Genomic DNA, 41,568 nt, shown 5'->3' on the forward strand with positions numbered 1-41,568 from the left:
TCTTCTCCATGGTCTGTCTACTGCACTTTTTTCTTTATTTACCTTGAACTTGAGTTTATCCTCCAAGTACTTTGTTATGCTTTTCATAACTCTTTCTCCAGCTTTTCTGCTTCTGACGTATATATTACAGTCATCCGCATATCGACAGAACTTATGTCCCCTTCTCTCAAGCTCCTTGTCTAGTTCATTGAGCATGATATTTCCAAGTAGTGGTCTGATTGGGCTTACTTGTGGACACCCTTATCTTAGGCTTACGGTTGGCGCTATCAACCCCTGTATCGGACTTTCACCGATAAGCTTGCACCCATGCTGGGCGCACCAGAAAAAACTGAAACCTAGGTAAGTTTCAGTTTTTTCTGGTGCAAGTTGATAGGGTATTCCATCCTCTTTTACAATTCCCATTATTTCCGCTTATTTCCACGGGAGCCCATATGGGCTTTATTTTAAACTGTCTCGGTCCTATCGGTTTTAAGGGTTTTTTCAGACTTAGCAACAATAACGGCTGTAGCAACGTCACCTACAATATTAGGTACAACTCTTCCCATGTTTAAAATTCGGTCTATACCTGCTAGTAAGGCTAAACCTTCCATGGGCAGTTTGGCAGCGCTTAGAACAATTGTCAGCATAACCAAACCAGAACCGGGAATTCCAGCTGTACCTATAGCTGCTAGAGTAGCAGTTATCATAACCATCACTTGGTCTGTAAAGGTAAGGTCAATTCCAAAGATTTGTGCCGTAAAGATTACTGCAACTGCTTGATAGATAGCAGTTCCATTCATATTGACAACTGCTCCCAGTGGAATAACGAAATTGGCAGTATCATCGTCAATACCCAATCTCTTGGCAGCCCTTAAATTCACCGGTATATTAGCCACACTAGAGCATGTAGCAAATACGAATGCCATAGGTTCCTTCATCTCTTTTAGGAATTTAATTGGTGATATGCCGCCAAATACACCTGTCACTACCCCTGCTTGAACAAGGACTAGATAGAGGATGCATGCAATATATAGGGCAATTATTGCCTTTGCATAAGGAATTAAAATCTCTAAACCAATATTACCAACAACATTTGCCATCAATCCAAAGACACCAATAGGTGTAAATTCAAGAACTATTGAAGTAAGTTCCGTTATGACCTCTTGGCCTAGTTTGAAAAAGTCAAATAATTTTTGACCCTTGTCACCCATTTTTATAATGGCAAAGCCTAGTAATAAAGCAAAGAATATAATCTGTAATAATTCACTATTAGATAATGCCTTGAAGATATTGTCTGGTACGATATTTACTATCGTATCTGTTATTGAAGCATCTGCACTTGCTGTAGTTGTTTCAGAGGGCAGTTCAATAGTTACCCCTGAACCGATATTCATTAAATTAGCTATAACAAGACCTACTAGAATGGCAAGCAAAGTAGTTACTAGGAAGATTGACACTGTCTTTACACTGATTCTTCCAAGCTTTTTACCATCTCCCATATTAGCTATAGCAACTACGATTACACAAAATACTAAAGGTGCTACCACCATTTTTAGCATATTTGTTAAGATAGTTCCTAAGAATGCAAACATGGAAGCCTTTTCTTTTAATATTAGACCAGCAATAATACCTAAAGAAAAACCAATCATTATCTTAGTAAATAAACCTATTTTCTTTTTGGATTTATTCATCCCCATCAGACCACCTTTCCCTTAAAGTTATTAGAATAAATTGCCTACTCAATCCTATATTTTTTAACTTGCTCTTCTTGGAATACCCTACCCTTGCTGTCTATTCCTACGATTAGTCTCATATTTTCCACATATAATCTTTTGATAGATTCTGTACCTAAATCCTCATAGGCTACAACATCACATTTCTTAATTTGATTTGCTATCATTGCTGATGCTCCGCCGATACTTAGGAAGTATACCATCCCATATTCCTTACAAAGATCTGTCACATAATCAGCACGCTCTCCTTTTCCTATCATGCCCAGAATTCCTAATTTTGCTGTCAATTCAACGTATTTATCCATTCTGGCGCTTGTGGTAGGTGCTGCTGAACCTATGACTTTCCCTGGCTTTGCAGGTGTTGGCCCTACATAAAATATTATTTGATTTTCAAGGTCAATTGGTTGAGGCCTATTGTTCTCATAATTTTCCTTCAACCTTCTATGGGCTGCATCCCTAGCTGTGTAAATGTAACCGGTCAGTTCAACTACGTCGCCAATATTTAGTTTTATAATGTCCTCCCTTGTTAGTGGTGTAGTCAGTTTTATAACTTTGTTCTCCATATTTTTGACCCCCATTATTATAAAGTTCTGAAGTAATTTGATGTTTATAATTCCGCTGATGCTTGACGAACTGAATGGCACTGTAAGTTTACAGCCACTGGCAAGGATGTAATATGGCAAGGATAAGATTCAATATGCACATCAAAGGCAGTCATTCTTCCACCCATACCTAATGGCCCAATGCCGGATTTGTTGATTTCCTCTAATAGCTCTTCTTCTAATTTTGCATAGAGTGGGTTTGGATTACGGCTTCCTATGGGTCTCAGTAAGGCTTTTTTAGCTAGTAAGGTGGTCATATCCATGGTTCCACCTATACCTACACCTACTACTACAGGTGGACACGCCTTCCCCCCTGCCTTTAATACAGAATCAATGATGTATTTTTTTACCCCTTCGATACCATCAGCTGGAACTAAGTTTGTAAAGGTTCCCATGTTTTCACTACCGCCCCCTTTAGGCATAACAGTAATCTTTACCTTATCTCCTGGAACGATTTCCGTATGGAGTACACAGGGTGTGTTGTCGTTAGTATTAACTCTTTCTATAGGATCAGCTAAAACAGATTTTCTCAAGTAGCCTTCAATGTATCCTTTTCTTACTCCTTCATTTACTGCTTCTACCAATGGTCTTCCCTTCCAAGATACCTGCTCACCAATCTCCATCATAACCACAGCCATCCCTGTGTCGTGGCAAACAGGCATTTCTTCCTTTGATGCAAGCTCTGCATTATCTAGCAATAGTTTTAGCGTATCTTTTCCGTATGGAGACTCTTCACTTTCATAGGCATCCTTTAAGGCTTGGATAACGTTTTCATTTAGGTGATAACAAGCATCCATAGAAAGTTTAGCAATTACTTGTATTAATTCTTCTGTATCAATGATTCTAGTCATAGCAACTACTCCTTCGCTCTGAATTTTTTAAAAATTTTTATTTTACAATTTCATTATAAAACGGTATACTATAAATGTATAATATATAAAATTTATTTTTCTATATATTATTTTTATAGATTTAAAGATATGGGTGGTCAGATATGGAGCCTGTTTATGAATATGTCTATGCCGTTAAAACCCTGAGATCCTTTACGGAAGCTTCAAAACATCTAAATATAACTCAACCTGCCTTGAGTATCGCCATTAAAAAACTAGAAGATAAAATCGGTCATCCCATTTTCGATCGGGATGCTAAACCTATCGCTTTAACACCGGCTGGTGAAATCCTATTTTCATTTATTGAAGATCTTATCCTGCTAGAGGCCAATACCAGGGCAGCCTTGGAAGAGTTAGACAATTGGAAGGTGGGCAATATCATCATAGGAGCTACTCAATATTTCACAGCCTTTATTCTACCTAAATATATCTCAAAATTCGCCGAAAGCCATCCAAAGGCTAGGATAACCATTATTGAGCGCAGTGCTGCCCAGTTGCCAGAACTCCTTGAAAACAATGAGATTAACCTTATTTTCAGCCTAGAGCAATTCAATCTTGAAAAATATGCCCTCCATAAGGGAATTACTGACTATGTCTTTATTTCAATACCAAAGGACTTTATTAAAAATGACAGTCTCAGAAAATATGCTTTGACTAGAGAAGAGATAATCTCTACTAAATATGAGGATTTAAAAGCTATTCCATCCCTAAATGATTTAAGTAAAATACCCTTTGTAATATTACGGCCTGGGAATAATCTACATTATCGAACTATGATGCTGTTTCAATTGGAAGGCATAATGCCGCCTATTAAAATGATGTTAGACCAACTGACTACTTCCCATTACATTTCCAGATTCAGCTTTGCTGCCACATTAACTACCGATAGATTGATTAAGCAGATTCATGATGATGGTAACCTATTATATCTTAAATTCGACCATCCTTTGATGATAAGGAACTTCAATATAGTTGTAAAGAATAACTGCTTTAAGTCTAAAGTTCTACTTGATTTTATCGATATGTTTCAATAGAAAGGTTAAAGCTATTGCCCATAGCAGGAGCAATCGAGTAGGTGGTAGATGATTATTTCATCTACCGACCTCTCAGTCGAGTAGCCAAGAGGAGTTTCAACCCAAGGCTTTCACAGAACCGTACGTGAACCTCTCGATTCATACTTCTTATTATTTACGCATCTCATAATTTCATTAGAGAGCCCAGTGTGCAAACATTTTAGTTTCTCTATTTCTTACTTGTTGTAGCTATTCTTCACACCTGCGCCGATGTCCACGAAAGTGTTTGCATCTGCACACTACACATTTTACAAGCCATTGCTGTACAAAATTTAACGTGTTAACGTGCGCTTCATTGCTGAACGATTATATTTTCCAAAGTAATTAATCCATCTTCTCAGGATTGGATTCAATTCTTCTGCTATTATCTCTAACCTACTTTCTGCTTTCTTGTGTATTTCCTCAACTCTAAGCTTGTTTTTCAGCGTCTGTTCAGCTTTTTTGCTCACCGATGCAATGAAATTCAAAATTAAAGCCTGTTCTATGCTCATGCCGTCTTAATGCCGGATGCCAAGCAGACAGTTTCAGGATATACCTCTACTCTCATCCCTATCCAGTGGTGGAAAGTAGGTTTTGACATCGTTTTACGCTATCGACACCTCAACAACGGTTTGCTTTTGCTCATCTTCATAGAACACACATGCTTATTTCGTATTGACTTTTCCTCCATCGCTTACTACCACAGCTTTTGTCTGCAAAAGCAGAAGGTTGTTTGATAGGTACGCCTGACCGTTCTCTATCGTAGGGTCTTTCTCCATCTTCAATGCAGTTTTCGCAGCACACCACCACCGTACGTACCGTTCGGTATACGGCGGTTTAATAAGATTTAATGTACTAGCTTATACCTTTTATAGATACTTGTATATCCTATCTTTTCAAGATATGCATTCATTAGAGCTGTACTTAGAATTGGACTATTGAAAATCCTCCAATAGCTTTTCCTAGTATTAGCGTATTGCCATGCTTTCTCTTTCGAAGCTCCAAATTTTTAAGATTATAATACTTGGTCTTTATCTTCTTCCACTGTTTCCAAAAGCACATCCTTATTCTTCGCCTTATCCACTCGTCCAGTGATTTCACTAATCTAACCATGTTTGCTATTCTAAAATAGTTTGTCCAATCTATTATGAGTTGACGAAGTTTCAATAGCCTATATTCCATACTCCATCCATTATTTCTTTTAGTAATTTCCTTTATTTTAGCTTTGAACTTAGCAACAGATTTTTCATATACTTTTATTCCTGTTTTTTCATTCAGTTGGTAGAATGTGAATCCTAGAAATTTTCATCTCCATGGTCTGTCTACTGCATTTTTCTCTTTGTTTACTTTGAGCTTGAGTTTATCCTCCAAGTACTTTGATATGCTTTTCATAACTCTTTCTCCCGCTTTTCTGCTCTTTACATATATATTACAGTCATCCGCATATCGGCAGAATTTATGTCCCCTTCTCTCCAGTTCCTTGTCTAGTTCTGTAAGCATGATATTTCCAAGTAGTGGTCTGATTGGGCTTACTTGTGGATACCCTTATCTTAGGCTAACGGTTGGTGCTATCAACCCTCGTATCGGACTTTCACCGACTAGCTTACGCCCATGCTTGGCGCACATCGTATGGGTAGCATGGATGGTGCCCAAGCCTTCCAGGGCATGGAGGCCCTTTGGGAGGCGTTAGATTTTTCTTATGATATGAGCTTTAGAGTTATCAAAATCAATACTCATGTGAACTGCACATATGCTTATTATAATTCGCTATACTATCGAAGCAGTTCTATTAAGTACCCTATAGGAATACCCTGATTACTCGTAGCCCGTGGCACGTGACAGGACGGAATAGGAATACCATAGGCTCGCAGCCTACATATTAGTGTCTTTTAGTGTTCTGAAGAAAAAAACCCTCCATGATAATCCGTGGTTTGTGCCGTGTAAATCCGTGTTCTCCAAAAAGACCCCAGAGTAATACCCTAATTCTAGCAACCAGAGACCAGCGACTAGCGACTAGTGACTGATTAATGATATAATAATTCTAAAGCTACTAGAAAAGAATGGAGAATAAACATGAGCCAACAGCCTAAAAGCCCCATAAATCCATATTTTGCACTGATTCTATCGGTGCTTTCCGTTTCTACATCGTCTATATTCGTGAGGTTTTCCGATGCACCAGCTATGATAATATCAGCCTACAGGATGCTGTTTACCCTGCTCCTTATGACTCCTGTGGCACTGGTAAAGCATAAGGAGGAACTGGCTCAAATTACAAAACGAGACGGCCTGTATGCCATTGTAAGTGGACTTTTCCTTGCATTGCATTTTGCCACCTGGATAACGTCCCTTAAGCTGACAACTGTTGCTGCTTCTACAGTTTTGGTGCAGATGTCTCCCATATTTGTTGTAGCCGGCTCCTTTGTATTTTTCAAAGAGACTATCAATAAAGCTGCTTTGATTGGTGTTATTATTGCAATAGCTGGAAGTGTTTTAGTAGGCATACTGGATTTCAGAATAGGAGGTACTGCCTTGGCAGGAGACTTTCTGGCACTAGCGGGAGCTTTTTTTGTGGCAGGTTACTTGCTCATAGGAAGAGAATTAAGAAAGAGGATAAATCTTTTACCTTATACATTTATCGTTTACGGAAGCTGTACTGTGTTTCTGATTGCAGGATGTATGCTTATGGGAATACCCTTATATCCTTACTCTCCAAAAAACTATGCAATATTTTTAGCTTTGGCTTTCTTTTGCACCATATTGGGACATACAGTATTCAATTGGGCATTAAAGTATCTACCGGCTTATGCGGTATCCATATGCAGTTTGTTTGAACCGGTGGGTGCCACATTTTTGGCGTTTTTACTTTTGGGAGAAATACCAGGGCTTCTACAATTATGTGGTCAGCTTGTTGTGTTAATAGGCTTATATATATTCATTGCAAAAGGTAATTAAAATGAATTGACATAATATTATTTTAAGAAAAAATGAAATTTAACCCACCTGTTTGATACAAATAATATTGTAAAAAACTTAACAAATAGTCAATATAGGAAAAGAACTGATGCCATAAATTCGGCGTTAGTTCTTTTTGATTTTTCATTTTCTTAATATATTCCCAATTATTGCAATTCAATGGTAAACACATATTGATAAGATTCATATTTTGTAATACGGAGACTGTAGATTTAAAGCCATGGGAGAGCAATAAAAATCTATATTGCAAAAAAACCTATAGTTTGGCATAAAAATTGCTAAAAATTTAACAATAAATACTCTATTTTTTCTTTATGATACACAATACTCAAATTGTTAGGAGGGTATAAATATGAATTTTAATCTGACTAAAGAGCAGGAAATGGTCAGAAAGCTCATGAGGGAATTTGCAGAAAACGAGGTTAAGCCTATAGCTGCAGATGTTGATGAAGAGGCAAGATTTCCCAGAGAAACAGTGGAGAAAATGGCCAGATATTCAATGATGGGAATACCATTTCCAAAAGAACTTGGAGGAGCTGGTGGCGATACCTTATCCTATATAATCGCCGTAGAAGAATTGTCCAGAGTTTGCGCAACAACAGGAGTTATACTTTCGGCTCACACATCTTTAGGTGCACATCCCATATATCAATATGGAACAGAAGAACAGAAGGAAAAATACCTAAAACCTCTTGCGGAAGGAAAATATCTAGGCGCCTTCGGACTTACCGAGCCCAATGCAGGTACTGATGCAGCTGGTCAACAGACAATGGCTGTATTAAAGGGAGACCATTATGTATTAAACGGAAGCAAGGTTTTCATCACAAATGGTGGAGAGGCTGATATATATATTATTTTTGCAATGACAGATAAGTTAAAGGGAACCAGAGGTATTAGTGCTTTTATAGTAGAAAAGGATTATCCCGGTTTTTCCATTGGAAAAGTTGAAAATAAAATGGGTATAAGAGGCTCCAGCACTTCAGAGCTTATTTTTGAAGACTGCCTGGTACCAAAGGAAAATTTATTGGGCCAGGAAGGCAAGGGCTTTGGAATTGCCATGCAGACATTGGATGGAGGCAGAATAGGTATTGCAGCTCAGGCATTAGGTATAGCTCAAGGTGCATTGGATGAATGTACTAAATATATGAAAGAAAGAAAACAATTCGGTAAGCCTTTGGCAGCTTTCCAGGGTCTCCAGTGGATGTATGCAGATATGGCTACCAAGGTAGAGGCTGCAAGACTCTTAGTATATAGAGCAGCTATGAAGAAGGATGAGAAAAAACCATACTCTGCTGATGCAGCTATGGCAAAACTCTTTGCTGCAGAAACAGCTATGGAGGTAACCACCAATGCAGTCCAGATTCATGGTGGATATGGATACATTAAGGATTATCCAATTGAAAGAATGATGAGAGATGCAAAGATAACTGAAATATATGAAGGTACTTCACAGGTGCAGAAGATGGTAATATCTGCAAATTTGCTTAAGTAGATGGAGGTGCGATGAAATGAAGATAATTGTTTGTATAAAACAAGTTCCGGACACCAATGAGGTTAGAATAGACCCAAAAACCGGCACCCTTATTAGAGAAGGCGTTCCCAGCATTATAAACCATGACGATAAAAACGCTTTGGAAGAAGTATTAAAACTAAAGGATAAATATGAGGATGTCCATGTAACAGTATTGACCATGGGGCCACCTCAAGCTGATGTGGCTTTGAGAGAAGCTCTTGCCATGGGTGCAGACAGAGCCATATTGTTATCTGACAGAGCCTTTGCAGGATCGGATACTTGGGCTACTGCCAAGACACTCACTGCAGCAGTAAAGAAAATTGGAGACTACGATCTTATTTTCTGCGGAAGACAGGCTATAGACGGAGATACAGCTCAGGTTGGACCTCAGTTGGCCGAGGATTTGGGAATTCCTCAAATCACATATGTTACTCATTTAGAGGTAAATGGCAGAGAGGTAAAAGCTCACAGAGCTTTGGAGGATGGTTATGAAGTTCTCACTACCAAGATGCCATGCCTGTTGACAGCCATTAAAGAATTAAATGAACCTAGATATCCAAGTGTTAGAGGCATATTTGAAGCCTATAGGGAAAAACAAGTTGAAGTCTGGAGTGCAAAGGATATTGAGATAAATCTTAATGAAACTGGGCTTAACAGCTCTCCTACCAATGTAAGACAAACCTTTACACCAAGTCCAAAGGGACAGGGGATGATTCTGGAAGGAAATGGACGAGATACGGTTCAAGAACTGCTTTTCAAACTCGGTGAAAAGCATTTAATATAGAGGAGGCGAATAGGATGAGCGTTACAATATTAATAGAAAAATGCAGAGGCTGCAGATTATGCTTAAAAGCTTGCCCCTTTGATGCTATAAAGATGGAAGACGGCAAAGCCGTTATAAATTATGATAAATGTACCAACTGCGGAGCTTGCGAAGCCTCCTGCAGATTCGAAGCTATATTGGTTGAGAGGGAAGAGAAAGAGGAAGTAAAGGATTTATCTGCTTATAAAGGTGTCTGGGTATTTGCAGAGCAAAGACAGGGTAAACTAATGTTTACATCTCTTGAGTTGTTAGGAGAAGGAAGAAAGCTTGCTGACAAACTTGGAGTAGAGTTATCTGCTTTGCTTTTAGGCAGTGAAGTTGATGGCATTTGTGAAGAACTTATCCATTATGGAGCAGATAAAGTAATATATGCTGACCACAAACTATTGCAAAATTATACCACTGACGGTTATACTAAAGTTATAACTGATCTTATCAATGAGAAAAAACCAGAAATAGTAATAGTAGGAGCTACTAATATAGGAAGAGATTTGGCTCCCAGGATTGCGGCAAGGCTTAATACAGGTTTGACTGCTGACTGCACGAAGCTTGATATTGATGAAGAGCAGAAGATTCTCCTTCAGACCCGACCTGCCTTTGGAGGAAATATTATGGCAACCATTGTTACTCCAAAGCATAGGCCACAAATGGCTACCGTAAGACCCGGAGTTATGAAGAAGATGGAAAAGGATGAAAACAGAAAAGGCATCGTGGAAAAAGTCGATGTGAAGCTTCATGACGAGGATATAAAGGTTAAAGTAGAAGAAATAGTGAAATCTGCAAAACAGATTGTAAATCTTGTAGAGGCTCAATATATAGTTTCTGGAGGAAGGGGATTGGGAGGACCAGAAGGCTTCAAGCTCATGAAGGAATTGGCAGACGCATTAGGCGGAGTTGTCGGTTCATCTCGTGCTGCTGTTGATTCAGGATGGATTTCCCATGACCATCAGGTAGGTCAGACTGGTAAGACTGTAAGACCTAAGGTATATATAGCCTGCGGTATTTCGGGAGCAATACAGCACTTGGCAGGAATGCAAAACAGCGATTGCATAATAGCTATCAATAAGAATCCTGATGCACCCATTTTCTCAGTTGCAGACTACGGAATTGTGGGAGATCTGTATAAAGTAGTTCCTATGCTCATTGAAGAGGTGAAAAAGCTCAAAGAACAAAAATAAAGGAGGGTCCTCTATGGAGTATAAGCATCTGACATTGACTCAGGATGGTAATGTAGGCATTTTAACCATTAGCAGACCAAAAGCCTTAAACGCTCTCAACAGATCAGTGTTGCAGGAACTGGATGCTGCACTTGACGAATTGGAAAAGAAAGAAGATGTATATGTGATAGTTCTTACAGGAGAAGGCAAAGCTTTTGTTGCAGGTGCAGATATAGCAGAAATGAAAGATATGACTCCAAAAGAGGCTAGAGAATTTGGAGAAATGGGTTCCAGAGTTTTCAGAAAGCTGGAGATAATGACTAAACCTGTTATTGCAGCTGTCAACGGATATGCTCTGGGAGGGGGCTGTGAGCTTGCTATGGCATGTGATATAATTATTGCTGGAGAGCAGGCTAAATTTGGTCAACCGGAGGTAGGCTTAGGGATAACACCGGGATTTGGTGGTACACAACGATTGCCTAGAATAGTTGGGACAAAGATTGCCAAGGAACTTATATTTACAGGGGCAACTATAGGGGCCCAGGAAGCCCAGAGGATTGGGCTTGTAAATAAAGTAGTACCGCCTAACACTTCTTTACAGGCCGCCATAGAAATGGGTAAGACAATAGCCTCTAAAGGACAAGTGGCTGTTAGAAATGCAAAGGCTGCCATTGATCGAGGCATTGAAACAGATATTGACAATGGTGTGGCTATAGAAAACGAAAGATTTGCCGCATGCTTTGAAAGTGTTGACCAAAAAGAAGGCATGACAGCATTTATAGAAAAAAGAAAGCCTAATTTTAAAAATTAATGGAGGTGTGTCAGATGAAAGTATTTGTATTGGGATCCGGCACCATGGGTACAGGAATAGTTCAGACCTTTGCCCAGGCAGGCATCGAAGTAACTATGAGAGAAAGAACTCCTGGAAAAGGCATGAATAAAATCGTTAAAGCCTTGGATAAATTAGTACAAAAAGGTAAGATGGCAGAAGAAGAGAAAAACCGTATATTAGGAAACATTAAATCTGCACAGGAACTTGAAGCAGCTAAGGATGCAGACCTGGTGATAGAGGCTGCCGTAGAAGAACTCCATCTGAAAAAGGAACTTTTCGCTGAGTTGGATAAGATATGCAAACCTGAAGCTATTTTAGCCACAAATACTTCATCATTATCTATAACTGAGATAGCTAGTGCAACAAGCAGGCCTGACAAGGTAATAGGCATGCACTTTTTCAACCCGGTTCCATTGATGAAGCTTGTAGAAGTTATAAAGGGAATAGCTACATCTCAGGAAACAAGAGATAAGATATTTGAGATATCTGAAAAGGTGGGCAAAAAGCCTGTAGAAGTAGAAGAAGCTCCTGGTTTTGTGGTTAACAGAATACTTATCCCCATGATAAATGAAGCAGTAGGAATACTGGCAGAAGGTGTGGCTAAGGCTGAAGATATAGATGAGGCAATGAAGCTTGGTGCGAACCATCCTATGGGACCGTTGGCTTTGGCAGATTTGATAGGAAATGATGTTTGCCTTGCTATAATGGAAGTATTATATACTGAATTTGGCGATTCTAAATACAGGCCACATCCCCTCCTCAGAAAAATGGTAAGAGGAAATCTTCTTGGAAGAAAGACTGGCAAGGGATTCTACGATTATAATAAGTAGAAGCATATACATAGTGAGCCACCGGGGACCGTCCCCGGTGGTTCATTTTAAAAGGGAGGTGTATAGATGAATATTGCTCTGATTGGCTGTGGAGGAGTAGGCAAAGCTTTCATAAAGCTGTTGCAAGAAAAAGAGGGGCCACTGATGAATCAAGGCCTTAATATATCACTAAAGTATGTTATAGGAAGCAAAGGCGGCATATATAACCCCCAAGGAATAGATAAGGAAGATATACTGAACTTTATGGCATCAGAAAAGGATATAACAAAATACCCCAAAGGTGGAGCTCATAAGCTATCTATTGATGATATTATAGATAATAAAGACGTGGATATGCTTATAGAGCTTACTCCCACTGATAAGGAAACCGGCGAGCCTGGTATGACTCATATTACGAAGGCTTTGGATAATGGTATTAATGTGGTTACAGGCAATAAAGGCCCTATAATGCTAGCCTATAGAAAATTAAAAGCTATTGCAAAGGCTAATGGTGCTCAATTAGCTATTGGCTGCACCACAGGAGGAGCATTGCCTTCCATCAATGCAGGAATTATGGATTTGGCAGGTTCTAGAATACTTTCAATAGAGGGTGTATTGAACGGTACTACCAATTTCATTATTCAGGAAATGGAGACAAAGGGTATAGGCTATGAGGAAGCATTAAGAACAGCTCAAAACATTGGCATAGCAGAGGCAGACCCATCCCTGGATGTGGAAGGATGGGATACAGCTATGAAGATGCTTATACTCGTCAATGTATTAATGGAAGAAGATAAAACTTTGAAAGATATTAAGGTATCAGGAATAACGGCAATGACCCAGGAAGACATAAAGAAGGCAGCAACAGATGGTAAGAAGCTGAAGCTTATTGGAAAGGCAGTTAAAAATGAAGAAGGACTTGAGATGTGTGTTTCACTAGAAGAGATTTCTCCTGATCACCCACTCTATGGAGTTGATGGTAAAAATAAAGGGGTCAGATATGTATCTGATGCTCTTGGAGACTTGACTATAATAGGAGGTGCTTCAGGGACAAGAGCAGCGGCAGCTTCTATACTTCGAGATGTTATAAATATATATAGAGGTTATAGGTTTGTCTAGACTTGTGACCTTTTTCTATTGCCAAACTCATTAAAGGCTGGTACAATGTTTATTATATGGATACAAATGTATACCACAAACGAACAAAGCACTGTATATATACATATACGGCGAATAGATATGGAGGCATATATATGAGTAAAGAAGTAAAAATAGCTATAATGGGTTTTGGTACGGTTGGCACAGGAACTTATAAAATATTAAAGGATAATGGAGAGCTAATCAAAAATCAAGTAGGTGCAGATATTGTTGTTGAAAAAATACTGGTAAGAGATAGGAATAAGAAAAGGAACATTGAGGTTTCTGATGATTTGATTACTATCAATGCTGATGATATTTTGGAAGATCCATCAATAGATATTGTGGTAGAGCTCATGGGCGGGCAGGAGCCAGCCTATTCATATATAATGAAGGCTTTGGATAATGGAAAACATGTGGTAACAGCCAATAAGGAGCTTATAGCCAAAAGAGGTAGAGAAATATTGGCTAAGGCTGACAGTAAAGGTCTCGGTCTATGTTTTGAAGCCAGTGTTTGTGGGGGTATTCCCATAATCAGAGCCTTTAAGACTTCTTTGGCAGGAGACAAGATTAAAAGGATTATGGGCATAGTAAACGGAACAACCAACTATATTCTTACAAAGATGGCCCAGGAAGGCAGTGATTATAAAGAAGCTTTAGGACAAGCCCAGGACAAAGGCTATGCAGAAGCTGATCCTACAGCAGATGTGGAAGGGTTTGATGCGGCTTATAAGATGGCTATTCTTTCTTCCATAGGGTTTCATTCAAAAGTAGATATTGATAAGGTGAAAAGAGAAGGTATATCAAAGATAACCAAGACGGATATTGAATACGGAAAAGAACTGGGATGGACTATAAAGCTTCTTGGAATCGCTCAGGATGTGGATGGTAAGCTGGAGGTTGGTGTAAGTCCGGTTATGCTTCCAAAGGAACATCCACTGGCTTTGGTAAACGGGGTCAACAACGCTGTATTTGTGAATTCTGAGGCCGTAGGAGAGCTGATGTTTTATGGACCCGGAGCCGGTCAAATGGCAACGGGGAATTCGGTAGCTGCAGATATAATGGATATAGCAAAGGAAGTGGTTCTTGGGAATGCTATGAAGACTAACTGCAGCTGCTTTGAGGACAAGATTGTGGCGGAAGAATCAAGGGTAAGCTATTATACAAGGATTAGTGTAGTTAACAAGCCAGGAGTATTAGCTCAAATAGCATCTGTATTCGGAAATTTTGGGGTAAGTATAGAGTCTGTCCTTCAAAAGAAGACAGAAGGAGATAGAGCAGAAATAGTCTGGATCACTTCTAAGGTGGAAGAAAGCAGTTTTAGAAAAGCTATAACATCAGTAAAATCTTTAGATGTGGTAAAGGAGGTTTCCAGCATTATTAGAGTTGAAGCTAATGGTTATTGTTAATTTGAATAATTGTGCTATAATTATTGAGGATTATAATTAGAGTAGGAGATAAAAATATGACGGAAATAGAGTCTAACACTTTAGAGTTAAAAAGGTTTAGAGCTTATGCAGAGCTTTTGTTTGCGTCCTTTACATGGGCTCTTGCTACAATAATCATTAAAAAGTATATAGGGACTATTCCATCCTTTCACCTTTTAATGGGGAGATTTGTAGCAGGAACGCTTTTTATTTTTGCATTGCAGCCTTATAATGTTGTGAGGATAAAAAAGAAGGATTTAAAAATCGGAGTGCCTTTAGGTTTCCTGGTGTTTGGAGCTTATGTCTTCGGTGTTATATGTCTTAAGTATACCAGTGCTTCCAAGTCTGGATTTCTGGTATCGTTGTCTGTGTTATTCATACCCTTGTTTGAAACTATAAGGAGGAAAGTTGCACCTTCCAAGTGGATAGTCATGAGTGTTGCCATGTCGCTGGTGGGAATGGTTTTGATTTCAGGAATCAATGGAGGAGGCTTCAACTATGGAGATATGCTGGCAATAGCCTCATCTATAATCTATACAGCCTATGTTTTGTCTTTGGCTAGGTATGGAAAGGATATAGAAGAAACATTGCTTACTTTGATTCAACTGGCAGTGGTATCTGTATGCTGTATACTGGCTGTAATCATATTTGAGGGCTTCAGTATGCAGTATATTAAGGAAGGGTTGATTCCAATACTTATTATTGGAGTTCTCTGTACTGGTGTCACCACCTTGCTGCAGACCAGAGCACAAAAGGTGGCAAGCCCTGAGAGCGCAGGGATACTATTTCTAGGAGAACCCTTATTTACGCTGATTATGTCCTATTTTATTCTCAATGAAACCATTCTCTTTAGTGGATTGGTTGGAGCAATTCTTATACTCTCATCTTTGGTTATAGCAGTATTGAAAAAGATTTAGGAGGGAAAAGAACCCTCCTATTTTGTTTTAATGTCCTTCCAGACCTTTACCCTGCAGTGTTCTTTGAAGCAATCCTCTATAGCTTTGCTTTGTTCTTCCATATTGTCCGGGTTATAGTTTTCGGGGAAATAATAAGCGTTGTATTCTCTTTCGATAATGGGGTAATCAGCCCCATTGTATGTTTCATCAATTATATTATGTTCTATGGCGTTTGTTTCGTTAGTAAATTTATCTTTGTTCATTATTTCACCTCCTGGGGCTTATTTATAATGTTAGTCTCCAGACATTATGCCAGGTTAGCCCTCTAAAGCCGTGCTAGAATGTTTGAAACTATATTCATATTTTTAGCTAAATGTATTTCATTATGCCATCGATAGCGTTGGCATTTTTTCCATTTAGTACAGGGGTTGGACATTAATAAGTTATAGCAAAAGGACGAGTTGTAATTGCTTGTGCAATTACTTCAGTTGTTATAAAATATAAGAATGAAATATGCAGGAGTACAGTTTTGGAGGTCAAGATGAATAACCTTTTGGATAATTTGAATAAACAGCAAAGAGAAGCGGTGGAGCATACGGAAGGTCCTTTGCTCATATTGGCTGGAGCCGGCTCAGGCAAAACAAGAGTGCTTACCCATAGGATTGCATATCTGATAAATGAGAAAAATGTATATCCTTCTAATATTCTTGCCATAACATTTACAAATAAGGCTGCCAGAGAGATGAAAGAGAGGGTGCAGAATCTGTTGGAAGGCTCTTATGACATGTGGGTTTCTACTTTCCACTCTGCCTGTGCCAGGATTTTACGAATGGAGATAGAGAAGCTTTCCGGATATAAGAAGAATTTCATTATATTTGATACTGATGACCAGGTGAAACTTATCAAGGAATGTCTGAAGGAGCTTAATTATAATGAAAAGAACTTTCCTCCAAAGGAAATGATATCTTCCATATCCAAAGCAAAGGATCAGTTAATGACTCCCAGTAAGTTTATGGATAGATATGGGAGGGATTTCAGATTAAAAAAGGTAGCTGATATTTACTCCCTTTATCAGAAAAAGTTAATGGCAAATAATGCACTGGATTTTGATGATATATTATTCAAAACAGTAGAGATTTTTCAAAATAACCCTGATGTGCTGCAGCGCTATCAGCAAAAGTTTAAATATATAATGGTAGATGAGTATCAGGACACCAACTATTGTCAGTATATGCTGATGAATTTGCTGGCTAAGAGTCATAGAAACCTATGCGTTGTAGGGGACGATGATCAAAGCATTTACAGCTGGAGAGGTGCAGATATTGGAAATATACTAAACTTTGAAAAGGATTTTCCCGATGCAAAGGTGATAAAGCTGGAGCAAAATTATCGTTCCACCCAAACCATACTTGATGCAGCTAACAGTGTAATAAGCAACAATTTTGGCAGAAAGAATAAAAGACTCTGGACTGATAATGGAGAAGGCAGACCTATTGTATCTTATAAAGCTATGGATGAAAGGGATGAGGCTGATTTTATCATCGGTGAAGTTGATAGACTGTCTTTTCAGGAGCAAAGAAGCCTAAATAATTTTGCCATACTCTACAGGACCAACGCTCAGTCCCGTGTTCTTGAAGAAATGTGTATGGCTAGAGGTATACCTTATAAGATAGTAGGAGGTCACCGTTTTTACGATAGGATGGAAGTCAAGGATGTTATAGCCTATCTAAGAGTTATACAGGATCCGGAGGGGGATTTAAGCATAAAGAGAATTATAAATGTTCCAAAAAGAGGTATAGGTAAGGCAACACTAGATAACTTGGAGAACTATGCAAGGCAAAATGGGATCTCTATTTATGAAGCCCTTCTTTTCGTAGATAGCATTGAAGGTATTGGGAAGAAGGCCAAAAACAGCATAAAGGAGTTTGTGAGACTCATAGCTGAACTTATGGATTTAGCAGAGAAGGAAAGCGCTTCCGAGGTGATAAACCAGGTTATTATAAGAAGTGGTTATCTAGAGGAGTTGGAAAAAGGTGATGATGAAGATCAGGAAAGAGGGAAGAATATAAAGGAATTGATTTCTGCAGCCCTGGAGTATGAAGAGAAAAATGAAGATAACTCCCTCACCGGTTTTTTGGAGAATATGGCATTGATGTCGGATATAGATGGATTGGATGAAGAAAGAGAAGGTATCACCATGATGACACTTCACAGTGCTAAAGGTTTGGAGTTTCCAGTGGTATTTATATGCGGCCTGGAAGAAGGGCTTTTTCCAACTCAGAGAGCCTTCTTCGAGGAGCATCAGTTGGAGGAGGAGAGAAGGCTCATGTATGTGGGAGTCACAAGAGCTAAGGAGAAACTTTATCTAACATCCGCATTTGAAAGAACTCTTTATGGTAACACTTCCTATACAATGGAATCAAGATTTTTACGAGAGATACCAAAGGAATTGATGATGAAAGTATAACGGCGAGCTCAGGGGAATTCTAATAGGTCTTGACTCGGGACTCGTGACTCGTGAAAATAGCGGGCGCTTCGAAGTCTTATTCATATTCACTTATCACGAATCACTTATCACGAATCACGGGTCAAAACCCAAAAGGAATACCCTGACAAAAGACTAGCGACTAGTGACTGGAGACCAGTGACTGACCCAAAAGAAATACCTTAGGCTTGCAACTAGAGATCGGCGACCAGCGACTGAAAAGAAAGGAGGAAACATATGAATAATTCCAAAAAAAGAATAGACGAACTCATCGAGATAATAAACCATCATAATTATAGATATTATGTTCTTGACAGCCCGGAGATCAGCGACTATGAATATGATCTTCTCATGAGAGAGCTTATGGAGCTGGAGAAACAGAACCCTGAATATCTAAGGCCTGATTCACCAACTCAAAAAGTTGGGGGAGAGGTTCTTAAGGGCTTTAACGAGGTTATTCACAGCACCCAAAAGCTCAGCCTCGGCAATGTATTTGATGAAGGTGATATAAGAGATTTTGACAATAGAGTAAAAAGAGGCCTTGGATTAGAGGAAGTAGAATATGTTCTGGAAATGAAGATAGACGGTCTCACAGTGGTTTTAAATTATGAGAATGGTGTATTTGTAAGAGGAGCTACAAGAGGTGATGGCATCAGAGGTGAGGATATTACAGCCAACCTCAAGACCATAAAGTCTATACCATTGAAGCTGAAAGAACCTGTAAACCTGGAGGTGAGGGGAGAAGTATTCATTTCCAAAGACAACTTTGAAAAGCTTAATGCTTTACGAGAAGAGATGGAGGAACCTCTCTTTGCCAACCCTAGAAATGCGGCAGCAGGTTCTCTAAGACAGCTTGATACCTCAATAACTGCTAAAAGACCTTTGGATATTTTTATATTTAACCTTGAGTTCATATCAGGCAGGGAATTTAAAACTCATGTGGAAGCGTTGGAATACCTAAAGGAGATTGGCTTTAAAACCAGTCCCTATCTTATCACCTGCAAAGGCTGGCAGGATATATATGAGCAGTGTATTCAATGGGCAGATAAAAGGGGAAGTCTTTCCTATGAAATAGATGGCATTGTAATAAAGGTAAACAATCTGGAGTACAGAGATATACTGGGAAGTACCACCAAGACTCCCAGATGGGCTGCTGCATATAAATTTCCTCCGGAAAAGAAAAAGACCAGACTCAAAGATATAATAGTCCAAGTAGGTAGAACAGGAGCCATTACCCCTACAGCAATATTGGAGCCTGTAAGGATAGCAGGGTCTACTGTAGGAAGGGCTACATTACATAATGAGGATTTTATTAAAGAAAGAGATATTATGATAGGGGATATGGTGATCCTCCAGAAAGCAGGAGATGTGATACCTGCGGTTGTAGAGGTTGTGAAATCCGAGAGAGATGGATCAGAGAGACCCTTTGAAATGCCCAAATTCTGTCCTGCATGTGGTTCAGAAGCTACTAGAATAGAAGGGGAAGCAGTAGTAAGATGTACAAATGCTTCTTGCCCTGCTCAGCTGAGGCGTGCTTTATTCCACTTTGTATCCAGGGATGCCATGAATATTGAAGGCTTGGGTCCTCAGATAATAACCATACTTATGGACAGAGGCTTTATAAAGGATGCCGGCGATTTGTATCTTCTTAAAGATAAAAGGGAAGAATTGATACAGGTCGAAAGAATGGGTGAAAAATCCGTAGATAATATGTTGAATGCCATAGAAAAATCCAAGAAGAACAATCTTGACAGGCTTTTATTTGCTCTAGGTATAAGGATGATAGGACAGCGGGCATCAAGGCTTTTGGCAGAAGCTTTCGGGAATATAGATAGGATAAAGGAAGCTACTTATGAAGAGCTTATATCCGTTGAAGAAATAGGGGATAAGATGGCAGAGAGCATATTGGCATTTTTCAGAGTGGAAGAAAACCTGGCTTTGATAGAAAAATTAAAGAGCCTGGGACTAAATATGGAAGCTGAGAAAAAAGAGATTATTGAGAATGAGAATTTCAAGGGTAAAACCTTTGTTCTGACAGGCACTTTGACTGATTTTACCAGAGATAAGGCAAAGGAGATAATTGAGAGCTTTGGAGGCAAGGTTTCAGGAAGCGTTAGCAAGAAGACAGATTATGTCTTGGCTGGCGAGGAAGCAGGATCAAAGCTTCAAAAAGCCAATGAACTGGGAATAACAGTTATTGATGAAGAAACCTTCAAGAAATGGATTGAAAGGCGGGAATGATATGATAGAAAAAAATGAATTGCAGTATGTGGCATCTCTTGCCAGGCTTAAACTCAGGGAAGAGGATGAGGAAAAGGTGAGAGAAAAATTCAGCATGGTTTTGGATTATGTAGGTATGCTGAATGAATTGGATATAGAAGATGTGGAGCCTTTAATAAGCATTAATGAAGTATCCAATGTGATGAGGGAAGATGAAATCAGAGAATCGATGAGCAGAGAAACCTTGCTGGCTAATGCACCTGATAAGATGTATGGCTGTATTAAGGTAAGCAAGATAATAGAATAGGTGGGAAAGAGGTGAAAGCATTGGATTTATATAGTCTGACTCTTCATGAGATAAGAGATAAAATAAGATCTGGTGAAATATGCTCTAAAGAGGTATTGGATAGTGTTTATAACCGAATTGAGAATTTGGATGATAAAATAGGTGCTTATTTGACTCTCGCTAAGGACAAAGCATATGAAGCTGCAGAATCTGTTGACAAAAGAATTGCAGAGGGTGAAAAATTAGGAGATTTAGCCGGAATTCCTATGGCTATTAAAGATAATATTTCTACTAATGGAATAAGGACTACATGTGCTTCAAAGATGCTGGAGAATTATGTACCTCCCTTTGATGCTCATGTATGTGAAAAGCTTAAAGCAGCAGGAGCAATCCTGATAGGAAAGACCAATCTTGATGAATTTGCCATGGGGAGTTCTACTGAAAACTCAGCCTTAAAAACAACCAGAAACCCCTGGGATTTGGAGAGGGTTCCCGGAGGCTCCAGCGGAGGTTCAGCAGCAGCTGTAGCAGCTGACGAAGCCTTCTTTTCCTTAGGCTCTGATACGGGAGGTTCCATAAGGCAGCCTGCATCATTATGCGGAGTAGTAGGTTTTAAGCCTACCTATGGAGCCGTATCCAGATACGGTTTGGTGGCTTATGGTTCTTCCTTTGACCAGATAGGGCCCTTTACAAAGGATGTGGAGGATTGTGCCATTGTATTGAACCATTTATACGGCCACGATGAAAGGGATTCCACATCTCTTGCAGTAGAGCATGGGGACTTTACAGAAGCTTTAAATAAGGATATTAAGGGTATGAAAATTGGCCTGCCCAAGGAATATTTCGAAGAAGGCATTGATCCAGATGTTAAAAAAATAGTGCTGGACGGTGTAAAAATCCTTGAAGGCCTTGGAGCCCACGTAGAAGAAATCAGCCTTCCCTATTCCAAATATGCTCTTCCTGTATATTACATAGCTGCATCTGCTGAAGCTTCCTCAAATCTGGCTAGATTTGACGGTGTAAGGTATGGATATAGAGCAAAGGAATACGATAGTTTAGAGGAAATGTATATAAACAGCAGAAGCGAAGGTTTCGGTGACGAGGTAAAGCTTAGGATAATGCTGGGTACCTATACTCTAAGCTCAGGATATTATGATGCTTACTACAACAAGGCATTGAAGGTGAGAAGACTTATAAAGCAGGAGTTTGAAAAAGCCTTTGAAAAGTATGACATAATTATTTCTCCCACATCTCCTACAACAGCCTTTAAGATAGGAGAGAGAACCGATGATCAACTGGCAATGTATATGTCAGATATTTGTACCGTACCTGTAAATATTGCAGGCATACCTGCAATATCCCTACCCTGTGGGTTTTCCAAAGGTTTACCTGTGGGCATGCAGATAATGAGTAAAGCCTTAGGTGAGGCTTCCATAATAAAGGCTGCTCATGCTTTTGAAAGAAATACTGATTTTTCTAAGAAAAAACCGACTCTGTAAGGTGGTGAAAGTTATGAATTATGAAACGATTATAGGTCTTGAAATACACGCAGAACTAAGCACGAAAACTAAGGCATTTTGCAGCTGTAAAAATGAGTTTGGTGGAGAAGTTAATACCAATTGCTGCCCTGTGTGTATGGGTTATCCAGGTGCATTGCCCGTGCTTAATAAAAAGGTTGTTGAGTATGCAGTTAAGGCAGGCTTAGCATTGAACTGCCAGATATCATTGTATAGCAAGACAGACAGAAAGAATTACTTCTACCCTGATTTGCCTAAAGCCTACCAGATTTCCCAATATGATAAACCACTGTGCAAGAATGGGAGAATAAAAATAGAATTAGATGGGCAGGAAAAAAATATAGGAATTACTAGAATTCATATAGAAGAAGATGCGGGCAAGCTGATACACGGCACTGAATCAGAGGATTATTCATTGGTGGATTTCAACAGAGGCGGAGTGCCTCTGATAGAGATAGTATCTGAACCAGATATTAGAAGCCCCTTAGAAGCTAGATTATACCTGGAAAAGCTTAAAGGTATCCTGGAATACCTGGAGATCTCCGACTGCAAAATGCAGGAAGGTTCCTTAAGATGTGATGCCAATATTTCCATAAGGTCTGTAGGACAAAAAGAATTCGGTGTAAAAACGGAAATCAAGAACATGAACTCAATGAAAGCCCTGCAAAAGGCGTTGGAATATGAAGAAGAAAGGCATAAAAAAATTCTCTCTGAAGGCGGCGCCATAGTCCAGGAAACCCGTAGATGGGATGAATCAAAGGGAATTACAGTGTCCATGAGAACCAAAGAACAAGCTCATGACTATAGATATTTCCCTGAACCTGATTTGGTACCCATAATATTAGAAGAGGCTTGGATTGAAGATATAAGGAAGGCTTTGCCTGAGCTTCCTGATGATAAGAAAAAAAGATTTGTTGAGGAGTACGGAATCCCTGACTATGACGCTTCAGTCCTCACATTGACAAAAGAATTGTCAAGCTTTTTTGAAGCTTGTGCCAAAGGGCATAAGAATCCCAAAGCCATAAGCAACTGGGTCATGGGTGAGGTGTTAAGAATAATAAAGGAGAAGGAGCTTGACCTTAAAGATCTTAAAATAAAACCTGAAGCTTTAAGAAAATTAGTAGATTTAGTCGATGATGGAATATTAAGCAGCACCGGAGCAAAACAGGTTTTCGAAGAGATGTTCAAAACGGGGAAGGATCCGGAAACTCTTGTGGATCAATTAGGATTGAGGCAGATAAGCGATGAAGGAGCAATAGTTGAACTGGTAAAAAAAGTATTGAGTGAAAATGAAAAATCTGTAGAAGACTACAAAAAAGGAAAAACAAATGCACTGGGATACTTGGTAGGACAGTGCATGAAAGCATCAAAGGGTAAGGGAAATCCGCAAATCATAAACAAAATACTCAGGGATATGCTGGAATAAGCCTGCAAGAGAAATATATGAATATAGTGTAGCATTATGACATATGCATACTGGATAAGCCATTTAGTAAAAGGGGACATTGATATGTCCCCCAAGTCTTATCTTTCCAAGTATGGTAATAGTGTATAAATTATTTCATATTTATCTTATATCAATGTTATAATAGTTTCTTTAAAAAAATTAATATTTTTTGTCATATTGAAGCATTGATTTTACTTGCTTGCATTATTCGCAATTTGAAAATTATTTTGATATATATATTTCATGGAGATAAAATATATTGAAAAAATCCTTGGATTCGTGTAATATAAATATAATAAAATTACTCTTTAAGTTTTATTCAATTTGTTGTAGTACAGCCTAGGCTGTTTCTGCATAATTTTATTAAATTTTAGGCGTCAGCAATATGCGCCTAAGTAAAAATAAGGGGGATGAATTGATGAAAAGATCACTTTCATTGGTGCTCGTAATGTTGCTTGTGCTAAGTTTAGTACTTACAGCATGCGGACCAAAGGCTCCTGCAGAGGAACCAGCAACTCCTGGTGAAGAACCTGCAGCACAGGAACCAAAAGTATTGAGATTTTCAATTGGAGCAGAGCCTCCAGCACTTGACCAACAGATAGCTACAGATACTTATGCAATCATGTTGGGTCACCATCTTTATGAAGGACTCGTTAGAGTTGCAGACAACGGACAGGTAACTCCTGGTATGGCAGAATCCTGGGAAATTTCCGAGGATGGTCTTACTTACACTTTCCATCTTAGAGATGCTGTATGGAGCGATGGCAAACCAGTTACAGCTCATGATTTTGAGTATGGTTTAAAGAGATTATTGGATCCTGCTACAGCTTCCGAGTATGCATTCCAGGGCTATTACATTAAAAACGGTGAAGCTTACAACACTGGCAAGATCTCAGATCCTTCCCAGATTGGAGTTAAAGCATTAGATGATAAGACTCTTGAAATCACATTGGAAGTACCAACAGGCTATTTCCTAGCTTTAACTAACTTCATATCCTTATTCCCAGTAAGACAGGACTTCGTAGAAGCTCAAGGAACTGCATATGCTTCTGAAGCTGATAAGATCCTTTACAATGGACCATATGTTATGACAGAATGGAGACATGAAGATGGTCTTGTTCTTGAAAAGAATCCTAATTACTGGAACAAGGATGCTATAAAGATTGACAGAGTAGAGATTGCTATAGTTACAGACAGCAATACTGCAATGAGCATGTATGAAGCTGGAGATCTCGACTTTGTAAATCTTCCTCCTGCAAGAGTACAGGAATTTGTTGACAATGGTCAGGCTAAATTCTACTATGACGGTGCAGAATTCTACTTCCAGTTCAATGTTAAGGGAAGAAATCCTGAAATTGGTAAGTTTGTAGGAAATGCGAACTTCAGAAAAGCATTTGCTTATGCAATAGACAGACAGAATTTTGTAGATGCAGTTCTTAAGAATGGTTCAGATGCAGCTACAAGATACGTATTACCATTATTGGCTGGCGTAAACGATTTATTTGCTAAAGAATATCCATTGGAATTCTATCCAAAGAATGCTGACCCTGCAAAGGCTAAGGAATATTTGGATAAAGCATTGGCAGAAATAGGCACAACTATTGATAAGGTTCCTGCTATTGAATACTTGACTGACGATTCAGATACTGCAAGAACATCAGCAGAAGCTATTCAGGATATGATAGCTAAGAACCTTGGAATAAAACTAGAAATCAAACAGGTTCCATTCAAGCAGAGACTTGAGCTCATGAACAAAGGCGAATATGACCTTGTATTCGCAGGTTGGGGCCCAGACTACGATGACCCAATGACTTATCTTGATTTGTGGGTAATCGGTGGCGGACACAACAATACAGGTTGGGAAGACCAGACATACACTGATATGATCAACTTCTGCAAGACAACTGCAGATGTAAAAGCAAGAGCAGACAAGATGTTCGAAGCAGAAAAATACTTGCTTGAAAACGGTCCTATAGTTCCTGTATACTTCAGAAGAAGAGCATGGGTACATGTTGATGGCTTGACAGGATTGGTTAAGAACTTCATAGGCGCTGAAAACGATTTCATGAACGCTGATATTACAAGATAATCAAGGATAAAAAAAATAGTTATAAATATGCAAGACAAAGGTATATGTTAACATATACCTTTGTCCCATATTTGAGAGAAATATTTCTAAAAATAATCACAATTATTTCACAGAAAATTCACAAATTTAATTCTAGGTTTGGAGGTGCCTACATTTTGTTTAGATACATCTTAAAAAGATTTTTTGTATCGCTTATTACAATATGGATTCTGGCTACCTTGACATTTTTCTTAGTAAGAATATTGCCAGGTGATCCATTCACAAGCGAAAAGATAACCCCGGAAATAAAGGCCAACATGATGAAGTATTATGGCTTGGACAAACCCTTGCCTGTACAATATGCAACATATATGGGCAATTTGGTGAAGGGTGATATGGGTTATTCCCTAAGATATAAAAATAGAGAGGTCAACAATATAATAGCTGATGCTTTTCCAGCTTCAGCAGAGTTAGGAATTCGTTCTTTAGCCTTTTCGGTTACAGTGGGATTGATACTTGGTATTATTGCTGCTCTTAATCATAATAAAGGCTGGGATTATGCCAGCATGGTTATTGCTGTAATCGGTGTTTCGGTACCCAGTTTCGTAATAGGCGCTTTAGTACAATATTTATTTGGAATACATTGGAAGCTTCTGCCTGTAGCTCAGTGGAAGAGTTTCGCTCACACCATAATGCCTACTTTTTCCCTTGGATTAGGGACATTGGCTTTGATAGCAAGGTTGATGAGAACCAGCATGCTTGAGGTGGTAGGACAAGATTATATCAAGACGGCAAAGGCAAAGGGTTTATCTCCTGCACAGGTAACTATTAAACATCAGATAAGAAATGCTATTCTTCCTGTTGTTACCGTATTAGGTCCTTTGGTTGCTGCTCTGCTTACCGGTACCTTTGTTGTGGAGCAGATATTTGCTATTCCAGGTCTTGGAAGACACTATGTGTTGAGCATACAAAATTTAGACTATACTATGGTTATGGGATTGACTATATTCTTCGGAGCGTTCTTGGTATTTATGAACTTCATTGTTGATATAGCCTACGGTTTAGTAGATCCCAGAATCAGGGTAGGCAAGTAAGGGAGGAGCAATGATATGGAAATAAGCAGAGAAAAGTTTAAGCATGTCGGAATAAACGAAGAAAAAAGCCAATCCATTGTCCGTCCCAGTATGACCTATTGGCAGGATGCTTGGAGAAGATTGAAGAAAAACAAGATTGCTATGCTTGGACTTATTGTAATTATTGTTATGACAATAATGTCAATAATAGGACCCATGATGGTTCCTTATAATCATAGCGATAATGATTTGAGTAACACAGATCAATCTCCAAATTCTGAACATTGGTTTGGTACTGACGATTTAGGCAGAGATCTATGGGCCCGTGTTTGGATGGGAGCCCGTGTATCGCTCTTTATTGGTCTAATGGCTGCTTTGCTGGATACGCTCATTGGAATATTGGTTGGAGGCGTTTCAGGTTTTTACGGCGGCAAGATAGACATGCTAATTATGAGATTTATAGATGTAATGATTGCCATACCAAGTATGATATTCATAATTCTTATCATGGTTATAGTGGGTTCAGGTGTTGTTCCAATTATCATATCCTTTGCTATAACTGGATGGCTCAGTATGGCAAGATTGGTAAGAGGCCAGATATTGCAGCTCAAGGAACAGGAATTTGTTTTAGCTGCCAGAACACTGGGAGCTAATTCTTCAAGATTGATATTAAGACATTTGATACCAAATACTTTAGGGGTTATTATAGTAAGTTTGACTATGAGAATACCAAGTGCTATATTTACAGAAGCATTCCTTAGTTTTATAGGATTAGGCGTTAAACCTCCTATGTCCAGCTGGGGACAGTTGGCATCATCAGGTGCAGCTGTTTTGAGAGTATTCCCATATAGATTGTTTATACCTGCATTTTTCATTAGTATAACTATGTTGTCATTGAATTTGTTTGGTGATGGATTGAGAGACGCTCTGGATCCAAGATTAAGAAAGTAGGAGGTGTAAGATATGGAAAAAGAGAAAATACTCGAAGTAAAAGATCTGCATGTATCTTTTGACACATATGCAGGAGAAGTTAAAGCTGTTAGAGGAGTATCCTTTCATTTGAACAAAGCCGAAGCTATAGCTATAGTTGGAGAATCTGGCTGCGGCAAAAGTGTTACTGCCCAATCCATTATGAAGCTTATACCTATGCCTCCAGGAAGGATTAAGAGCGGAAATATTATTTTTAACGGTGTTGATATTACGAATTTTTCCGACAAAAAGATGGAAGCCATAAGAGGCTCAGAAATAGGTATGATATTCCAGGATCCTATGACATCCTTAAATCCAACTATGATGGTTGGTAAACAGATAGCTGAAGGTTTGATAAAGCATCAGCATTTAAGCAAAAAAGAAGCTATGGAAAAAGCTGTAGAGATGTTAAAATTAGTTGGTATTCCTAATCCCGATAAGAGAGCAGGCCAATATCCTCATGAATTCAGCGGTGGCATGAGGCAGAGAGCTATGATAGCTATAGCTTTGGCTTGTAACCCAAAACTGCTTATTGCAGATGAACCTACCACTGCACTTGATGTTACTATTCAGGCTCAGATACTGGATTTGATGAAGGAATTAAAATCAAAACTTGATACTTCAATAATATTGATTACCCACGATCTTGGCGTTGTAGCAGATATGGCTGAGAGAATAATAGTCATGTATGCTGGAGAAGTTGTTGAGAGTGGTACTGTAGAAGATATATTCTACAACCCACAGCATCCTTATACATGGGGACTTCTTAAATCAGTGCCAAGACTTGACGCAGAAAATAAGGAACATTTAATACCCATAACAGGTACACCGCCTGATCTTTTCGCCCCACCACAGGGATGTGCCTTTGCTGCCAGATGTAAATATTCAATGGAGGTTTGCTATGAGACTCCTCCATGCAATATGGAATACAACAAAGATCATTATGCAGCTTGTTGGTTAGGCCATCCATATGCACCTAAGGTTGAGAGACCTATTAAGGAAAGAGGGGTGAAATGATGGAAAATAAAAAACTGATTGAAGTAAAAGATCTTAAAAAATACTTTTATGTAGGCGGCAATGCAGTTCTAAAAGCAGTAGATGGATTGAACTTCTTTATAAGAGAAGGAGAAACCCTTGGCCTTGTTGGAGAATCCGGCTGCGGAAAATCTACAGCAGGGAGAACTATCATAAGGCTATATGAAGCTACAGGCGGAGAAGTAATCTTTGATGGTATAAATGTTCATAAATTAGATAGAAAACAAGCTAAAGATTTTACAAAAAAAGCACAGATGATATTCCAAGACCCTTATGCATCTTTAGACCCAAGAATGACAGTAGGTGACATTATTGGAGAAGGTATAGATATTCATAACCTATACACAGGAAAAGAGAGAATGGAAAGGATATATGAGCTTTTGCACACCGTAGGACTTAATAGAGAGCATGCTAACAGATTCCCTCATGAATTCTCAGGAGGACAGAGGCAGAGAATAGGCATTGCTCGTGCCTTGGCTGTGGAACCTAAGTTCATAGTTTGCGATGAGCCTATATCAGCTCTAGATGTTTCCATTCAGGCTCAGGTTGTTAATCTTCTTATCAATCTACAGCAAGATAAGAAACTGACCTACCTTTTCATAGCCCATGACTTAAGTATGGTTAAGCATATTTCCGATAGAGTTGGAGTTATGTATTTAGGTACAATGGTTGAGTTGGCTTCAAGTACAGAGCTATATAAGAGACCGATTCATCCATATACTCAGGCTCTAATGTCTGCTATACCCATTGCAGACCCGGATGTTGAGAAATCAAGAAAGAGAATTCTACTGGAAGGCGATGTGCCAAGTCCAATTAACCCGCCACCAGGATGCAGATTTAAGGCAAGATGCAGATATGCTACAGATAGGTGCTCACAGGAAATACCTGAGTTCAGGGAAATAGATAAGGAACACTATGTAGCATGTCATAATGTATAATTCTTTAGCCTCTAGCCACTAGCTGCTAGCCACTGGTTACCAGGATACTAGCTACTGGTCTAGGTAATTACTAAAGAGTCCTATATGGCTTATAATTAAGTAGTAAGTAGGGAATGGTGAAGCCATTCCCTACTTCAATACATAAAATAAATATGATATATTTATCCAAATACTGAGGGGGAGTCAGATGAAAAAAGGAAAATATATGCCTGTAATTTATACAATAGTAATTATCCTCATTATATTTTCTTTTCATACTTATCAAAATCTGGAGCATATAACTTCTTCACCTTCGGACAAGTGGGCAAGAGAACTGTATATAGATAAGAGTCCTTATAAAAAAACAGTAAGTATAGAAATGAATCAAGATAACATATGGATATTAACTGCCAAAAATGACAGGTTTACCAGAACGATATTAGAGAAGGATAAGGCAGACATCAAGGAGACCGAAGATATTATCATAACCGATGCCGCTTTAAACAAGCTGGTAAAATACCAAGGCATGGAGCCATATATATTCTGGACAGAAAACTATGAGCTATATGTATCAAGGAAGATAAATGGCAATGCCTATGAGGAGAAAAGCCTCATATTAGATAAGGTAAAGGATTTTCAAGCTTTGTCTCTAGGAGGTAATATCTTTCTTGCAGTAGCTGATGAAACAGGCCTTAGGTATTATATGGTTGATGATGAAGGAGCACATCAATTGGGAGAGGTGTATGCCTTTGAAGATCCAGTTTATGTTTCAGCAGCCATAGATGATGCAGGCATATTACACACTGTTTCTATTAGAGAAGTCTCCCCTATGGAAAAAGAAATTATATATTTGAGTTTTTTCAGAGGTGAATGGTCATTTAAAGCTCGGAAGGTGGAAAATGCTCAAATTTCAAATGAAAGCATAGGAAATTTGGAAATAGGCCTTGACAATGATTATGCGTACATTTTTTATGAAAATAATGTCTGGAATAGGGCTGGTCAGACTGCAAAAACCCTATATACTGCAGTGCCGTTAAATGCAGGCCATGGTTTTGAAATGAACTTTAAGCTTCTTAAATCTCTGGGAAGAGAAAGCCAAACCGATGTTTATGTCAGTGAAGTCAGATGTCCGGATAAGAAGCAAGATGAGCTGACTGCTGTCTTTATTGAGAATTATTATGATGAAGCAGGTAGTGGCTTCAGGATTGTTAATACTTATTTCAAAAATGGTATCATTAGCAATCAATTGTTTTCTACAAAGTTGATGGATTTTATAAAAGGCATCAATATGGTTAAGTATGGAGAAAATGAGGCTTTGGTATTCTTAAGAGCAGCGGGAGAATTTAAATATGATGTCTGGTTTACTGAAACTGGAGAAGAATATGCCGCTATTGCAGGAAAACCAACGAAACAGGATTATTACACAGCCATAGCAAACAGCATATCACCTTTTATAAATGGGTTGATAATAGCGGTTATTAGAGCTTTTATATTCATACCAGCAATTTTATGGCTTGTTTTTGTAGAGTTTTTCGAAATCAGAAAATTTGCCTGGAATCCTAAGCTTAATTACTCAATAGCAATAGGACTTTTTATGATTATTAAATTAATAACCGCAAACTCCTATTACACTGGTTTATCATACTATATGATTCCAGGCTTTATGCAGCCCCCCTTTGTCAAGTACCTGATCATGATTTCTATCAGTGTTATATCATATTTTATGGCAAAGGCATGGAAAAATAGCATTGAAGACTTGCATATAATTCCAGAATTTCTATTGTTCATGCTCTACGATTTACTTATTACAATATTTTTATATGGACCTTATATAACATGATGTTGAATATTTCCCAGGAAATACGAAAAAGCGACAGCTTATACATAAGCTTGTTGCTTTTTTTTATATTGGGTTGTATATTGGAGCCTACTGGCCCTGGGAGGAGGTTTCTTTTGATATACTAATATTTTTCTTGTTATTTTCTACATAAAATTCACAACCTGTCGATGTAGTGTTAGAAATTTTACCCACATGATCCAAGGTACACATGCCATCCTTTTGATGTATACAATTTTCAGTACAATTTATAAGAATCAGGATAAACACCTCCTATAATAATTTTCTCCAATTGGCTAAAACTAATGTATCAATATTAAGGTAAATTATAGGATAAGGAGGTACTTCGTTGACTTTCGAGGATTTTTCTGTGACAGGAGCTCTTTACCATGTGGTCAGTATCATTGACCTGGAGAAAACCTTGGCTGAAGGAATACATTTTGATGATAAAATAACTTATTTTGATAAGTATTATGATTTCCATAATTATTTTGATAAATACAGAACTGACAATATTCCATACTGGGTCGTGAGAAAAAAGGCCATCTTTGCAAGTATGAATTTTAAGGAAGACCATAATTGGCATTCTCACACAGCGCTATTAAAGGTGAAAGTGGATACTAAGAAGTGCTGGGTTTGCAATGAAAATAAAGCTAATATTCTATTTGAACCTTTTATTCTACAAAACATAAAAGGTTTTGAAGAGGCTAAAAAATTCATTGAAGAAAAAGGAGCTAAAATGGTTGAAGAGTATTGGTTAGATTCCCTTAGTATGGATGAGAATATGAGAGTAAGGAGGGATAAAGAAAAGGGATATGATGCAGAAGTTTTAATTTTTCATGATATCCCTCCAGAAGACATTGAATGCTTGTTTATCATATCGGATCATAGCATAATGTCACCTGATAAATGGCTCTATTATTTCAACACTGAACTAATATGCCCTAAGTCTCCCGCTCCTAAAGGTATCGGGTGCCAAAAGGCGGTTAAGTTCAGTATGGAGTCGACTAAATGAGGTTTTATTCAAAGAAGTTGTCTGCTGGTCCAGAGAGAATGATCAGCATGGAAGTATTCATCGATGACTTTGAATCTAGCTTTAGATCTCTTATATTCAATTCTCTCCAAGAATACAGGAGGAGATTTCTTTGATGTATTGACGGTTTTGGGAAGATTTATAGTTTCATCATCCAATATGGGATAGCTTTGATTAATGAAGATTCCACTTTTTAAAATCATGTTTTTGAAGGAAGTGGATATCATTCTGTCTAAATCATATATATAGGACCCTTCTGCACATCTTCTGAAATTCTTAAGGGAGGAGAAAATTCCTCCTATTTCTTTGATAGAATATTCAATAGAGTTGTCTTCGCTTTTCAGGTAAAGACCTTCCTCTTCGTTCCAATACTGTTTTAGAACGTTATATAATGTTATGGAGTTGGATAGATAATTAGGGAAACCACAAAGCAGGTAAAGACGGCTTAATGTAGATAAAGACATAAGTATTGTAAAAAATGAGCTTATCTTAGTATCATCAGGTACTCTCAGTATTTCTCCTTTGGATGTTATTCTTTCACAAAGTTCCAGACCCAGTATATTTATTGTGTTATATACCAAAGCTCTACTGATATCGGTATATTCATAAATGTTAAGAAGGCTGTCGCATATCTGACATAGAGTGCGAGATGAAGTATAAAGAGCGTCCTTTATCGCTATATGGCATAGATCAGGCAATAGATAATCTACGGCTTTTTTTGAGTTAGGATTAAGTTTTAAGTAGTATCTGGTCTTGTCTAACAGGTTTTGTGTCAAAGCAGCAGCTTCACAAGCATAGTATTGGGGCAATAGATCAAGGCTCATTTCATCTATTTCCATATTATCCTTACCAAATACATCGATTTTGTGCTTGGAAGAATACAACAGATTTTCTCTGGAGAGGTTATCGTACATAAAGTTTAGCTGTGCTACTGATGCATATGCGAGATAATATGCGATTTCTTCGCCATTTTTTATACTAAAGGAACCATCAAGAATCTTTCTGGCTGTAAGATTCATGGATATTATCGAGAGGGCTTGGACTAAAGGACTTATGGTTCTTTTTACTTTTTTGTCTTTCCATAGATATGTATTAAAGCTATAATAGTTAGCCGGTTTATCCTGGTATTGAGGAGTTGCCTTTTTATACAAAGCTAGATTGATTGTAATATCTGAGTATTTAGATTTTTTATCCATTATGGATTTTGTGATACCACAGCCCGATAGTAGACAAAAGGATATAGTATTCAAATAGGCCATATACTCCAGGTATTTCGTAACACTTTCATTATCATAAAAACTATCCATAGAATTCACCACCTTGTTTGGTTATATTGAAATATATGCATCGATTGACTAGGGTATTCCTCTTAAGATTAGTCACTGGTCGCTAGTCGCTAGCCTCTGGTGTTAGGGGATTCCTTTTGGGCTTTTTTAGATACAATAGCTGTCGTCCTGAGCACAGCAATGTAGGGAACGGTTCATAACCGTTCCGCAACCCCAGCGCCCCACACTAGCTTTGTCATCCTGAGCGATAAGCGAAGGATCTCACACCCAATAGGAATACCTTGACTACACGCAACTCGTAGCTCGAAGCATGACGGAATAGGAATACCTTAGGCTATGCAACCAATATAGCACATATGCTTATTCTAGTTCGCTTTAGCATCGAAATTATACCCTTTAGTGTATTTTAGTGAAGTCTTAGTGTCTTTTAGTGGTTAAATAAAGTAACTCTCCGTGTTAATCCGTGGTTATTCTCCGTGAAAATCCGTGTTCCTCAAAATGACCCAGAAGGAATACCCTAACACCAGAGACCAGCGACAAGTGACTAGTGACTAGCGACTAGACCTAAAAGAAATACCCTAGGCAGCGCAAAGCAACGCAACAAAACTGGCAAATACTGCGTCAATATGAAGTATGCGACATAGTGTAACAAATTTGTTAATAAACTGAAATATAAAATATGGAGGAAAAGAGGTGATAAAGTCGAATTAATATCTTGAAAGCAAAGGAAAAGGAGGAGTTTGATGAAAAAAGCAACAATTTTTGTAATAGCAGTGTGTCTTATTATGACATTTATATCAGGCACTGCTGACGCAGCAAAACTTCAAAGCCAAAAGGAACCTTCCTTGTCCATGCAGGTCATGGGTAAGACTCTTACTGGCATTGACCCGCCTCTTTTACAAAGTGGAAAAGTCTATGTTCCCATGAGGGCTGCTGCAGAGGCTTTAGGCTATAAAGTTACATATAATCCAAGTACCAGAATCATGGACATAAAAAAAGGCAACCAAAGCATAAGACTTACCATTGGGAGTGTTAACACAGTTATAAACGGTAAAACTGTGAAAATAGATAAAGCAGTATTTTTGAGCAATGGTAGAGCTTATGTCCCAATAAATTACATAAAAACAGCTTTTGGAATTGAAGCAAAGTATGATAGCAGTAAGAGAATGGTAAGCATAGGTGAAGCGGAGTCAACCAAAAAGGCTGAAAACCCGACTAAAGAAGAAGGAATATATACATTAGGTAAAAAGGCAGATAAAGAGTTTGCACCATTAATAAGAGACAATCATGTTATGATACCTCTACGGCCTGTAGGTGAAGGCCTTGGCTACAATGTAGTCTGGAATATAAAGACTCAGACCATGTCTTTAAGGAAAGATGGACAGGCTATGGCTTTTGTAATAAACAGGGATAAGGCGGTAGTAAACAGTAAAGAAGTACCTATGGACTATAAGACCATAATGGTAAAAGGGAGAGCTTATGTGCCTCTCACATTCCTTGAAAAACATATGGATTATGCCTTTGATTATGATAAAGCCGCAAATGCTTTAAGTATAAATGAGAAAGTAATTGTTAAAGTGCAAGATATTAGATTCGACGACAGCGGCGGCTTCCCACAGCTTGATATAGTTGCGGATAATCCAGTAAAATATAGCTACTTTACGCTGACCAATCCTGACAGGATGGTTATAGACATCGCTGATGCGGTAGCAGCTACTGAGTTTGAAGCTAAGGAAATAAATAAAGATGAGATTATAAGAGTAAGAATCGGGCAATTCAGTGTAAAACCCTATGTTACCAGAATAGTGGTAGATTTAAAGGATCAGCAGAAGGCAAAGATCGCTCAATCCGCCGATAAGAAAAGCGTATCAATAGTATACGCAAATATTATTCAGCCTGTTACTGTAGCTAAGGAAGGCTTCAGCCATGTGGTAACCATAAAGGGTTCAAAGGGAATAGATACACTTGTTACTAAGTTGGAAGATCCTAAGAGATTGGTTATAGATGTACAGGGAGCTGTATTGGAAGGCGCAGAACAAAATATCGAAACCGACTCACCATTGGTGAGTGCCGTTCGTACAGGTCAGTTCGAAGTAGGAACTGCAAGAGTCGTAGTGGATGTTAATGCAGATGTATACTATGATATTAGAAATGAAGGAAGTGTAACGAAGGTTTATATTTCGGACATGCCCTATTCATTCATTGGATATGATAAAAGTTATAATTCCTCCACCGTATATTTGAATAACAACGATGGAGCAGAATACAATGTAGCACTTGATGAAGAAACCAGGACTTTGAAGGTAGAGACAAAACAAGATATTGAGTTTGATAATGATAGATTTGGAATAAATGATAATCTATTGGAATACATTCAATTGTCCAAGGAAAAGAGAAATGGTCAGATTTATACCAAGGCTGAGTTTAAATTAAAAAATAATGTTGAGTATGAAAAACTATCCGAGGATGTTTCCAAGCTTGTAAAGATAAAGCTTAAATATACGCCTAAGACACCCCAGGATATTCTTGTGGCAATAGATGCGGGCCATGGAGGTAAAGATCCTGGAGCAAAAGGCGCTGATGGTGTTACCTTTGAAAAAAGTTTGAATCTGGATGTTGCAAAGAGGCTAAAAGAAAAGCTTGACAAATTGGGTTTCAAAACCATTATGACAAGAGAAGATGATACATATACTACTTTGCAACAAAGGACAGATTTGGCTAATCAGAGCTATGCAGACTTTTTCATGAGCATTCACTTTAATGCTTTTGTAAGCAGTACCCAAGGCATTGAAACACTGTATTATCCAAATACACCCAATGAGGCTTATGCTATAAACAATAAAAACATGGCGGCCATATTCCAGGATGAGCTAATAAAAACATTGAAGAGACCCAACAGAGGTACAGTGGCAAGACCTAATCTTTATGTGCTTAATAAGACTAAGATGCCTGCTATCCTTGCAGAGCTTGGATTTATAACAAACAAAGAAGAATTGGCACAGATTAAGAAGGAATCATATAGAGATAAAGCAGCCAACGCTCTGGCAGTTTCTATAGTGAGATATTTTCAGGAACTGCAAAACATAGACCTGGGAATAGATATAGCTGCGATATATTCAGGAAACATACCAGCACCACAAAACACCGGAGGCGCCGTTGAGAAAGCTGAGACAGCTGAAAAAGTTGAAAATACTGAGGTTAATAAAGAAAGTATAGAAAATAATTAATTCTTCGGGCAACAGCCCGAAGTTTTTTTTATCCCCAAATTTACACGTTATTTAATAAAAAACAAGACTTTTACAATTAATTACCGTAAAATAGTAACGGAGTATATTTTTACAGGATGTGAGAGTTTGAGAATTATATTAAAGTTTGTATTGAAAAACATTAAATCCAATAAATTCAGGACTTTTTTAATCATATTTTCAATTTGTGTTTCTACAGCTTTATTTTTCGCATCTATGGCTATATCCAGCACCATGGAAAACTTGTATCTGGAAAGATTGAAAATGTATTACGGTAGTTCTGAAATAATAATACATCCCGGGGCTGATTCACCCTCGAGATTTGTTGATTCCCATAAAGCAGAGAATACTCCGGGTATAGAGTATGCAGCCGGCATTCTACAAACAGGAGGCTATTATAATATTGATGATAAAGAGATTGTGCCATTGATTATAAAAGCTGTAAAATTTGAGGATTTACAAAAGATGGGGGTACTTGCCATAACAGGTGAATCAAATATTGAACCTTTTCTGGGAAATAAAATAATAATCGGCAAGACCACAGCGGATAAATATGGACTATCTGTTGGAGATATTATGGATGTTGAAATAGCTAACAGCAGGATGAAGTTTCGTATAAGCGGCATTTCAGAACCTATAGGCTTTTTTTATGATAATGCAAGCAATATAACGGTGGTTGCTCCCATCAACACCATAAGCACTATATACGATGCCAAAGGAAGGTTTACTGAGCTATACGTAAAACTGAAGGATTCCAGCCGACTGAATGAAATGATGGACGTATTGGCTGAAGAGTACAACAGATATATCGTTAGAGAGACCATAACAGAAGCGGAGCTTAAAAATGCTTCATCAGGTATATCTACCCCCTTCATATTGATGACAGGAATAGTGCTTTTTATGAGCATATTCATAATGTATACATCTTATAAAGTAATAATTGCAGAGAGGCTGCCCATAATCGGAACCTTCAGGAGTATAGGAGCTACAAGAAGGTCTACAAATTTTGTGCTATTGTTTGAAAGTACAGGCTACGGAGTAATTGGAGGCTTTTTGGGTTGTATATTGGGTATAGGCATACTAATGGCAATGACCAAGACAATTATGCCCACATGGGCTGCAGGAGTAGGCCTTAAGATAAGTTATACACCCTTACAATTTGTAGCCGCCTTTGTCCTAGCCTTGATTCTTTCGATAGTAAGCTCCATATTTCCTATTAGGAAAGCTGTAAAAACCTCAGTAAAAGATATCATATTTTTGTCATCTGTAAAGAGCGGGATCAATAAAAGGTGGAAAACCATAGTAGCGATTCCTCTGATTATCATATCAATTTTGGTACCGCCACAGCTTCCCAGGAGATTGATTTTGCCTGTAGGTTTCCCATTAATGGTGCTCTCAACACTAGCCATAGTGCTTTTGATACCTTTTATTACAGCTATTCTCCTTAGACTGTTGGAGGGATTATATAGCAAGATATTTGGTAATGAAGGGATATTGGCTGCAAAGAATCTGAGGCACAACAAAAGCATAGCCAACAATATTGCATTGCTGACTATAGGGATATCAAGCATATTGATGATAAATACAGTAAGCAGCAGTGTCCTGAAGGAAGTAACCAGCTTTTATAAGAATCTTGATTTTGATATATTCATGGAGCTGGACAGAGCAGACAAAAATTTATTAAACATGATAAAAGCTACTGACGGAGTAGAAGGAGCCTACGGTATTTTTCAAAAATACGGTACCAAAACCAATAGGGGAAATGCAAGAATCAATCTAATCCATGGAATAGATGTAAACAAGTTCTCAGATTTTATACATATTGACTTGGAAAATGATAAGGAAAATACTTTGATGCAATTGGAAGAGGGTAGAAATATTTTATTATCTGAATCTCTGATGGAACAATTGATGGTGAAAAAAGGAGACACAATAGGTATTGAAATGGCTGACGGTATGAAAAATTATAGAATTATAGGTTCTTTCTATTCTCTTATGTATAATGGAAGCTATGCTATTATATCAGACAAATACTATAAGTTGGATACGGGACAGAGCTATTACTCTGAAATATATATAAAGACTTCTAAGGATCCGGAAAAAGTAGCAATAGAACTAAAAGAGAGATTTGCGAGAAGGTTTCCTTGGATTATGACGGTAAAAGAATCAGAAAGGCGTGATAGTCAAAGCAATAAGATGTTGCTTGACATAATGACTGGCTTTTCTGTAGCGGCTATGGTTATAGGTGTATTTGGAGTCCTAAATAACTATACCATCAGCTTTATAGAGAGAAAAAGATTCCTGGCAATGTATCGTTCAATGGGTATGAGCAAGGCACAAATGATAAAGATGATATTTATAGAAGCATTTACAGGAGGAATCATTGGAGGAACCATGGGAGCATTGGGAGGCATTATTCTCATTTATTTAGTACCTTCAATTTTAAAATACTTAGTTACTGACATACCCATGCACTATTCAATCAGCATGATAGGGGCTTCTATAGTGACAGGAATAGTCATCTCAGTCATTGCATCCATAAGCCCTGCATTAAAATCATCTAAGCTTAGTATCATTGAAAACATCAAGTATGAGTAGAGAAAGGAGATGGAGGGTTTGACAGAGGCCATTAAAGCAGTGGATTTATGCAAGTCCTATAGGATGGGTAAGATAAATATAGATGTTCTAAAGAATATAAATTTAACTATTAAGGAAGGGGAATTTGTATCAATAATGGGTCCTTCCGGCTCTGGCAAAAGCACATTATTATATCTAATTGGTGCTCTGGAAAGAGCGACCTCAGGCAGCATTAGCATTAAGGGAAAAGAAATATGCAAGATGAATGACAATGAGCAGAGCATTATGAGGAGAAGAGATATAGGATTTGTGTTTCAGTTTTATAATCTTATTCCAAATTTAAATGTTGAGGAAAACATAATGCTGCCAGTTTTATTGGATGGAAAATCTACAAAGCTCTATAGGAATAGGCTGGAGGAAATACTTGATATAACAGGCTTAGGAGACAGGAGAAGACATACGCCTGCAGAACTTTCAGGAGGTCAGCAGCAGAGGGTTGCTATAGCCAGAGCTCTAATAAATGAACCGGATATTATTTTGGCAGATGAGCCCATTGGAAATCTGGATTCCAAAACAGGTATGGATATTATGGAACTTTTGAAAAGTATAAACGAAAAGAAAGGTAAAACCATAGTCCAGGTAACTCATTCAAAGGAAGCTGCTGATTATGGCAGTCGTATTATAAATGTGAGAGATGGGATGGTGTGTGAACAATGAAGAGATTAATTATGATTTTACTTATAGCAGCATTTATTGGTGCTTCATGCAGCCCACAGGTTGAAGAAGCCAATGCTGAAATAATTGAGAAGGTAGAGGGACCTGCGACTATAGAAGCCTTTGGAATAATAAAAGCAAAAAACATAATGAACCTGACTCTTAATTTTGCAGCTCCAGTTACAGAAGTTAATGTGACTGAGGGACAAAAAGTCGGCAAGGGTGAGTCTATAATTACTTTGGATTTAAAGCCCTTTATGCAACAAATAAAAGAAAAGGAAATGGAATTGAATACACTAAGAGTTGATGAGAAGGCTTTGCTGGTAGAATTAGAAAAAGAATGGGATACCATACCAGAATCAGCAATGTTTGAAAGTGATTTACTATATGCTCAAAACCTATATGAAGAAGCATTAAAGGAAAAGAATGTCCAAAAAAGGTTACTGGATGCTGGAAGCATATCCCAATATGAGTATAACTTGTTTGAGAAAACTCTTGAATCAAAAAAGAAGGCGCTGGAGGAAATAGAGATGGAAAAAGAAAAAGCCATGTACTCTTTCCAAAAAGCCAAAAAAGAGATAGAACTTAAGTTGGAAAGCCTCAGGAGCAAGATGGAAGGTATAGAAGCATCGATAAAGGCATTAAGAGATAAAAGCAATATGAGCTATATAAAAAATAACAGTATAATATCTACTATGGACGATGCTCTTGTTTATGATGTTGTATGTGTTGCTGGGGATATTATCCCGGAAGGACAAAAAGCAGCAACTCTGATGGATATGAGCAGCCTTTATGTAGAAGCTAATGTAAATGAAGGATTCATTAAGGATGTAACAGTGGGCTCTCAGGTGTTCATAGTACCTGAAGCAGACAGAAGCAGGGAATACAAGGGACATGTAACCTATATCAGCCAAGGAGCCTATAATATTAACGGCCAAACTGTGATACCAGTACATATAGCTGTGGATGAGATGGATGAATTTTTGCGGCCTAATTTCAATGTGGATGTAAGGATATTGGTGGAGTAGCGCTATAT

Annotated in this window: 33 protein-coding genes and 2 pseudogenes; 27 read left to right on the forward strand and 8 right to left on the reverse strand. The window is 38.2% G+C overall.

What is annotated here, in order from left to right:
* The 4 genes and pseudogenes from ACESM9_RS03785 to ACESM9_RS03800 all read right to left on the reverse strand — a co-directional run.
* A pseudogene (locus tag ACESM9_RS03785) lies at positions 1-240 on the reverse strand (reverse transcriptase domain-containing protein); the annotation flags it as partial.
* A 203-nt stretch (positions 241-443) separates the two neighbouring features.
* Positions 444-1,670, reverse strand: coding sequence for a dicarboxylate/amino acid:cation symporter (locus ACESM9_RS03790; RefSeq protein ID WP_372995438.1), 1,227 nt, complete (start codon positions 1,668-1,670; stop codon positions 444-446).
* Positions 1,671-1,714: 44 nt separating this feature from the next.
* On the reverse strand, positions 1,715-2,275 hold the full coding sequence (locus tag ACESM9_RS03795) for a FumA C-terminus/TtdB family hydratase beta subunit (RefSeq protein WP_372995440.1): 561 nt from the start codon (positions 2,273-2,275) through the stop codon (positions 1,715-1,717).
* 44 nt (positions 2,276-2,319) lie between these two features.
* Positions 2,320-3,165: a fumarate hydratase gene (locus ACESM9_RS03800; RefSeq protein WP_372995442.1), complete on the reverse strand. Its 846-nt coding sequence runs from the start codon at positions 3,163-3,165 to the stop codon at positions 2,320-2,322.
* Positions 3,166-3,308: 143 nt separating this feature from the next.
* Here ACESM9_RS03800 and ACESM9_RS03805 point away from each other — a divergent pair, with 143 nt between their 5' ends.
* A complete protein-coding gene (locus ACESM9_RS03805) occupies positions 3,309-4,238 on the forward strand; it encodes a LysR family transcriptional regulator (protein ID WP_372995443.1) in 930 nt (309 codons plus the stop codon).
* A gap of 311 nt (positions 4,239-4,549) precedes the next feature.
* On the opposite strand, the gene ACESM9_RS03810 is transcribed toward ACESM9_RS03805, so the two are convergent.
* Together ACESM9_RS03810 and ACESM9_RS03815 are read right to left on the reverse strand one after the other, a co-directional pair.
* Positions 4,550-4,768, reverse strand: a complete 219-nt coding sequence (locus ACESM9_RS03810; protein WP_372995444.1) for a group II intron maturase-specific domain-containing protein — start codon at positions 4,766-4,768, stop codon at positions 4,550-4,552.
* Between the two features lie 335 nt (positions 4,769-5,103).
* Positions 5,104-5,801, reverse strand: a pseudogene (locus tag ACESM9_RS03815) (group II intron maturase-specific domain-containing protein); the annotation flags it as partial.
* 84 nt (positions 5,802-5,885) lie between these two features.
* On the opposite strand from ACESM9_RS03815, the gene ACESM9_RS03820 reads away from it, so the two are divergent.
* From ACESM9_RS03820 to ACESM9_RS03865, 10 genes are all read left to right on the forward strand, one after another.
* Positions 5,886-6,071, forward strand: a complete 186-nt coding sequence (locus ACESM9_RS03820; protein WP_372995446.1) for a hypothetical protein — start codon at positions 5,886-5,888, stop codon at positions 6,069-6,071.
* 258 nt (positions 6,072-6,329) lie between these two features.
* Positions 6,330-7,208 (forward strand): DMT family transporter, encoded by an 879-nt coding sequence (locus ACESM9_RS03825; protein ID WP_372995448.1) that lies wholly within the window; start codon positions 6,330-6,332, stop codon positions 7,206-7,208.
* A gap of 373 nt (positions 7,209-7,581) precedes the next feature.
* Entirely contained in the window at positions 7,582-8,721 is a 1,140-nt protein-coding gene (locus ACESM9_RS03830; RefSeq protein WP_372995450.1) for an acyl-CoA dehydrogenase, read from the forward strand.
* Positions 8,722-8,737: 16 nt separating this feature from the next.
* Positions 8,738-9,526, forward strand: coding sequence for an electron transfer flavoprotein subunit beta (locus tag ACESM9_RS03835; protein WP_372995452.1), 789 nt, complete (start codon positions 8,738-8,740; stop codon positions 9,524-9,526).
* A 14-nt stretch (positions 9,527-9,540) separates the two neighbouring features.
* Positions 9,541-10,743, forward strand: a complete 1,203-nt coding sequence (locus ACESM9_RS03840) for an FAD-binding protein (protein WP_372995454.1) — start codon at positions 9,541-9,543, stop codon at positions 10,741-10,743.
* A gap of 13 nt (positions 10,744-10,756) precedes the next feature.
* The gene (locus tag ACESM9_RS03845; RefSeq protein ID WP_372995456.1) at positions 10,757-11,533 is read left to right on the forward strand and encodes a short-chain-enoyl-CoA hydratase; all 777 of its coding nucleotides are present in this window, start codon (positions 10,757-10,759) and stop codon (positions 11,531-11,533) included.
* Between the two features lie 14 nt (positions 11,534-11,547).
* A complete protein-coding gene (locus ACESM9_RS03850; protein ID WP_372995458.1) occupies positions 11,548-12,384 on the forward strand; it encodes a 3-hydroxybutyryl-CoA dehydrogenase in 837 nt (278 codons plus the stop codon).
* A gap of 66 nt (positions 12,385-12,450) precedes the next feature.
* Entirely contained in the window at positions 12,451-13,482 is a 1,032-nt protein-coding gene (locus tag ACESM9_RS03855; RefSeq protein WP_372995460.1) for a homoserine dehydrogenase, read from the forward strand.
* Between the two features lie 134 nt (positions 13,483-13,616).
* Positions 13,617-14,909, forward strand: a complete 1,293-nt coding sequence (locus ACESM9_RS03860; protein WP_372995462.1) for a homoserine dehydrogenase — start codon at positions 13,617-13,619, stop codon at positions 14,907-14,909.
* A gap of 56 nt (positions 14,910-14,965) precedes the next feature.
* Positions 14,966-15,844, forward strand: coding sequence for a DMT family transporter (locus tag ACESM9_RS03865; protein ID WP_372995464.1), 879 nt, complete (start codon positions 14,966-14,968; stop codon positions 15,842-15,844).
* 17 nt (positions 15,845-15,861) lie between these two features.
* Here the strand turns inward: ACESM9_RS03865 and ACESM9_RS03870 are convergent, their stop codons facing one another.
* Complete coding sequence (locus tag ACESM9_RS03870) at positions 15,862-16,086, reverse strand: hypothetical protein (protein WP_372995466.1); 225 nt, start codon at positions 16,084-16,086, stop codon at positions 15,862-15,864.
* A gap of 278 nt (positions 16,087-16,364) precedes the next feature.
* Between ACESM9_RS03870 and pcrA the strand changes: the two genes are divergently transcribed.
* From pcrA to ACESM9_RS03930, 12 genes are all read left to right on the forward strand, one after another.
* Positions 16,365-18,290 (forward strand): DNA helicase PcrA, encoded by a 1,926-nt coding sequence (pcrA, locus tag ACESM9_RS03875; protein WP_372995468.1) that lies wholly within the window; start codon positions 16,365-16,367, stop codon positions 18,288-18,290.
* Positions 18,291-18,545: 255 nt separating this feature from the next.
* Complete coding sequence (gene ligA, locus ACESM9_RS03880) at positions 18,546-20,549, forward strand: NAD-dependent DNA ligase LigA (RefSeq protein ID WP_372995470.1); 2,004 nt, start codon at positions 18,546-18,548, stop codon at positions 20,547-20,549.
* Position 20,550: 1 nt separating this feature from the next.
* Complete coding sequence (gatC, locus tag ACESM9_RS03885; RefSeq protein ID WP_372995472.1) at positions 20,551-20,835, forward strand: Asp-tRNA(Asn)/Glu-tRNA(Gln) amidotransferase subunit GatC; 285 nt, start codon at positions 20,551-20,553, stop codon at positions 20,833-20,835.
* Between the two features lie 20 nt (positions 20,836-20,855).
* Positions 20,856-22,313, forward strand: a complete 1,458-nt coding sequence (gatA, locus tag ACESM9_RS03890) for an Asp-tRNA(Asn)/Glu-tRNA(Gln) amidotransferase subunit GatA (protein ID WP_372995496.1) — start codon at positions 20,856-20,858, stop codon at positions 22,311-22,313.
* 13 nt (positions 22,314-22,326) lie between these two features.
* Positions 22,327-23,757, forward strand: a complete 1,431-nt coding sequence (gatB, locus tag ACESM9_RS03895) for an Asp-tRNA(Asn)/Glu-tRNA(Gln) amidotransferase subunit GatB (protein ID WP_372995474.1) — start codon at positions 22,327-22,329, stop codon at positions 23,755-23,757.
* A gap of 439 nt (positions 23,758-24,196) precedes the next feature.
* Positions 24,197-25,867 carry a peptide ABC transporter substrate-binding protein gene (locus tag ACESM9_RS03900; RefSeq protein ID WP_372995476.1) on the forward strand — a complete coding sequence of 557 codons (1,671 nt, stop codon included), beginning with the start codon at positions 24,197-24,199 and terminating at the stop codon, positions 25,865-25,867.
* Positions 25,868-26,022: 155 nt separating this feature from the next.
* Positions 26,023-26,940 (forward strand): ABC transporter permease, encoded by a 918-nt coding sequence (locus ACESM9_RS03905; RefSeq protein ID WP_372995478.1) that lies wholly within the window; start codon positions 26,023-26,025, stop codon positions 26,938-26,940.
* A gap of 15 nt (positions 26,941-26,955) precedes the next feature.
* A complete protein-coding gene (locus ACESM9_RS03910) occupies positions 26,956-27,870 on the forward strand; it encodes an ABC transporter permease (RefSeq protein WP_372995480.1) in 915 nt (304 codons plus the stop codon).
* Between the two features lie 12 nt (positions 27,871-27,882).
* Positions 27,883-28,905: an ABC transporter ATP-binding protein gene (locus ACESM9_RS03915; RefSeq protein WP_372995482.1), complete on the forward strand. Its 1,023-nt coding sequence runs from the start codon at positions 27,883-27,885 to the stop codon at positions 28,903-28,905.
* The gene (locus tag ACESM9_RS03920) at positions 28,905-29,861 is read left to right on the forward strand and encodes an ABC transporter ATP-binding protein (RefSeq protein WP_372995498.1); all 957 of its coding nucleotides are present in this window, start codon (positions 28,905-28,907) and stop codon (positions 29,859-29,861) included. The genes ACESM9_RS03915 and ACESM9_RS03920 overlap by 1 nt, the downstream gene beginning before the upstream one ends.
* Positions 29,862-30,048: 187 nt before the next feature.
* Entirely contained in the window at positions 30,049-31,680 is a 1,632-nt protein-coding gene (locus ACESM9_RS03925; protein WP_372995484.1) for a hypothetical protein, read from the forward strand.
* Between the two features lie 346 nt (positions 31,681-32,026).
* Positions 32,027-32,692, forward strand: coding sequence for a hypothetical protein (locus ACESM9_RS03930; RefSeq protein WP_372995486.1), 666 nt, complete (start codon positions 32,027-32,029; stop codon positions 32,690-32,692).
* 8 nt (positions 32,693-32,700) lie between these two features.
* Here the strand turns inward: ACESM9_RS03930 and ACESM9_RS03935 are convergent, their stop codons facing one another.
* Positions 32,701-34,017, reverse strand: a complete 1,317-nt coding sequence (locus tag ACESM9_RS03935; RefSeq protein WP_372995488.1) for a hypothetical protein — start codon at positions 34,015-34,017, stop codon at positions 32,701-32,703.
* Positions 34,018-34,739: 722 nt separating this feature from the next.
* On the opposite strand from ACESM9_RS03935, the gene ACESM9_RS03940 reads away from it, so the two are divergent.
* The 4 genes from ACESM9_RS03940 (at position 34,740) to ACESM9_RS03955 (ending at position 41,560) form a co-directional block, all read left to right on the forward strand.
* On the forward strand, positions 34,740-37,223 hold the full coding sequence (locus tag ACESM9_RS03940) for a stalk domain-containing protein (RefSeq protein ID WP_372995490.1): 2,484 nt from the start codon (positions 34,740-34,742) through the stop codon (positions 37,221-37,223).
* A gap of 126 nt (positions 37,224-37,349) precedes the next feature.
* Positions 37,350-39,839 (forward strand): ABC transporter permease, encoded by a 2,490-nt coding sequence (locus tag ACESM9_RS03945; protein ID WP_372995492.1) that lies wholly within the window; start codon positions 37,350-37,352, stop codon positions 39,837-39,839.
* A gap of 63 nt (positions 39,840-39,902) precedes the next feature.
* The gene (locus ACESM9_RS03950; protein WP_372995500.1) at positions 39,903-40,535 is read left to right on the forward strand and encodes an ABC transporter ATP-binding protein; all 633 of its coding nucleotides are present in this window, start codon (positions 39,903-39,905) and stop codon (positions 40,533-40,535) included.
* Positions 40,532-41,560 (forward strand): HlyD family secretion protein, encoded by a 1,029-nt coding sequence (locus ACESM9_RS03955; RefSeq protein ID WP_372995494.1) that lies wholly within the window; start codon positions 40,532-40,534, stop codon positions 41,558-41,560. Before ACESM9_RS03950 ends, ACESM9_RS03955 begins: the two co-directional genes overlap by 4 nt.
* Positions 41,561-41,568 lie beyond the last annotated feature (8 nt).

This window comes from Lutispora sp., from assembly GCF_041687175.1.
Classification (GTDB): Bacteria; Bacillota; Clostridia; order Lutisporales; family Lutisporaceae; genus Lutispora.

Coding starts and splice junctions, on each gene's coding strand:
- ACESM9_RS03805 (WP_372995443.1), top strand. CDS start 3,309: ATGGAGCCTGTTTATGAATATGTCTATGCCGTTAAAACCCTGAGATCC.
- ACESM9_RS03900 (WP_372995476.1), top strand. CDS start 24,197: ATGAAAAGATCACTTTCATTGGTGCTCGTAATGTTGCTTGTGCTAAGT.
- ACESM9_RS03910 (WP_372995480.1), top strand. CDS start 26,956: ATGGAAATAAGCAGAGAAAAGTTTAAGCATGTCGGAATAAACGAAGAA.
- ACESM9_RS03835 (WP_372995452.1), top strand. CDS start 8,738: ATGAAGATAATTGTTTGTATAAAACAAGTTCCGGACACCAATGAGGTT.
- ACESM9_RS03955 (WP_372995494.1), top strand. CDS start 40,532: ATGAAGAGATTAATTATGATTTTACTTATAGCAGCATTTATTGGTGCT.
- gatC (WP_372995472.1), top strand. CDS start 20,551: ATGATAGAAAAAAATGAATTGCAGTATGTGGCATCTCTTGCCAGGCTT.
- ACESM9_RS03925 (WP_372995484.1), top strand. CDS start 30,049: ATGAAAAAAGGAAAATATATGCCTGTAATTTATACAATAGTAATTATC.
- ACESM9_RS03870 (WP_372995466.1), bottom strand. CDS start 16,086: ATGAACAAAGATAAATTTACTAACGAAACAAACGCCATAGAACATAAT.
- ACESM9_RS03915 (WP_372995482.1), top strand. CDS start 27,883: ATGGAAAAAGAGAAAATACTCGAAGTAAAAGATCTGCATGTATCTTTT.
- gatB (WP_372995474.1), top strand. CDS start 22,327: ATGAATTATGAAACGATTATAGGTCTTGAAATACACGCAGAACTAAGC.
- ACESM9_RS03830 (WP_372995450.1), top strand. CDS start 7,582: ATGAATTTTAATCTGACTAAAGAGCAGGAAATGGTCAGAAAGCTCATG.
- ACESM9_RS03855 (WP_372995460.1), top strand. CDS start 12,451: ATGAATATTGCTCTGATTGGCTGTGGAGGAGTAGGCAAAGCTTTCATA.
- ACESM9_RS03810 (WP_372995444.1), bottom strand. CDS start 4,768: ATGAGCATAGAACAGGCTTTAATTTTGAATTTCATTGCATCGGTGAGC.
- pcrA (WP_372995468.1), top strand. CDS start 16,365: ATGAATAACCTTTTGGATAATTTGAATAAACAGCAAAGAGAAGCGGTG.
- ACESM9_RS03920 (WP_372995498.1), top strand. CDS start 28,905: ATGGAAAATAAAAAACTGATTGAAGTAAAAGATCTTAAAAAATACTTT.
- ACESM9_RS03940 (WP_372995490.1), top strand. CDS start 34,740: ATGAAAAAAGCAACAATTTTTGTAATAGCAGTGTGTCTTATTATGACA.
- ACESM9_RS03790 (WP_372995438.1), bottom strand. CDS start 1,670: ATGAATAAATCCAAAAAGAAAATAGGTTTATTTACTAAGATAATGATT.
- ACESM9_RS03795 (WP_372995440.1), bottom strand. CDS start 2,275: ATGGAGAACAAAGTTATAAAACTGACTACACCACTAACAAGGGAGGAC.
- ACESM9_RS03800 (WP_372995442.1), bottom strand. CDS start 3,165: ATGACTAGAATCATTGATACAGAAGAATTAATACAAGTAATTGCTAAA.
- ACESM9_RS03935 (WP_372995488.1), bottom strand. CDS start 34,017: ATGGATAGTTTTTATGATAATGAAAGTGTTACGAAATACCTGGAGTAT.
- ACESM9_RS03840 (WP_372995454.1), top strand. CDS start 9,541: ATGAGCGTTACAATATTAATAGAAAAATGCAGAGGCTGCAGATTATGC.
- ACESM9_RS03865 (WP_372995464.1), top strand. CDS start 14,966: ATGACGGAAATAGAGTCTAACACTTTAGAGTTAAAAAGGTTTAGAGCT.
- ACESM9_RS03845 (WP_372995456.1), top strand. CDS start 10,757: ATGGAGTATAAGCATCTGACATTGACTCAGGATGGTAATGTAGGCATT.
- ACESM9_RS03825 (WP_372995448.1), top strand. CDS start 6,330: ATGAGCCAACAGCCTAAAAGCCCCATAAATCCATATTTTGCACTGATT.
- ligA (WP_372995470.1), top strand. CDS start 18,546: ATGAATAATTCCAAAAAAAGAATAGACGAACTCATCGAGATAATAAAC.
- ACESM9_RS03820 (WP_372995446.1), top strand. CDS start 5,886: ATGGGTAGCATGGATGGTGCCCAAGCCTTCCAGGGCATGGAGGCCCTT.
- ACESM9_RS03860 (WP_372995462.1), top strand. CDS start 13,617: ATGAGTAAAGAAGTAAAAATAGCTATAATGGGTTTTGGTACGGTTGGC.
- ACESM9_RS03950 (WP_372995500.1), top strand. CDS start 39,903: ATGGGTAAGATAAATATAGATGTTCTAAAGAATATAAATTTAACTATT.
- ACESM9_RS03850 (WP_372995458.1), top strand. CDS start 11,548: ATGAAAGTATTTGTATTGGGATCCGGCACCATGGGTACAGGAATAGTT.